Genomic DNA, 54,177 nt, shown 5'->3' with positions numbered 1-54,177 from the left:
GTGATAAAGAGCGATGCCCCTGCGACGATCAGACCGCGCGTGACGCTGATGGGACGGACCGGCTGAAGATCTCCCACAAGCTCATCGATCAATGTATCGGACTTATACTGCGACATTGTCATTCACTTTCAATCGAAGCCGCGAGACGCTTTAGTCCGCGATGGATATTTACTTTCACGAGGGATTCGCTCTGGCCCGATGCGCTCGCCGCCTCGGAAATGGAAAGGCCCTCGATCTTGACTAGCTCGATGGCCTCCGCTTGCCCGGCGGGAAGGCGCGCGAGCAAGCGCTCCAGACTTATCCGGGCCGCGATGGCCGGCTCGTCGTTCCAGGCCGCGTGGTTCTCATCGAGGAGGGTTTCGGGTTTGCGATAGAGACTGCGTAACTGATCGACCCATCGGTACCGGGCAATGGCCGCCAACCAGGGTAGAAAGGCGCGCCTTGAATCATAAGTCGCGAGTTTCCGATGGAGCGAAAGCAATGTGTCCTGAATGAGGTCGTCCCGCAGTTGCTGCGGGACCTTACCCGCAAAATATGCGCCCAGCCAATTCCGGCATTCCACCAGCAGAGCGCGGTAGGCTTCGCGGTCTCCAGCCTGTGCCCTCGCCGTGAGGTTCGCCATCGTTCGTTCATCGGACCTCATTCGCTGCGGTCCTTCGCAAGGAGGTGATCGACCGAAAACATACCCCCGCCGCGGACAATGAGTACGAGCAACATGGCTGCCCATAGCATATGTGTGGTCCACCAGGCTTCCGGATAGACGAAAAGCTGGATCACCATGGTCATTCCCAGCAGCGCCAATGCCGAGACCCGCGTGGCGAGACCCACGATCAGTAGAATGGGAAAAACGTGTTCTGCGGCTGTCGCCGCTATTGCCGCGAACTCGCTTGGTAGGGGTACCCCGGCATACTCATTCTCGAACAGGAAGTAGGTTGTATCGCTGATCTGTAGTGCGCTGCCTTCCTCGATTTTAGTCCGCCCAGAGCGCCAGAATATACCGGCTACAGCTACGCGGAGGAACAAGAGTACTAGAGCCTCTATGGCCTTGCTCGACGCAGTCTTTACGACCGAATCATATATCGCCGTTGCCGCCATAGTGTCCCTATCTCCGCCTTGAAGCACGCCTATTCCCGGCAGTTCACCTGCCAAGGATCAACTCATGTTCGTTGGGAAAGCGGATTCGGTTACAAATTAGAATCTCGGTGCGAGCATTTTTGCCATGCCTTTGGCCTCGACCTTCCAGAAGCTCTCAAGTGTCGCACGCTAACCCTGCAATCCATGTTGCAGCGCCGTCCCTGTCGGTCGCTGCGTGCAAAAGGTAATTTAGTGAAACTTTGTCCCCGCCGACGGTAGCCCCGAAAACTAATTCCCGTATCCGCTTTGTGACAAGATCTCCCAGAAGCAGAATGTCTGGAACCGGCCCCGATAGAGCCATTCCGCGTTTGGGCGTCGCCGATATGTCCAGCATACTTCCCACAGTGGAAAACCGTCGCGGCGCCACCCGCGAGGTACCAAGTTCTAGCTCCACACGGGAGACAAGACCCGTCTCCAAAAGAGCCCGATAGCAATCACGCCCAATCCGGCTAGCCAGATTGGGACTGGAACCCAAAAAGCCAGAAAGAGACAAGCGCCGAGACCCGTGACAGTAATCCACCGTGGATAGAGGCGCTCTCTCGCCGGCAGTCGCAAAGCGGCGAGATTGGTGATGGCGTAGTATACCAAGACCGTAAATGCGCTGAATGCCCAAGCCGTTGTAATGCTGCCGAACGAGGCAATCACTGCAATCACGGCGCCCGTTGCGATAACAGCAACGGCGGGAGCAGCACCTGCTGCCGAAAGGCGGCCAAATGCGGGAGGCATGTCACCTTGCCTTCCCATCGCAAGAAACACTCGAGAGAGACCCAGAATGAGATTCAGCAGAACGCCGAGCATGGCCGTGATCGCTCCAACTGCGATCAGGCGGGCCAGCAGCTGGGCGTCCATCGCGCGAGCTGCATGTTCGAGGGGGGTTGTTTGCGCACCAGGCGCATTGGCGAAAGTATTGGCGCCAATACTGCTGATCGCGACAGCCGCGACGGAGACATAAAGGAAGGCAGTGAGTATTAGCGTTATGATAATGGCCCTCGGGATATTGCGTCTGGGCTCCATCACTTCCTCCCCCAAGGTCGCGATCCGCCCGTAGCCAGTGAAGGCAACGAACATCAAAGCGGTGGCATAGAAAAATGCCTCCAGCAGGCTCCCGTTGCTGCTCGTGAAGAAGGGCGAAAGATTTTCGTCAGCCTCGACCACCGCGGTTGGAATTCCAAGAACTACAAATGAGCCAAGGGCGAGCAGTGTGACGGAAACGATGGCAATATTCGCCCAGCTTGAGCGTTTTATCCCAGTGAGGACCAGCAGTGTGAACAATGCGATCGCAGCCAAGGCGACCCATGTCGTAAGCTCTAAGTTGCCGCCGACGAGCCGTAAAAGATAGCCCGCGAAGCCGAGAGCCGCGGTAGCCGCAGAAGCACTCTTGGCGCACAGGAACATCCAACCTGCGGTGAAGCCCAGCGAAGGATTCAAATATCGGTAGCCATATTCATAGGTGCCGCCACTGACAGCATGGCTGGCAGCAAGTTGGGCACTTGAAAGAGCGTTGCAGGTTGCGACGCCTGCGGCGAGAAAAATAGCGAGTATGACAGAGGGACCTGCAACGGCGGCTGCGATTCCAATGCCGACGAAAACACCTGTGCCCACCATGGAGCCGAGCCCCATCATCGTCGCGCCGCCAAGCCTGAGCTCACGCTGAAGTCGACGAGGTTCTGGGCGGTTCATTGCAGCGACGGTGGAGCGCTAGCGTTAGTTTTGCAACCTCACGAAGAACGTCTCTCAGGCTGAGAGGCAGCACCTTCTAAAAAGGAGATAGAAGCGGGCGATCGCCCGTCTGTGGGGGGCGGCGGAAGCGGTAAAGCGGGGAGCTAATTACGAACGCCAGGCCACCAAACCATAAGTTGAGCACCAAACCGCAATATACCGGGAAGTCACACCGAAAATTTCTATGATTATCGAAATATGGCTTGACCAAGCCTTCGCAGCCCTATATTTCGATTTTCATGGAAATGAAGTCACCCCAAGCCATCGAGGCTCTTGGAGCCCTTGCGCAAGAACATCGCCTCGCCGTGTTCCGATTGCTCGTCCAGGCAGGCGAAGATGGCCTGCCTGCAGGCGCAATCGCCGAAGCACTTAAGATCCCGAACTCTTCGCTTTCGTTTCACCTTACCCATCTCACGCGTGCGGAGCTTATTCAGCAACGCCGGGAAGGACGATCGCTGATCTATACTGCCGACTATAAGGCGATGAATGCCTTGGTCGGCTTTCTGATGGAGAATTGCTGCGGCGGCGAGGACTGCACCTCGTCAGAAGCCGGAGAATCCAAACCTATTCAATCGGAAAGGAAGTCTGCATGAAACGCTTACATGTGCACGTCGGCGTTGCCGATCTCGACCAGTCGATCGGCTTTTACTCAACTTTGCTCGGCGCAAAGCCCACCGTAATCAAGCCCGATTATGCCAAGTGGATGCTCGAGGACCCGCGCGTGAACTTCGCGATCTCGGAAGCCAATACGCACAAGGGCGTGGAGCATCTGGGCATCCAGGTGGATGAGGAGGCTGAGCTGGCCGAAGTCTATAGGAGGCTCAAGGCTGCGGACCGGCCCTTGGTAGAAGAGGGCTGCACGACCTGCTGTTACGCCAAATCGGAGAAAAGCTGGGTGTCTGATCCCGACGGGGTGTTGTGGGAGGCATTTCATACAACTGGAGGCTCAACGGTTTACGGAAATAGCGTCGATCTATCTGCTGTTGCCGAGAACGACTCCTGCTGTGGAGAGGCTGCTGCATGACTGCGGTCTACAAAGTCTTGTTTCTCTGCACCGGGAACTCGGCTCGCTCGATCCTCGGCGAAGCTGTGCTAAACCGGATTGGAGAAGGACGCTTTCGCGCTTATAGCGCCGGAAGTCAGCCGAAGTGTGACGTGCACCCGATGACGATCGAGGTTCTGAAAAGCTTCGGCTATCCGACCGAGGATCTGCGCTCAAAGAACTGGAACGAGTTTACCGGGCCGGACGCGCCTGAGTTCGATTTCATCTTCACCGTGTGCGACAGCGCCGCGGGCGAAAGCTGCCCGGTCTGGCCAGGAAAGCCGCTCACTGCTCATTGGGGTGTCGAAGATCCTGCTGCAGTCGAAGGTGAAGGACAGCGAAAGGCATTCGTCGACGCACTTGGCTATCTGAGGCGCCGGATCGAATTGTTCCTGATGCTCCCCCACGCCAGTATCGACGATATGGCCATGCGCGGAAAACTGGCAGCGATCGGGCGGGAAGAAGGCGCCAGTTCCAAAGCGAAAGAAGCTGAATGACCTCCGACATCGTAATCTATCACAACCCGGAATGCGGGACGTCTCGTAACGCGCTTGCCATGATCCGCAACGCGGGGATCGAGCCGCATGTCATCGAATATTTAAAGACGCCGCCTTCGCGCGCCATGCTGGAAAGCCTGATTGCGCGGGCTGGAATTTCGCCGCGGGAGCTGCTGCGAGAAAAGGGCACACCCCTTGCCAAGTTGGGTCTGAGCAATCCTGAGCTCTCCGATGATCGGCTGATCGACGCAATGATGGAGCATCCCATCCTCATCAACCGCCCGCTGGTGGTTTCGCCGCTTGGCGTGAAATTGTGCCGCCCGTCAGAAGAGGTGCTCGATCTCCTTCCGGCTGATCAACAAGCTGCATTCGCCAAGGAAGATGGTGAGCAGGTAGTGGACGCAGCAGGAAAGCGCGTGCGCTGAGCGAACAACAGGACACGCAAAATGACCCGGACCATTGCACAACCCGCGCCGGCGGCCTCGCCGCTCGGCACTTTCGAACGCTTCCTGTCATTATGGGTGCTGGGGGCCATCCTCGCCGGTCTGGCACTCGGCATGGTCGCACCGGGCGCCGTCGGCGTCATGGCCGATCTCGAGTACGCCTCGGTGAACCTGGTGGTCGCGGTTCTGATCTGGGCGATGATCTTTCCCATGATGGTCGGCGTCGATTTTTCGAGCATCAAGGACGTGGGTCGCAAGCCCAAGGGGCTGATCATCACGCTGGTCGTCAACTGGCTGATCAAGCCTTTCACCATGGCTGCGCTGGCAGTATTGTTCTTTGACTATCTCTATGCCGGGCTGATGTCGGAGGGCGACGCCGACCAATATATTGCCGGACTAATCATCCTTGGCGCAGCCCCTTGCACCGCCATGGTGTTCGTATGGTCGCAGCTGACCAAGGGCGATCCGGCCTACACGCTGGTGCAGGTGTCAGTGAACGATCTGATCATGATCGTCGCCTTCGCCCAGATCGTGGCGCTGCTGCTGGGCGTAACTGATATCGTGGTGCCTTGGGAGACGTTGCTGCTGTCGGTCGTGCTCTATGTCGTCATCCCGCTGGCGGCAGGTGCTATGACCCGGCGCCAGGTCATCGCTTCGCACGAGGGCGATGAAACCGCGGTCGATGCGTTTACGGCTTGGCTCAAGCCGTGGTCTATCATTGGCCTACTCGCCACCGTGGTTCTGCTGTTTGCGTTTCAGGCCGAAACCATCATTTCCAATCCGCTGCTGATTGTAATGATCGCCATACCGATCATCATCCAGTCCTATGGTATTTTCGCTGTCGCCTATGGTGCCGCAAAGGCGTGGAAGGTGCCGCACGATATCGCCGCCCCCTGCGCGATGATCGGTACTTCCAATTTCTTCGAACTTGCAGTTGCAGTCGCCATCGGCCTGTTCGGTCTGACTAGCGGAGCCGCGCTGGCGACCGTTGTCGGTGTGTTGGTCGAAGTGCCAGTGATGCTGTCGCTGGTGGCCTTCGCGAACCGCACACGCGGCCATTTCCCTACTTCGTGAAATCAAGTGAGTTTATGACCCGTCTCCGCACCCTGTCAGATCCCGCCTATCTTCCTGCACTGCGGCCGGAGTATATCCACCGCAGCCCTGCACTCGGGCTTGGCGAAATGGATCCCCCGCCGCGTATCCTCCTGCTATATGGCTCGCTTCGCGAACGCTCCTATTCGAGACTGGCATTAGAGGAAGCCGCGCGCCTGCTGCAGTTGTTCGGCTGCGAGACGCGCATATTCGACCCGTCCGACCTCCCATTGCCCGATCAGGTGAAGGACGATGATCATCCGGCGGTCCATGAACTGCGCGAGCACTCCCTATGGTCGGAAGGACAGGTGTGGTGCAGCCCCGAACGCCACGGTCAGATGACCGGGATCATGAAGGCGCAGATCGATCACCTCCCACTCGCTTACAAGGGGCTTCGGCCGACGCAGGGCGCACGCTTGCGGTGATGCAGGTCAGTGCCGGATCGCAGAGCTTCAACTCGATCAATACAATGCGAGTGCTGGGCCGCTGGATGCGCATGCTCACCATTCCGAACCAATCGTCGGTTGCGAAAGCCTACGAGGAATTCGACGAAGCAGGGCGGATGAAGCCCTCAAGCTATTACGACCGCATTGTCGACGTGATGGAGGAATTGGTTCGGTTCACGGTGCTGCTGCGTCCGCACGCCGCGCAACTGGTTGATCGCTATTCCGAGCGGAAAGACAAGGACCAGCCGGTAGATACTCACGCGGAGAAATCCGGATTGGTCGGCAAGTGATCGTACCCGCACTCCGGGTTAGTTCTGATTGGCCTACGGGCGATTCTAGGTCCGCTTAGGGCTACCTCTATCCGAAAGCAGACCGACCGCTAGCGGCCCCCTAACCGACATAGCCCTTGCTAATGATTTCGGAAGCTAGCTTCTTCGCCCGGAACGCCCGCGCGCAGCAAGCAGTATCTTATCGACGATCGCGCTGTTGGTAAGAAGTAGGAGCGTCGGACCTGCGCACGGAGGTCTAGCCCGTCTTATTCACGGGGTTGGCTACGAAGGGTTGGCGGGAGTGGCATAAGCCTCTGATCTGAATTAGGAACTGGGTGTCTACACCGGCCCTGCTGCAGGGCAGAAAATGCCACAGGCCACACCCGCCATGAACGACGATATCGCAAGCCCCTTCCGATTCCCAGCGGTCGACCGCAAGAAAGTCACAGCCGCGTTCGACGGTGGTCGGCTCACTTCGGACGGCGGCGTTCTGTTGCTGTCGCAGGCCGAGCGCGCGATGGGTATCTGCCAGCGGCTTGCGACTTGCATTGCCGATCCGCGCGATCCTGCGCGGGTGATCCATCGCCTCGACGACATCCTGCGTGCCCGCGTGTTCGCGATCGCCTGCGGCTATGAGGATGCCGACGATCTCGATGCCCTGCGCGACGATCCGGGCTTCCGCCTGGCCCTGGGCAAGCTGCCGGGATCGGGCGCGGGGCTGGCCAGCCAACCGACGATGAGCCGGTGGGAGAATGCACCGATCACGCGCGAGTTGGCGAAGATGCTGGCCGCGATGATCGACATCTACTGCGCCAGCTATCCGGCCCCGCCGGCGGCGGTGACGCTGGATATCGATGATACCTGCGATGTCGTCCATGGCTATCAGCAGTTGTCGTTCTGGAATGGTCATCATGGCGAGCGTTGCTTCCTGCCGATCCATGTCTACGACACCGCCACTGGTAGGCCGGTGGCGATGCTGCTGCGCACCGGCAAGACACCGTCTGGTGTTGAAGCTGCCGGTCACATCCGGCGCCTCGTGCGCCACATCCGCGGCAATGGCCCGAAACGCACATCACCATCCGCGGCGACGGGCACTATGGGCGGCCCGAGGTCATGGCCGTCTGCGAGGGTTGCGGCGTCGACTACGTGTTCGGCCTGCCGACCAACGCCGTGCTACGCGCCGATCCCGAAATCGTCGTTGCCGCCGATGCCTGTGCGGTCAAACGCGCTCAGCGCCAGTACCCGGTCCTGCGCACCTATGCCGAGACCCGCTACGGGGCCAAAAGCTGGAAGTGCCAGCGCCGCGTCGTCGCCCGGATCGAGGCCAGTACGATGGGCATGGACATCCGCTATGTCGTCACTTCGCTGACCGAAGGCTCGAGCACATCTATGATACGCTCTACTGCGCGCGCGGTCAGGCCGAAAACCTGATCAAGCTGCACAAGACCCAGCTGGCCAGCGATCGCACCTCGTGCCGCTCTCCCAACGCCAATCAGATGCGCCTCATCCTGCACACCGCCGCATACTGGCTCCTGTGGCGCATTCAGCAGGAAATCCCCAAGGCAGCCTCGCTCGCGACCGCCGAGTTCGCAACGTTGCGCCTCAGGCTGCTCAAGGTCGCTGCCCGCGTCATTGAGAGCGCCACTCGCATCCGTGTCGCCTTCGCGTCAGCCTGTCCCGATGCCTCCGTTTTGAAAGCCATCGCCACCAATCTCAGGCCTGCACCTACTTAGGCGGTGCGGCTGTGCCGCCGAACTCCGAGCTCCATTCCATCAACCTCGAAAAGCCCATTGATCCTGACGCGGTGAAAAATGCCGTCGAAGACGCTCGCCCGGACTACGCCGCCAACGTCAGATCAAGGCCCATCCACTTCGCTGCTGCGGCCTCATGAATAAACCGGGCTAGAATCATGACGCTCTCCGTACGCGAAGATCTCATCCCCTTTATCGCTTTTCGAAGGCAACGCGGCCGCGCTAGGCTTCGTGGACAAAGCTTGACCTGAGACTGAGCGCTTGATTCAAGGCTACCTTTTGGAGGCAGCGTTGGGCGAGCGGATCGGTGTAGCGGATGAGGAGTGGGCGCTGATCGGGCCGCTGCTGCCTGCTGAGCGCGGCCGTGGCTGCCGCCCTGCACAGGATAATCGCCGCTATTTCGAGGGCATGATGTGGATTGCCCGGACCGGTGCGCAATGGCGGCATTTGCCGGACGAGTATGGCAAGTGGAACAGCGTCTTCAGGCGGTATCGACGATGGGTCACGACCGGCGTGTTCGATGCCATGCTCGAGACGCTGGCCGAACTGGCAGGGCGCGATATCGCTGCCGACATGATCGATAGCACCGTGGTCCGGGCACATCATTGTGCAGTCGGCATAAAAAGGGGACTCAGCAAACCGAGGCTCTACCGATCGCGCGGAGGCTTCACCACCAAGCTGCACGCCAGATGCGACGCGAGGGGCCTCCCGCTCGGCTTCGTGCTGACGCCCGGCCAGACGCATGATGTGCAGGGCTTTGGGCCCCTGTTCCGAATGATCGGCGAGCGGGTCGAGGCATTCCTGGCCGATCGCGGCTACGATGCCGACGCCATCCGCGAGCAAATCGCGGCCGCTGGCGTTGAAGCGGTGATCCCGGCCAAGAGCAATCGCCGCAATCCGGTCCCGCATGACCCGACTAAATACCGCTGGCGCAACCTGGTCGAGCGCCTGTTCAACAAACTGAAGAACTGGCGCAGGGTCGCCACCCGCTACGACAAAACCAAGGAATCCTATCTCGGCTTCGTCGCTCTCGCTTCAATCAAGCTCTGGATACCCTTTGTCCACGAAGCCTAGAGACGCGAACAGGTGAATCCGCGCAATATCTATCGAGGACCTTGATGAGCGCAGCTTCGGAAAAGCTAATTCCGGTTATGAGGACTGACGGCAAACCTCCCTGTAGAGGCGATCCTTCTAGCCGAACTGTTCCACCGTTTAGGGCGGCATGAATTTTTTCTGTTGCTACAATCCTTTCCCAATCTTGGGTCGGAATCTGAGCATCGCGCACTACCTTGGTCGGACCCCCAACGGGTCTTATTTCTCGCACGAGAGCATAGGTTTTGATCAGACCAGCCGCGGCGAAATCGGCTAACAAATCATCAGCTTTTTCGAGATTTCTGGACTTAACGAGCTCAATGGCCTTGGCCGGAAGGACTGGTTGATGGGCTGACATGCTTTCTCTCGAATTTGACGGGGCATCTTTGTCAGCCAAACGTGAAAATGCGGTAACCCTCTGGTTCGCTGCGGCTATGCAGGTCGATCGAGTTGGCGATTGCTTGAAGACTCATCGCGCCGAGATCCCCGCCGATGTTCGCGGACGTCCACCCAAGTTTTTCATGTTTTTTTCATGGAAACGCGGACCGTCTTTTCTAAGTCATTGAAAAGATGGTGGGCGCGGCAAGGATTGAACTTGCGACCCCACCCGTGTGAAGGGTGTGCTCTACCACTGAGCTACGCGCCCGTCGCGGCTTCGGGCCGGATATCATCCGACGGTGCCGTCAACGTGTCGCGCGCCTTTGCCAGACCGAACCGCGATTGACAAGCCGTGTCGGTGAAAAGCGCATTTCGTTGACATGCACCGCCGCGCGATTACATGCGCGCTGCATGACCGATGACAACAGCACGCCCGAAACCGAAGCCCCCGAAACCGAAGCCAATGCGGAAAAGCTGCCGCCCGACCACGTGGCGATCAATCCGCGCAGCGAATTTTTCGACGCGGACCGCCTGCGTCGCGGGATCGCGATCCGATTCAAGGGCACGCAGCGCCGCGATATCGAGGAATATTGCATCTCCGAAGGCTGGGTCCGGGTGCAGGCCGGCAAGACGATGGATCGCAAGGGTAACCCGCTGACCATCAAGCTGAACGGCCCGGTCGAGGCATGGTACGAGGATCTCGGCGACGACGCTCCGGTCGCGAAAAAGGGCTGAGCGCCGCAGCCTGCGCAATCGCCTTTGAATCCGCAATTCGCTTGCGCTCGCGGCGCAGGCGGGCCAACTGACGCGCATGCTTCCCGAAGTCGTCATCATCGGCCGCCCCAACGTGGGCAAATCCACGCTTTTCAATCGTCTCGTGGGCAAGAAACTCGCGCTGGTCGATGACCAGCCCGGCGTGACCCGCGACCGGCGATTTGGCGAGGCGGATCTTCTCGGCCTGAAATTCACCATCGTCGACACCGCCGGGTGGGAGGACGATGACCCCCATTCGCTTCCCGGCCGCATGCGCAAGCAGACGGAGGCGGCGCTTGCGGGCGCGACGCTGGCGCTCTTCGTGTTCGATTCGCGCGCGGGGCTGACCCCGCTGGACGAGGAAATCGCCCGCTGGCTGCGCGGGGCGGATGTGCCGGTGGTCGTCGTCGCCAACAAGGCCGAGGGCAAGGCCGGCGATTCGGGCATTTTCGACGCCTATTCGCTGGGCCTTGGCGATCCGGTCGCATTGTCCGCCGAACATGGCGAGGGCGTCGCCGATCTGTTCGAGGTTCTGCTGCCGCATCTCGACCCGCTGCAACCCGAAGAGGCGCCGCCGCTGGACGAGGGGGAGGACAGGCCGCTCGGCCCGTTGCAGCTCGCCATCGTCGGGCGCCCCAATGCGGGCAAATCCACGCTGATCAACCGGCTGCTACAGGAAGATCGCCTGCTCACCGGACCGGAGGCGGGGATCACGCGCGATTCGATCGCGGTCGACTGGCAATGGCTGGACCCGAAATCGGGCGAGACGATGCCGATCAAGCTGATCGACACGGCAGGCATGCGCAAGCGTGCGCGCGTGACGGAAAAGCTGGAGCGGATGGCCGTTGCCGATGCGAAACACGCGGTGGACTTTGCCGAGGTGGTCGTGCTGCTCCTCGACGCGACACAGGGGCTGGAGCATCAGGATCTCAAGATCGCGAGCCATGTGATCGAGGAAGGCCGCGCCCTGATGGTGGCCATCAACAAATGGGACATTGCCGAGGATCCGTCGGGCCTGTTCAATGGCATCCGCGCCGCGCTCGACGAAGGGTTGGCGCAGGCGCGCGGCATTCCGCTCATCGCGGTGTCGGCGCGCACGGGGAAGGGGACCGATGCCATGCTGTCCGCCGCCCATGAATTGCGCGACATCTGGAACCGGCGCGTGCCGACCGCGGCGCTCAACCGCTGGTTCGACGATGCGCTGGCGCAAAATCCGCCGCCCGCGCCCGGCGGCAAGCGGATCAAGCTGCGCTATATCACGCAGGTTCGCACGCGCCCGCCGGGCTTCGTGCTGTTCGGGACGCGGCTGGATCAGCTGCCCGAAAGTTACCGGCGCTATCTCGTCAACGGATTGCGGCGGGAGCTGGGCTTTGGCTCGGTCCCGGTGCGGCTTACCTTGCGCAGCCCGAAGAATCCCTATCACACCAAGGAATGACGCAGGCGTGATGCCGCGGCTGGCGGGCGCCGCGTTCGGCCCCGCCAGCGCAACATGCGGTCTCAGCCGAGGTCGCGCCCCGAGAAATTGCCGCTGTCCTTCTCGCTTCCGATCGGCGCGGATTGCAGCTGCACGTAGTTTTGCAGGCCCATGCGCGCGATCATCTCGAACTGCGTTTCGAGGTGGTCGACATGCTCTTCCTCGTTCTCGAGGATGCGGACGAGCAATTCGCGGCTGACGAAATCGCTGACCTTCTCGCAATGCTCGATCGCTTCGCGCAGGAGAGGGATGGCCTCCTCCTCCATGGCGAGGTCGGCCTTGAGGATTTCCTCGACCGTTTCGCCGACCTTCAACCGGCCGATATTCTGAAAATTGGGCAGTCCGTCGAGCATGAAGATGCGGTCGGCAAGCCAGTCGGCATGCTTCATTTCGTCGATGGATTCGTGGCGTTCATATTCCGCCAGTTTCGCCATGCCCCAATGGTCGAACATGCGGTAATGCAACCAGTACTGGTTGATGGCGGTCAATTCGTTGAACAAGGCCTTGTTCAGATATTCGATGACCTTGGTGTCACCCTTCATGGCGCGTCCTTTGTTGCATCAGGCAGGCCAGGGTGATGGCGCCCACCGCCCCGTCGCGCAAGCCGTATCGGGCAGTTTTTCCGGATGCGGCGCCGAAACCGCGCGCATCCATCCCGATCAGGCGGCGCAACGCTCCGCATCGAGAATGTCGGTCGCATCGTCGAGGCATTGGCGGCACTGCGGCGCGCAGCCGAGCGACCGGTAAACCGCCTCCGCATCGCCGGGGCAATGGCGGGCGGCGGTGCGAATCTGGCTTTCGCGGATGGCATTACAGATGCAGACAATCATCGGAGCGAGGACCTTTCCGTGCTGTTCGAAAAGGATGGTAATGCGAATCTCTTGCAAGAGCAAGCACTATTGATAATCAGTCGCGTTTACGCCGCGATGCTCCGAGTAGCGCCAGCCTGCGCCATAGCAGTTCGAGCGGGCCAGACCCGAATCGCCGCAACCACGGCGCCGACCATGTCAGCATCGCAACCCCCATCGCGCCGGCGAACACCATCAGCCCCCCATGGCCGAAATCGCGCTCGATCAGGCCCAGTCCCCAGCCGTGGAAGACGAATGTCATGACAAGGCTGGTCGCGATATAGTTGGTAAAGGCCATGCGCCCCGCCGCGGCAAAGCGCCGCCCCAGCGCCGTTTCCATCCACGCCGGCGCATAGCGGACCACGATGGCGAGATAGCCGAGCGCCATCGCCATGCGTCCGGGCAGACCGGTATAATAGAACAGCCACGGGGTCGCCGCGCGCGAGAACCCGACATGGAAGAGCCAGGCCAGCGACAATGCCGCCCATACCAGCCCGAGCAGGCACCCGGCCCACCCGATCCGCGCCAGTTCGGAGCGCGACACCGCCCCTGTAAAAAACCCGCCCTTGGCCAGCCCCATGCCGAGAAGCATGAGCGGAAGCGTCTCGAACACCGAGATTTTCAGCGATAGCAGCGGATAGAACGGATCGCTTGTCAGCCGATGCCCGATCTGCGCCGCCATGCCGCTGGAAAACAGCGCGCGATCGGCGGCGCTCTCGATCGAAAGCCCGTCGGTATAATCGGAGAGCGAGGCGATCTGTTCGGCGCTGGCATGGCCGTGTGCCGCCGCGTCGATGGCGATCATGATCGGGCCGACCCCCCACGTGCAATAGGCACCGAAGATCAGCGTGCTGAGCAGTCCCGCCACGATCAGCCGCAACGCCGACAGCCGCAGAAACGCCAGCGCACAGGTCCCCGCCACCGCGTAGAGGAACAATATGTCCCCCCGCCACAACACCAGGTAATGCAGATAGCCGAACACCGCGAGCCAGCCCAGCCGCCGCAGTTGCGGGGCCATTGCCGCCCCGTCACCGGCATCGCCGCCGGGCGAACGACGCGCCGCGAAAAAAACGATCCCCGCGCCGAACAGCAGGGTAAAGAGGGCGCGCATCTTCCCTTCGAAAAAAAGCGCGGCGACCGAAAAGCTGAGGAAATCGGCGACGCGCGCTTCGCCGTTCCAGTCGGGATTGCCGACCGCCGCGAAAGGCCCGGCAAAGCCCTCCATATTGATGACGACGATGCCCAGCACGGCGATCCCGCGCGCAAGATCGAGCGCATCGATCCGGAGGCAGAGGCGGCCGTTTCGGGCGGGACGGCGCCCGGACGGGTGGTGCACGGCGAAGCGGGAATGTCTGCCATGAGGCCCGCACTGCATGCTGCGCACGGATTTTCAAAGCCCTTAACCGAATATTAGCGATAGGCCGCGAGACTGCGGCAAGCCAGTCACCCGCCTGCACGAGGATGCTTTCATGATCGACCCGTTCGCCCGCACTCGAAACGGCGCGCGAAAACTCGGCCTCGCGGTGCTGGGGTCCGCCGTGCTGGCGGGGTGTTCGTCATTCTATCCCGCATCGCAAAGCACCGAAAGCCAGGTCGCCTCCGCCCTCGCCGCGGGGCAGAGCGACGCGGCGATCGCCCTTGCGGAGGGGGCGGTGCTGGCCCGGCCGGACGATGCGGCGACGCGTGCAATGCTGGGGCGTGCCTATCTCGACGCCGGACGGCTGGTGTCCGCGCGCGAGGCATTGGGCGATGCGGTCACGCTCGGCGACGGGTCGGCGCGCACGGCATTAATGCTGGCCCTGGCGCAGATCGGAACGGGATATCCGCGCATTGCCGTCGCCACGATCGAGGCGCAGGGCACGGCCATTCCGGCGAGCGAACGGGGGCTGGCGCTCGCGCTCGCCGGGGAAACGGCGCGCGGGGTGCAGATCCTGACCGATGCGATCCGCGCTGGGGACAATAGCGTGCGGGCGCGGCAGAACCTCGCCTATGCGTTCGCGCTCGACGGACGCTGGCGCGACGCGCGGATCATGGCGGCGCAGGATGTGCCGGCGGACCGGCTCGATCAGCGCATCACCCATTGGGCGATGACGGCGCGCCCCGATCTTTCGGCGCAGCGGATTGCCGGGCTTCTGGGCACCACCCTTGCAGAGAACGATCGCGGGCAACCGATGCAACTCGCTCTCAAACAACCGCAGGCGCCGGCCTTCGCGAATGCGCCTGCGCCGAATGCCATTGCGCTCAACGCTGACGGCGCGGCGGATATGCCGCGTCTCGAGGCGCCGGCGATCGCGACGGCTCCCATGGCGGCCCTGCCTGCGCCGATCGGGCTTTCCGCCGCGCCGAATGTGGAGGCCAAAGCTGCGCCGCGCTCTGCAGCCGTGGTGTCCGTTCGTGCGCCCGCCGCCCTGCCGCAGGCCGGCGCGGGGGGAAGCCATGTCGCGCAGCTCGGCTCGTTCCTTTCCATGGCTGACGCCCGCGCCGGATGGGCGGTGTTCCAGTCGCGCTATGCCAATTTGCGGGGTGTCATGCCTGCCATCGGGACCGCGCGCGTGGCGGGGCGCACCTATTACCGGGTGGGTGCCGCCGGTTTCGACGCGCAGGACGCGGCCCGCATGTGCCAGGCGGTGAAGGCCGGCGGCCACGGATGTTTGCCCATCGCGCGCGAACGACTCGGCACGCCGCTGCGTCCCACGCGTATGGCGAGCGCGCGATAATGGCCCGCGGCGGCTAGGCGCTCTTGACGGATATCGGGCGGATCAGGCCTTCCTGCGTGGTGGAGGCGATCAGCCGGCCATCGCGGGTATAGAACGCGCCCCGCGTGAAGCCGCGCGCATTCGCAGCCCATGGCGAATCGAAGCTGTAGAGCACCCATTCATCCATCCGCGCATCGCCGTGGAACCATATCGCATGATCGAGGCTCGCCGCTTTGATCTTGCGATTGTTGAACACCATGTCATGCGGCAGCAACGCGGCCGAGAGCAGGCCGTAATCGCTGTAGAGCGCGAGCACGTTGCGATGGACCGCCGGGTCGTCGGGAAGGGGGGCCAGCGTGCGCAACCAGATATAGCCATCCTTCGGATCGGCATCTTGGGAAAAACGCACCGGCGGTACGCGCGCCTCGAACCCGCGGCTTTTGTGAAACAAGGCGATGGCTCCGCGTTCCGGCCCGGCCAGCTTGCGGACGAGCGCGGCTTCATCGGGCAAATCTTCGGGCATTTTCACGTCCGGCATCGGGAATTGATGCTCAAGCCCGCTCTCCGGCTTCTGAAAGCTGGCCGTCAGGTTCAGGATCGGTTGCCCCTTCTGCGCGGCGATCACCCGGCGGTTCGAAAAGCTTCCCCCGTCGAAATCGCGCTCCACCATGAGGTCGATGGGATGGTCCTCGTCTCCGCCACGCAGGAAATAGGCGTGCAGCGAGTGGGCGGTGCGCCCTTCGGGGGCCGTCATCTGCGCGGCGGCGATCGCCTGGCCGATGACTTGCCCGCCGAATATGCGTCCGCGTCCGCCCGGCTTGCGGGGGCCGACGAAACGGTCCTCGCCCACCTGTTCCGGGGAGAGCAGCGCGATCAGGCCAGCGACGCTTTCGTCAGGCGTGATATCGTCGTCGAGCGGGTTGAGCGGTTCGGTCATGACCTATCCTCTGCCGCCGGGCGTGGTCCGGGTCAATCGCACATCGTCGTGCGGCGCCTCAATCCTTGGACGCCGTGTCCCGCCCATGTGCGTAACCGAGCGGGATCGATCCATCGGGCGGCCCGCGATCGATCAGCAAGGGCTCGCGTCCGGCCGGAAGCACCGCGCCGATGCAGCAGGCGCCGACCGGCGGGGCGATCCCATCGGCCATGGTGAAGAGCAACTGGTAATCGTCACCCCATCGCATCGCCTCGTCCCGCCGATCCGCGAGGGCGGGGTGGACGGGCACCGCCGAGCTGTCGATCGCGATCGTGGTCCGGCTCGCCTCCGCCATCCGGCGCGCATCGATGAGCAGGCCATCGGACACGTCCATCATCGCGTGCACCACCGGCGCCAGCGCCGCGCCGGTCGCCAGCTGCGGTTCGGGCCGCCGGAACGCGGCGGTCAGCGCGGGATCGTCGACGCCGCGCTGCAACGCCTCGAACCCGGCAAGGGCCGCGCCGAGCACGCCTGTAACCCAGACGCGGTCGCCCACCTGTGCGTCGGCTCTGGCGGGCGGCGGGTTGCGCACCGGCGCGCCGATGGCCGTGAGGCCGAGCGTGCGCGTGGCAGCAGGAGAGGGGCCAGCCACCGTATCGCCGCCGAGCAGCGGCGCGGGATGGGCGGCAAGCACCGCGCGAAGACCGGCCGCAAATGCCGCGTCCCACGCCGCATCGCCGAGCATGTAGCCGAGGATCAGCGCCACCGGGCGCGCGCCCTTGGCGGCAAGGTCGGACAGGTTGGAGGCGACCAGTTTCCAAGCGACGTCGGCGGCGTCCTGCGAAGGAAGCCAGTGCACGCCCTCCACCATCATGTCATGCGTCACGACGAGCGGCCCATGCGTGTCGAGGACCGCGGCATCGTCGGAAAGCGCCCGCGCGCCCGTCCCGGTGGCGAGAGCGCGCATGGCCGCGATGAAACGCGCCTCGCCGCTATCGTCGCCGGGACCGGTCACGGCGCAGGTTTCAGGATCGGACATCCTTCGCAATCGCGTCGAGCAGGCCGTTCACGAATTTTGCCTCGCGTGCTTCGAAAAAGGCATGGGCGACGTCGACATATTCGCTGATCGCGCTGGCCTTGGGCACGTCGGCGCGGGCCATCAGCTCATACGTGCCGCAGCGCAGGATTTGCAACATCGTGCGGTCGAGCCGGGTCAGTGACCACCCTGTTGCCAGCCGCTCGGTGATGCGGGTGTCGATCTCTTCGCGGCGGGCGTCGACGCCCTTTACCAGATCGTCGAAAAACGCGACCTCGGCATCGGCATATTGCGCCTCCTCGATCTCGCGGCCGAGGCGGTGCTGATGAAATTCGTCGAGCAGGCGCGTGATCGGCGTCTTTTCCATATCGTGCTGATACAGGGCCTGCACCGCGGCCAGCCGCGCGGCGGAGCGCGATTGCGAACGGGCTTTTTGAGTCATGAAACTTTCTTCCGGACCGATCCCAGATAGTCGAACTTGCCGACCGCGACACCGGCCTGCCGCAGGATCGCGTAGGCCGTCGTCACATGGAAATAGAAATTGGGTTGCGAGAAGGAGAGGAGAAATTCCTCCCCGTCGAACGGCATGACGAAATCGCGAAAACGGAATTCCACGGGCTTGCCGATAAAGCCCTCGAACTCCGCCGGGTCGAGCGCGTTGATCGCGTCGCGCGTTTGCGAGAGCATCGTGCGCATCGCGGCAAAATCGCGCGGGCTTTCGGACATGTCCGGGCTGAACACGCCAGCCCGCACGCCTTCGACCGCGCCGATGGAATGGGTGCGCACCGATTTCACCTGATACGCGAAATCCAGCATGTCGGGGGCAAGCTTCATCTGGACGAATTCGTCCTCGCTGCGCTCGGTTTCGCCGCAATGGCTGTCCGCCTTGGCGAGCACGCGCTCCAGCCCGTCGATCATCTGGATCCACTGGGGAACGAGCGCGTGGTGCAGCGAAATGCTCATGAATTTTCTCCTTCGAGGCGGATGGCGACCGATCGGGCATGGGCGTGCAGCCCCTCCGCCTCGGCCAGTGCGACGGCGGCGGGACCGATGGCGGCAAGCGCCGCGCGGTCGAGTTCGATGAAACTCGTCCGCTTCATGAAATCGAGCACGGACAGCCCGCTGGCGAACCGGGCGCGTCGTCCGGTGGGCAGGACGTGGTTCGGCCCCGCCACGTAATCGCCGACCGCTTCGGGCGCATGGCGACCGATAAAGACCGACCCTGCGTGCCGGATCGCGCCCAGCAGCGGTTCGGGCGATGCCACGGCGAGTTCCACATGTTCGGCCGCCAAGGCATTGGCAAGCTCGGCCGCGCGCGCCATCGGAGCGGTGATGATGACGCCATGATCGGTCCAGCTTTGCCGCGCGACGCCCGGATCGGGGAGGCGGGCCAGCTCGTCCTCCACCGCGTCCGCGACACGGGCGGCAAAACCGGGATCGTCGGTGATGAGAATGGACTGCGCGACGGGATCGTGCTCGGCCTGGCTCAACAGATCGGCGGCGATATGCGCCGGGTCGTTGTCCGCGTCCGCAATGACGAGGATTTCCGACGGCCCCGCGACCATGTCGATGCCCACCACGCCGAACAATTGCCGCTTCGCCTCCGCGACCCAGGCATTGCCGGGTCCGGTGATGACGTCGACCGGCGCAATCCGCCCGGTGCCATAGGCAAGCGCGGCGATCGCCTGCGCCCCGCCCACGCGCCAGATTTCGTCCACGCCGGCGACATGCGCCGCGGCCAGCACGAGCGGATTGACCGCGCCACCGGGCGTCGGCGTCGCGACGGCGAGCCGTTCGACGCCCGCCACCTTCGCCGGAATCGCATTCATCAGCAGCGAGGACGGGTAGGCCGCGCGCCCACCCGGCACGTAAAGCCCGGCGGCATCCACCGCCCGCCATTTCGCGCCGAGCCGCACGCCCGCATCGTCGCGGTAATCGCGATCCTCGGGCAATTGCGCCGCGTGATAGGCGCGAATGCGCGCCGCCGCGGTTTCGAGGGCATCGCGCAGCGCCGGGGCCAGCCCGTCATAGGCCGCGCGGCATTCCTCCGCCCCGATGGTCCATCCCGCGTCGCCGTCCCCGGCCAGCGTGTGGGAATCGAATTTCTCGGTATAGGCGATGAGTGCGTCGTCGCCGTCTTCTTTCACCCGCGCCAGGATCGCGGTGACGTCGCGCCCGACGCCCGCGTCCTCCTCGCGCCGGTCGGCGACGATGGCGGCAAAGGCGGTGTCGAAATCCGCGTCCGATGCGTCCAGCCTGCGCATTACACCGCACCCGCCGGAAGGCCCGCCGCCTCATGGCCCGGGTTGTGTTCGGCCAGCGCGCGAAACGCCTCGATCATGGGGCCGAGCCGGGCGCTGTCGGTTTTGAGCGCGGCGCGATTGACGATGAGCCTGGCCGACACGGGCAGTATTTTCGCCGTTTCGACGAGCCCGTTCTGTTTCAGCGTACGGCCCGTCGACACGAGATCGACGATCCGGCTGGCAAGGCCGAGCGAGGGCGCAAGTTCCATCGCGCCGTTCAGCTTCACGCATTCGGCCTGCACGCCCTTCGCCTCGAACCAGCGGCGGGTGATGTTGGGATATTTGGTCGCGACGCGCATGTGGCTGGCGCTGCGCCCGTCTTCTTCGGCCCCGTCCACCGGCTCCGCGATGGACAGGTGGCAGTGCCCGATGTCGAGATCGACGGGGGCGTAGAGGTCGGAATAATCGAATTCCTCGATCACGTCGGACCCGACGATCCCGGCCTGCGCGGCGCCGTGCGCGACGAAGGTGGCGACGTCGAACGCGCGCACCCGGATGAGCCGGATCGAGGGATCCTCGCACGCAAAGCTCAACGCGCGATTGGCCTTGTCGTGGAAGCCCGGTTCGGGAACGATCCCGGCACGGGCCATCAGCGGCAGGGCTTCGTCGAGGATGCGACCCTTGGGAATGGCGAAGGTGAGCGGTTTTGTCATGACAGCCGCGACTTAGGCGTCGCGGCCTTGGCTGGCAATGGGCGTTACCGTTCGCCCGCGCCGAGAAACCCGTCCATCGCCGCGTTCACCGCCTCCGGCCGCTCCCAGATGACGAAATGGCCCGCATCGGCAATGCGCGTGATGGAAATATCGTCGACATGATCGGAAAGCCGGTCGAGATTGGCGGGCCGGATCGCATGGTCCTCCATCCCCCAGATCACGAGCGTCGGGATGGCGATTTGCGGCATCGCGATCGTCTTTGCATCGTCGGGAATGGCAAAGGGCGCGTCCATCGGCGGCACGTCCATGGCCGATGCGCGATACCAGTTGATCATGCCGAACGCGCGCTCCGGATCGGACCAGTCCTCGATCAGCGCGGCCTGCTCCTCGGCTTCGGGGCGGGGCGAGGAATCCCGGTCCGGAAATGCCTTCGCCAGCAGGGGGAGCAGGCCGCCCTGTTCGATCAACGCGTCATTGTCCGTGTCGCGGAACACGCGGATATACTGGGAGGCGGCGCGCTGTTCGCGGTCGGTATATAAAAGCGGCTGCATCACCGCGGGGTGCGGGGCATTGGCGATAATCGCGCGGGTGACGCGGCCGGCATGGGGGCTGCCGCGACCGGATCGGCGCAGGGCTGCCCCGCCATCGCCACGGCCCATGCGATCGCGCCGCCCCAATCGTGCCCGACGACCGTGAATTGCCCGATGTCGAGCGCATCGGCGAGCGCGAACACATCGCCGACCAGCAGGCTGGCCCGGTAATGCTCCGGCCCGCCGGGTTTCGACGAATGGCGGTATCCGCGCTGATCCGGCGCGACGCAGCGGTAACGCCCGGACAGATACGGGATCTGATGCCGCCAGGTGCGATGCGATTCGGGAAAACCGTGCAGGAAGATCAACGCAGGCGCATCGCGCGGCCCTTCGTCGCGAACCTGCAATTCGATTCCGTTACCCAGCTGCACCGTTTTCATAGGTCTGTCCCATACCCCGTTTTCTTTCAGGGATAGCTGACAGTCTTTGGCCGGTCGGGCAAGGGGATGTATTCCGCCTCGTCACCCGGCACGCGCGGGAACTTGCCGTCGCGCCAGTCTTCCTTCGCCTGCTCGATCCGGTCGCGGCTGCTGTGCACGAAATTCCACCACACGTGCCGTTTGCCCACCGGTTCGCCGCCGAGGAGAAAGACCCGGCCCCCGTCGCGCGAGGACAGCACCGCCGCCGCGCCGGGGCGAAGCACGACGAGCTTCAGCGGGTCGAGCGCGATGCCATCGATGCTCGCATCGCCGGCGAGCAGCATCACCGCGCGCTCCGCGACGTCCGCGTCGACCGGCATCTTGCCATCGGGCGCGAGTTCGATGTCGGCATTGATCGTTTCGATATGGCATGTGGTCGGCGCGGTTTCGCCCCACAGTGTGCCCATGATGATCCGCGCCTGCGATCCGCCGTCGGCAACGATGGGAAGATCCTTTGACGCAATGGATTCGAACGCCGGGTCGATATTCTCCTGCCCATCGGGAAGCGCGAGCCATGTCTGCGTCCCGAACAGGCGCGGGCCGGCGGCGCGTTCGTCCGCAGGCGACCGTTCGGAATGGACGATGCCGCGCCCCGCCGTCATCAGATTGACCGCGCCGGGCGTGATCACCTGCCTGCTGCCGAGCAGATCGCGGTGCTCGATCGCCCCTTCGAGGAGATAGGTGACGGTCGACAGGCCGATATGCGGATGCGGCCGGACGTCCATGCCGGTCCCGATGTCGAGCGTGCTCGGCCCGAATTCGTCGACGAAGACGAAGGGACCGACCGACCGGCACGCCTGCTGAGGCACGGCCCGATGCACGGTGAACGCGCCGAGATCGTGGCTTACGGGCGTGACGGTTTTCAGAATGGGGTCGGTCATGCAGCGTCCAGTTCGGGATAGTTGCGAAAGATGCCCTCCTTGCCGAAAGGCTGGCACCGGTCGCTTTTCCGGTATTCGGCGATGCGCGGCAAGGCAAAGAACGCGTCGCGGATCGCGTGCAGCTTCGGATAATCCCCGGCAAGGGCGGCCATGCGTTGCGGAAACATGAAATGCAGCCCGTCGAGGAGATAGGCAAGCGACGCATCCAGCCCGCTCCACGTGTCACCGATGGCCCAGTCGCCGCCGTTCGCTTGCACCGCGGCCTCGAAATGATCGCAATATTTGGGGATGCGGTTTTCGCGGAAATCCTCCGCCGCCTGCATCGCCGCGTCCTTCTGATCCTCGTAATACAGCGAGGTCGCGATGGGATGATGCACGCCGTGCACCTCCTCCGTCATGTCGGCGATGTCGAGCTGCAGCTGATTCATATATCGCCGGGCCGCTGCATCATTCGTGCCGATGTCGTGCTCCTCGGTCAGGAAGGCGATGATGTTCGGCGTCTGCGCAATCGATTCGCCTGCCGTTTCGAGCAGCGGCACGGCGAAGGCGGGCCGGCTTTTCATCGCGGCGAGATGTTCGGCCACTTTGGTCATGCCGTCATCGGTGGAGAGGCCGGACGCGCGGGCCGGCTCGGCATAGGCGATGTCCGCCGCCTCCAGCACGAGCCGCACGAACTCGCCGCGCCCGGGAAGGCCGGGCCAGTACCACAGATCGTAGCTCATGGGACGATCCCCGGCGCTTCGGCCTTGATCGCAATGGCGTGGACGCGCTCTCCCGGAATGTCGCCCAGCGCGTGGTTGACCATGCGCTGCCGTTCGAGCCGGGAGCGATCCTTGAATGCATCGGCCTCGATATAGATCGAAAAATGCGATTCGCCGCTGCCGTCGTCGCCCATGTGGCCGCGATGGGTCGCGCTGTCGTTGTTCACGTCCAGCCGGGCGGGCGCGAATGCGGCGGTAAGCCGTTCACGGATTTCCGCTTCGAGCGGGCCCGATGGGGAATTGGGTTGGGGCATGATGGGGGTGCTTTCAAATCGGGGGGTTCACATTTCGGGGCGGGCGTATCATTTCAATGGCGATGCCACGAGACCGGTTCCATGGACGACACGAAAATCCCGGCACGATCTGCCACGCCCCCGGATGCGAGGAGGCGGGCGAATTTCGTGCGCCGGGCGCGCGCGGCCCCGGTTTCGACGGGCCGGGGGAGTGGCGCTGGTTCTGTCTCGACCATGTGCGGCAGTTCAATGCGGGCTACGATTTTTTCGAAGGCATGAGCGCGGAGGAAATCCTCGACGCGCAATCGCCCGTGTCCGGATGGCGCGATTCGCGGGCCTATTCGCCGACGGCGGGCATTGACGGTGCGCCGCGCTGGGCCGATTTCGACGATCCGCTGGAGGCGATTTCGGCGCGCGCCCGGGCCCGCCGGTCGGACCGCGAACGACAATGGCGGGAGGAGGACCGCGCCCGCCGCGCCGGCGTTTCGGGCGAGGATGCCCGCGCGCTCGACGTGCTGGGCCTTGGCGTCGATGCCGACCGGCAGAAATTGCGAAGCCGCTATTCCGAACTTGTCCGACGCTATCATCCCGACCGCAACGGCGGCGACCGCAGCCATGAAAACCGCCTGCAACAGGTCGTCGCCGCGTATCAGCATCTTCGCCGCGCGGGCCGGTTCGGGTGATGCAAAACCGGCGCCGTGGCCGATTGCCTGTTGCCCCGCCCGCGGCACATGTTTAACCGCAATGGTGCCATGACCGACATTACCCAGAACACGAACAGCCACGAAACCGCACTGGCCGCGCCGGACACGCAAGTGGACGTGCGCAAGACCTTCGGTATCGACATCGACATGAAGGTCCCGGCCTTCAGCCGCGCGGACGAGCGCGTGCCCGATACCGATCCCAATTACGTGTTCGATCCCGACACCACGCTCGCGATCCTGGCCGGGTTCGCGCACAACCGCCGTGTCATGGTGCAGGGGTATCACGGCACCGGCAAATCGACCCATATCGAGCAGGTCGCCGCGCGCCTCAACTGGCCCTGCGTGCGGATCAATCTCGATGCGCATATCAGCCGGATCGACCTCGTCGGGCGCGATGCCATCGTGCTGCGCGACGGGTTGCAGGTCACCGAGTTTCGCGAAGGGCTGCTGCCCTGGGCGCTGCAGACGCCGACCGCGCTGGTGTTCGACGAATATGATGCGGGCCGGCCCGACGTCATGTTCGTCATCCAACGCGTCCTGGAAACCAGCGGCAAGCTGACCCTGCTCGATCAGAACCGTGTCATCCGCCCCGATCCGCATTTCCGCCTGTTCGCGACAGCCAACACCGTCGGCCTCGGCGATACCAGCGGGCTTTACCACGGCACGCAGGCGATCAACCAGGGGCAGATGGACCGCTGGAACATCGTCGTCGGGCTCAATTACCTGCCCGAGGCGACCGAAGTGAACATCGTGCGCGCGCAGGTGCCGGACGCCGAACCCGACCTCGTGCGCAAGATGGTGCAGGTCGCCGACCTGACCCGCGAAGGGTTCATCAATGGCGACATTTCCACCGTCGCATCGCCGCGCACGGTCATCAGCTGGGCCGAAAACACGCGCATCTTCAACGATGTCGGCTTTGCCTTCCGCCTGTCCTTCCTCAACAAGTGCGACGAGACCGAGCGCATGCTGGTCGCCGAATATTATCAGCGCGTCTTCGGCACCGACCTTCCCGAAAGCGTCGTGTCGCGCGCCGGATAATGCGCGTCGGCCGGACGCGGCCGGGCACGCCATCGGGTAGGGCGGTGCATCATGGCGGATGATTTCGAAAAGCCGCGCCGGGACAGGTGGTGGCGCCGTTCGCGCCGCGATGACGCAAGGATCGCGGACGAGCCCGGCTATCTCGAAGAATCGCAAGGCTACGGCTTTGGTCACGACTGGGACGAGCAGGGCGGCGGCGCCGCGGATCCCTATGCGGAGGAATATTACCCCGCCCCGCCGGACGAACCGCGCCGCCGGGGGTGTATCGCCGGGTGCCTGCTGCTGCCGTTCACGCTTACCGCGCGGCTGGTCAAATGGGGAGCGGTGGCGTTCGTCGTGCTGCTCGGCCTCACGATCGTGTGGCTCGCCGCGACGAAGCCGGTTTCGGAAACGCTCGACCCGCATGGCGATCCCTTCGTGCTCGTGTCGCAGGACGGTCAGCCGATCGCGCGCGGCGGCGACGTCGTGCTCGCCCCGGTGGAGGCGGAGATGCTCCCCGCCCATGTGATACAGCCCTTCCTCGCAATCGAGGATCGTCGGTTTTTCTCCCACTGGGGCGTGGATCCGCGCGGGGTGGCGCGGGCGTTCGTCCATAATCTGGGCGGTGGATCGATGCAGGGCGGCTCGACCATCACGATGCAGCTCGCCAAGGTCACCTATTACAGTCACGACCGCACGATGGGGCGCAAATTGCTGGAGGTGCCGACGGCGCTCTGGCTCGAATTGTGGCTGACGAAGGAGGAGATCCTCGAACGCTATCTCTCGAAGATCTATTTCGGCGACCGCTCCTATGGCCTGCGCGCGGCGTCCATGCGCTATTTCGGGAAGGCGCCGGAGGATCTCGCCCCGCAGGAGGCGATCCTGCTCGCCGGTCTGCCCAAGGCGCCGAGCAGCCTTGCACCCAGCGTCCATGCCGCCGCCGCCCGCGCCCGCGCCGACGTGGTAAAGATCGCGATGGTCGATGCAGGCTATCTGACGCAAGCGGAGGCGCGCGCCATGCCCGATGCGCGGCTGCGCCTGCAATCCAATCGCGAACCGCCGCGCTATGCCCATTTTACGAACTGGATCCGAAGGCTCGCCGTGGCGGAGGGCTATGGCGCCGATGCGCCGATCATCGCGACGACGCTCGACGTGGAGGTGCAGCGCGCGGCTGAGGCGGCGGTGCGTTCGGTCGATGTCGGCGATGCGGAGGTCGCGCTCGTCGCGATGCGGCCCGACGGCGCCGTGCTCGCCATGGTGGGGAGCAAGGATTACAACGCGAATCAATTCAACCACGCGCTGGCCGGGCGGCAGCCGGGGTCCACGTTCAAGCTGTTCGTCTGGCTCGCCGCGTTACAGCAGGGGATGAGCCCCGGCATGATGGTGAGCGATACCGAAATGCCCGGCGGGCCGCGCAATGCGGGCAATGCCTATCGCGGGCAGATCACGCTGGAGGATGCCTTCGTCCATTCCAGCAATGTCGTCGCGACGCGGCTTTATAATCAGGTCGGCGGCGACGCGGTCGTCTCGCTCGCGCAGGATTTCGGCATCGACGCGGCGATGGACCCGGCGGATACGTCATTGCCGCTCGGCACGGCGGATGTGTCCCTGTTGCAGCTTACCGCCGCCTATGCGGGCATCGCGCGCGGCGAATATCCGGTGCGGCCCTATGCGGTGCAGCCCGCCCGCGGCGAGCCGGAGGACCATGGCGGACGCTACCGCCTCGACCCCCGTGTCCATGCCGAGATGATCGAGATGCTGCGCGAAACGGTGAACCGCGGCACGGGGCAGGCCGCCCGGCTCCCCATTCCCAATTTCGGCAAGACCGGCACCAGCCAGGAAAACCGCAATGCGGTCTTCGTCGGCTGGGCCGGGGGGATCGTGGCGGGCGTGTGGGTCTATGCCGATGCGGACTCCGCCGACCGCAGCCGCATTTCGGGCGGCGACGCACCGGCGCGCATCTGGCGACAATTCATGATCCGCGCGGTGCCGGGCGCGAACTGACCGCCGCTTAGCCGTTCGGCGTGACGAGGAATTTCTCGCCCGTCTTCTTCGCATTGTAGGACAGCGCATTTTCACGGCGCAGCATGGCGGACAGATCGCCGCGCGCGGAATACTGGCTTGCGAACATGCCGGTGAGATTGTCCCGCACGCGGCCGCGCATCCGCTCCACCGTGTCGCGCCCGGCCTGCGTCAAAAACGGCATCAGCAGCCATCCCGAAACCGTCCAGACAAAGCCGAAGCTGCGCGTCAGTTCGATGACGGACAGGTCCAGCGCGCCATAGACATGCACCCGCTTCATCGTGCTGCTGCCATAACGGCTGTATTCGTCGTTCGCGGAGGCGACCTGTTCCATCGCGGTCAGGATGGTGGAGGCCATGCGCCCCCCGCCGATCGCGTCGAAGGCGGTCATCGCGCCCGTCTCGGCAATCGCGTCCTTCAGCCGGGCAAAGAAATCGTCGTCGCTGCTGTTCACCACATGCGTCGCGCCGATGTCGCGCAGGAGCTTTACCTGTTCGTCCGACCGCACGATATTGACGAGCGGAATGTCATCCTCGGCACAGATCTTCACGAGCATCTGGCCCAGGTTTGACGCAGCCGCGGTATGGACGATACCCTTGCCGCCTTCTGCACGCAGCGTTTCGGTAAAGCCAAGCGCCGTCATCGGATTGACGTAGGACGCAGCGCCCAGCTCCGCCGGGACGTCATCGGGAAGCGTCATGCATTCGCGCGCCTCTACGATGCGGTGCGTCGCATACATGCCGCCGGCGGCGCAGGCGACGCGCCGCCCCATCAGCTCCTGTGCCGCGGCGTCATCGCCGGCGGCCACGACGCGGCCCGCGCCCTCGATCCCGACGGGCATGGCCTCCCCGACGCGGCCCTGCATCGCGCGCAGGGCGGGGGCGGGCATTTGCGCGGTGATCGTGCCGTCGCCGAACTCCGCATTTTCAAGATCGGCGGACCCGAACAGAAGGCCGAGATCGGAGGGATTGACCGGCGCGGCCTCCACCTCGATCAGAACCTGCGAGCCGGTCGGTTCGGGCAGGCTTTCCTCCGCGATGCTGACGGTCAGCGTGCCGTCACTTGCGAGTTTCGAATAGATATGCCGTGCTGTGGTCGCGGTCATGCGGTTGGCTCCTTCGTGTTTTTCCATGTTTGGGTATGGTCATGGCCGCTCCCGCCCCGTTTGGCCAGAGCATGACGCGAACAGCCGCGCCGGACCGCCCCGCGGACAAGATGGCGGGAAGGGCATACAACCGCCGTAATCCGGGTTAAGGGCCACTGCATGCCCGATACAGCCGACGAAACCGCATCCTCAGAACCGCGCCGCACGCAAAAGGCACGGCTGGTCACGGGGTCGATCCCGCGCCACATGGTGACGCAGACCGCGCCGCTGATCGTCGGGGTTGCGGCGATCATGTCGGTCGGCATCATCGATGCGTATTTCATCGGGCAGCTCGGCGCCGATGCGCTGGCGGCGGTGGCGTTCATCTTTCCCGTCACCACCGCGCTGTCCAGCCTCGGTGTCGGGGTGATGGCGGGGATCAGCTCCGTCGTGAGCCGCGCCTTGGGCAAGGGGAACATGGACCATGCGCGCGGGCTGGCCGCGATGGGGATCGGCGTGGCGGCGGGGCTGGGCCTCGTGCTGGCCGCGGCGCTGTTCATCGGGCGCGTGCCGTTGTTCGAGCTGATGCAGGCGCAGGATACGCTGCTCCCGCTCATCGATGCGTATATGCGGCCCTATGCGATGTTCTATCCGCTGCAATTGTTGATGATGGGCGCCAATGGCGCGCTGCGTGGGCAGGGGCTGGCGCGGCATTCGATGGCGATATTGATCACCTTTGCGGTGGTGAACTGGCTGCTCGATCCCGTGCTCATCAATGGGGCGTTCGGCATGGCGGGCTATGGCATCGCCGGCGCCGCCTATGCCAGCATCGGCGGATTTGCGAGCGCGATGGCGATGGGACTCGTCCTGCTCGCGCGCAGTCGGATCGGATTGTCGGTTTCCGCATTGCGCCACGCGGGCCTGGGCGATGCGCTGGCATTGGCGCGGGTGACCGGGCCGGCGGCCTTTTCCAATTCGATCAATCCGATCGGCCTGTCCGTGCTGACCGGTTTTCTCGCCGCGGAGGGGCAGGCCGCCGTTGCCGGGTTCGGCGCGGCGGGGCGGCTGCAAAGCTTTGCCGTGGTGCCGCTGCTCGGCCTTTCCGGGGCGATCGGCGCCATCGTGGGACAGAACTGGGGCGCGGAGTGCCATGGGCGGGTGCGCCATGCTGCGATGCTGGCGGCGGGGTTCTGCGTCGCTTATGGCACGGCGGTGGGGCTGGCCCTGTTCCTCGCGCGCGATGCGCTGGCGCGGCTGTTCACCGACGATCCGGCGGTGATCGCCGCGCTCACCGATTATGTCGAGATCGGGGTGTGGGGTTATGGCGGCTATGGCCTGCTCATCGCGTCGAACGGGGCGTTGAATGCGGTGGACCATGCGGGGCTGGCCTTGCTGCAATCGCTCCTCCGCGTGCTCGCGATCATGGTGCCGGTGGCGTGGATATTGCAGAGCGCGTGGGGCGCGGACGCGGTCTATACCGCCGAGCTTGCGGCCAATGTCGTGGGCGGGGCGATTGCGGCGGGGGCGGCATATTGGGTGCTGGTGCGAAAGAGGGGCAGCGCGGCGGGTCAATCCGGGGCGTAGGTCGCGTCCACGAAATAGAGCCCCTGCGGCGGGGCATTCATCGCCAGCCGCTGCCGGTCGCGCGCGGCCAGCGCATCGGCCAGATCGCCCCTGGTCCATCGCCCCATGCCCACGCGCACGAGGCACCCGACCATCGAGCGCACCTGATGATGCAGGAAGCTGCGCGCGGCGGCGTGGACATGGATTTCGCCGCCCACCCGCTCCACATCGAGGCGGTCGAGCGTGCGCATCGGGCTCTTCGCCTGACACGCGGTCGAGCGAAACGTGGTGAAATCGTGATGCCCGATCAGCACCTGCGCGGCGTCATGCATCGCCTCCGCATCGAGCGGCATGCCCATCTGCCACGCCCGCCCAAGGTCGAACGTCAGCGGCGCGCGCCGATTGGCGATGCGATAGAGATAGCGCCGTCCGGTGCACGAAAAGCGGGCATGCCATTCATCCGGTACGACGACGCAATCGGTCACGGCGACAGGCGCCGGGCGCAATTTCGCGTTCAGCCCGTCGCGAAGATGATCCGCCCCGCGCGGATGGTCCACGTCGATATGCGCGCGCATGGCGATGGCGTGCACGCCCGCATCGGTGCGGCCCGCGGCATGCATCGCGGCATGCTGATGCGTGATGGCATGCACCGCCTCCTCCACCGCCTGCTGTACCGAGGGGCCGTGCTTCTGCCGTTGCAGGCCCATGAACGGGCCGCCGTCGAATTCCAGCGTCAGGGCAAAGCGCGTCACCGGATCTCGGTCCCCGCCGCAATGGGAAAGCCGCGCAGCATGTCGGCGGTGGGCATCGCCGGCTTGCCCGCGCGCTGCACCATGGTGGGCCGCAGCGCGCCATAGCCGCACGCAATGGTCAGCATATCGTCGAGCACGGTCGCCGCCGGCCCCTCGCGCCCGATGACCTCGGCCTCCAGCACGCGGAACCGCTCGCCTTCCCATTCGAAGAACGCGCCGGGACGCGGGGCGAAGGCGCGCACCTGCCGGCCCAGTTGCTCCGCGCTTTGCGTGAAGTCGAGCCGGGCCTCCGCCTTGTCGATCTTGGCTGCATGCGTCACGCCGAGCGTTGGCTGCACCTCCCGCCGGACATGGGGTAGCTTCGCCAGTACGTCGACCATCGCCTCAGCCCCCATGCGCGCAATTTCCTCGGTCAGTGCGCCTGCGGTCTTGCGCTCGATCCGCGTGCGGCGTTTCTCGATCATCGGGCCGGTATCCAGACCCTTTTCCATCTGCATGATGGTGACGCCGGTCGTCTGGTCGCCGGCGAGGATCGCGCGCTGTATCGGCGCCGCCCCGCGCCAGCGCGGCAGGATCGAGCCATGGACGTTGAGGCACCCGTATCGCGGCGCCTCCAGCACCGGCACCGGCAGCAACAGGCCATAGGCCGCCACGACCGCCACATCGGCATCGAGCGCTGCGAAAGCGGCGCGCTCCTCCTCGCCGCGGAGCGAGGCGGGCGTATGCACGGGAATGCCATGCGCCTAGGCCGCCTGCTGCACCGGGGAGGCTTGCAGCTTCTTGCCCCGGCCCGCGCGGCGTGGCGGCTGCGAATAGGCGGCGATCACCTCGTGCCCGGCCGCGATCACCGCCTCCAGCGTGGGAACGGAGAATTGCGGGGTGCCCATGAATATGACGCGCATGTTGTGTCTTCCTATCACCGGGGGCAGTCCCTATCTGCCCCCACATGGCATCGCAAGAGATCGAGGCATTGGCCGGCGCGCTCGCCCGGCTGCCGGGGCTGGGCCCGCGTTCGGCGCGGCGGGCGGTTCTGTGGCTGGTGAAACGGCGCGAAACCGCGCTCGTCGATTTGCTGAACAGCCTTACGACGGTGCGCGAAACGCTCGTCGAATGTACGGTCTGCGGGAATGTCGATACGCGCAACCCTTGCGGTATCTGCGCCGATCCGCGCCGCGATGCGTCCAGCATCTGTGTCGTGGAGGATGTCGCCGATCTGTGGGCGCTGGACCGGGCGCGGCTGTTTCCGGGGCGCTATCACGTGCTGGGCGGGCGATTGTCGGCGCTCGACGGGGTGCGGCCGGAGGATCTGTCCATCGGCGCGCTGCTCGACCGCGTGGATGGCGACGGTGTGGACGGCGTGCGGGTGGACGAGGTCGTGCTCGCCATGAATGCCACGCTCGAGGGGCAGACGACCGCGCATTACATTGCCGAGCGGCTGGAGGGGCGGCCCGTGCGCGTGACGCAGCTTGCCCACGGTCTGCCGGTGGGCGGCGAGCTCGACTATCTCGACGAAGGGACGCTGGCGCAGGCGTTGCGGGCGCGCAAGCCGCTTTGATCCCTTTCGCGGCGGCGCGTCTTGCCGGATGGGCCGGGGCGCCCTAAATGGCACCTATGGCTATCCGAGAAATCATCGAAGTTCCCGATCCGCTGCTCAAGCAGGTGTCCACCCCCGTCGAACAGTTCGACGATGAATTGCGCACATTGGTCGAGGACATGTTCGAAACCATGTATGCCGCCCCCGGCATCGGCCTTGCCGCGGTGCAGGTCGGCGTGCCGAAACGCGTGCTCGTCATCGATCTTCAGGAACCGGACGAGGATGCGCCGGCGGAGGATTGCGGCGATCACGGATGCGGCCACGATCATCGCCCGGTGAAGAAGAACCCGCGCGTGTTCATCAACCCCGAAATCCTCGACCCGTCGGAGGAGTTGCAGACCTATTCCGAAGGCTGCCTCTCGCTCCCCGACATCTATGCCGAGGTGGATCGCCCTTCGCACATCCGCGCCCGGTGGCAGGATCTCGACGGCACGGTGCACGAGGAGGAGATGGACGGTCTGATGGCAATCTGTCTGCAGCACGAGATGGACCATCTCGAAGGGATCGTGTTCATCGACCACCTGTCGCGGCTGAAACGGCAGATGGCTTTGAAAAAGCTGAAAAAGATGCGCATGGCGGCCTGATCGCCGCGCGTCGGTGAAACGGGGAAGGCCGGGGCATGTGACCCCGGCCTTTTTCGTTATGCGGCTTCCTTGCGCAGGTCGTCGAGCGCGGCCTTGCAATCGCGTGCGCATTCGCGGCACATCTCGGCACAGCGGCGGCAATGCGCATCGTCATGGCTCTCGCACTGCTCCGCGCAGGTTTCGCAGGCCTTGATGCACAGGGCGAGCATGTCGCGGATGATGGCGCGGTTTTCGTCGGTCCGGCGGCTGGCGACGCGGTAGGTCGCGGTGCAGATGTCGCTGCAATCGCTGCACAGGCGGATGCAGCGCGCCATGTCGCCCTCCTCCGCCACGCACGCATCGGCGCAGCTGTTGCAGATCGCGGCGCAATACAATGCGTGTTTCACCGCGAGGCCGAGGCTGTCGTTGTAATCGTCGCCGACGGCGGGGTGTTCGGAAATCATCTTCTGAATCGACATGGGTACGTTCTCCTTTGATAAAGGAGCGAAATGCCGGGGAATAAGTTCCGGGAGAGCGGCCGCGGGGGCTTGCCGCGTGACGCGTTCATAGTATGTTCCGGCGCATGGAACCCATTGCAATCCTGATCGTGATCCTTGCCCTGCTGGCGGGGCTGGCCGCCGGCTATTTCCTCGGGTCGCGGCCCGTCGCCGAATGGCGCAGCCGCCATGGCGAGACGGAGACGAAGCTGCGCGAAACCGAGGACGCCTATCGCAGGGCCATTTCGGAACTCGCCACGATGAGCGACCGCGCAGAGCGCGCCGCCGAACTGGAACGCCGGCTGGGCGAGAGCGAGCAGGCGTTGAGCGGCGCGCGTGCCGAGCTTGCCGGGGTCAGGTCGGAGCATGGCGAACGGTCCCGCGCGCTCAACGACCTGCGCGGCGAGTTGCAGGGCTTGCGCGAAAAGCTGGAAGAGCAGGCCCGTGCCCGCAACGCGGCGGAAAACGCGCTGGCCCGCCATGAAAGCGAGGCAAGCGAACGCGAAAAGGCGCTGGAACAGCGGTTCGCCGACCGGGAGGAGAATTTCGCCCGCGAGATGAAGCGCCTCGTCGAGGCCGAGGACAAGTTGCAGGCCAAGTTCAACGAGATCGGCGAAAAGATGCTGACCGGGGTGCAGGGGCGGTTCTTCGAAAAGGCGAAGACCGACCTCGACGCCCTGAACAAGGAAAGCCTCGCTGCGCTGGAAAAGAAGGTGGCGCCGGTGGGCGAGACCCTGGAACGCTATCGCAAGCGGGTCGAGGAGATTGAGAAGAACAATGCGTCGGGCTTCGACCAGCTCAAGGGTGTGATCGGCGAGATGCGTGCCGGGCAGGAGCGCGTGCTCGAAGGGGCGAATCGCATCACCACCACGCTGCGCGGCGCGACCAAGGCCCGCGGCGACTGGGGCGAACTCCAGCTGGAGAACCTGCTCGAAAGCTGCGGCCTGTATGACAAGGCGGATTTCAATTTTCAGGTCAGCGTGGCAGGCGATACGGGGCAATTGCGTCCCGATGCGGTGATCAACATTCCGGGCGGGCGGCGGCTCGTCGTCGATGTGAAAAATGTGTTCAACACCTACGCCCGCGCGAACGAGGCGGAGAGCGAGGAGGAACGGCTCGAACTGCTCAAGGCGCATGCCCGCGAATTGCGCACCCATATCGATGAGCTTTCGGCCAAGCGGTACCAGGATCACGTCGCCGGTTCGGCCGATTTCGTGGTCATGTTCGTGCCGGGCGAACATGTGCTCTATTCCGCACTGACGCAGGACAATCACCTGTTGAACTACGCGTTACAGCGTAAGATCGTGCTGTCCTCGCCGCTCAATTTCATGTCGATCGCGCTGACCGTGGCAACCGTCTGGCGGCAGGCGGGCGAGCAGGCCGACGCGAACGAGATCGCAAAGCTCGGCAAGGAGCTATACGAACGGCTCGCCGTGGTGGCCCGCCACCTGTCGAGCCTGCGCAAGGGGCTGCAATCCACGAATCAGCATTTCGACGCGCTGGTCGGATCGTTCGACACCAATCTGCGCAAGACCGGCGAACGGTTCGAGGAATTGTCGATCGACACCTCGGCCAAGGAGCTGCTCGACGCGCCGCCGATCAATTCGATCCCCCGCCGGCTGAACAATTTCGCCGACAGCGACGAAGCCGTCCCGACCGAAAGCTGAACCCGCAGGGTCAGTCGCGCAGCGTCGCCAGCACCTCGTACGCCAGCACCGCGCCCGCGATTGCGGCATTGAGGCTGTCGGCGCGGCCCAGCATCGGCATCGTCACGCGAAGGTCGCATTCCGCCTCGTACGCCTGCGGCAGACCTTGCGATTCGTTGCCGACCATGACGAAGCACGGCGCGGCATAGGGGGCGCCGCGATAATCGTGCGGATCGCGCAGGGACGCGGCGACAAGTTGCCCCGCCCCGCCGCGCAGCCATGGCACGAATTCGTCCCAGCGCGCCATCGCCAGCGGGACGGTGAAAATGGCGCCCATGCTGGCGCGCACCGCCTCCACCGAAAACGGATCCGCACAATCGTCGACGAGGATGAGCCCGCCCGCGCCCACCGCATCCGCCGTGCGCAACATCGTGCCCAGATTGCCCGGATCGCGCATCGCCTGCGCCACGAGGAAGAGCGGCGCGCGTGTCCGGTCGATCCGGTCGAGCGCGGTGTCGAATTCGGCGAACACGCCGCACACGGCCTGCGGATTGTCCTTGCCCGTGATCTTGGATAGCGCCGCCTCGGACAGTTCGATGACATCACCGCCTGCGGCCTCGACCTCCGCAATCAGCGTGGTCAGCAACGGATGCGGTTCGCGTCCCTCTGCCATGGCCAGCGTTTCGGGCAGGTGGCCCATCTCGCGCGCGTCGGTGAGCAGGCGCAGCCCTTCGGCGAGGAAACGCGCCTCGCGCCGCCGGTGTTTCTTGTCACGCAGGGCGCGCAGATATTTGACGGTGGGATTGGACAGGCCGGTGATCTGACGCATGGCGATGAGGCGCGTCGCGCTCAATCCTCTCCGAACCGGTCGTCGACCAGCGTGCAGAGCGCGTCGAGCGCATCGTCCGCCTGTTCGCCGCGGGTGCGGATCTCGATCTCGTCACCGCGCGCGGCACCCAGCATCATCAGGCCGAGAATCGATCCGCCCGCCGCCTCGTTCCCGTCCTTGGCGACACGGACCTGCGTGTCGGGGGCGTATTGCTGCACCATCTCGACGAATTTCGCGCTGGCCCGCGCGTGGAGGCCGCGCTGATTGGCGATGGTGACGCGGCGGGACAGGGTCTCGGCGTCGCCCGTCATACGTCCTGACCCAGAAATTCGGAGGCGATGGTGATGTAATTGCGTCCGGCCTCGCGCGCGGCGCCGACCGCGTCGCCCACGCCCATCTGCTTGCGCGCACCGGCCAGTCGGATCAGCATCGGCAGGTTGATCCCGGCGATCACCTCCACCTCGCCTGCGCGCAGCAGCGAGATCGCGAGATTCGACGGTGTCCCGCCGAACAGATCGGTCAGGATGATGACGCCGCGACCGCTGTCGACCGCGGCGATGGCGTTGCGGATCTCGTCGCGGCGCATTTCCATGTCGTCGTTCGGGCCGATGCAGATGGGCACGATATCCGCCTGCGGGCCGACGACATGCTCCATCGCGGCGACGAATTCGCGGGCCAGCTCGCCATGAGTCACAAGAATGAGGCCGATCATGTCATTCCTTCGTAGCACCGCATGGGTATGCACGCACCATCCTTAACAATTCTCGACCCGGATATATTGGTGCGCATCAGCTTTTCGCGGCGCCTTCGACCAGATCGTTGGCGCCTGAGTCAAGGTTGCGGTGCAGCAAAACCGGTGCATAGCCTGCGCGGGTGAGCGCGGTATTGAGCATTTCGGCCGTAAATACCGAGCGATGCCGCCCGCCGGTGCAGCCAAAGGCAATATTGACGTAGCTTTTTCCCTGCGCCTCGTATCGGGGGAGCAGCGAGAGGACGAGGTCGCGAATGCGGGCGAAGGCATCGTCCCACGCCGGATCGCGCGCGATATGGTCGGCCACCGCCGGGTCGCGCCCCGTAAGCGGGCGCAGCGCATCGACCCAGTGCGGATTGTCGAGAAAGCGCATGTCGAACACCAGGTCGGCAATGGGCGGCATGCCGCGCGAAAAGCCGAAGCTGCTGATCGTGACGGTCATGGATTGCGGGGCGCTGGGCGCGAACAATTCGCGCAAGGTCTGTTGCAGATCCTGTGTCGAGAATGCGGTGGTCGTCACGACGACATCGGCCCATCGTGCCAGCGGGGCGAGCAGTTCGCGCTCCGCCGCGATCCCGGCGGCGAGCGGGCGGTCGCTGGCGAGCGGGTGGCGGCGCCGCGTCTCGTTATAGCGGCGCTCCAGCTCGTTCGAGCTGCAATCGAGGAACAGGCTCGTCACCTCGACCGATTTTTTCGCGGCCAGCGCGCGCGCGTCGGCGATGATCGCGAGCGGGTCGAAACCGCGCGTGCGGGCGTCAAATCCGATGGCGAGCGGCGGCGGCGGGCCGTCCTCGCTCGCATGGCCGAGCCCGCGCTCCGTCTCCATCAAAATGGGCAGCATGCGGATCGGAAAATTGTCGACCGGTTCCCAGCCCAGATCCTCCAGCGCACGCAGCGCGGTCGTCTTGCCCGCGCCAAGCATGCCGGTGACCATCAGCAATCGGGTCGGGTTTTCGGGCGAATCGCTGGTCATGTCGGACGAGCTATGGCTTCGCACAAGCAGCATGCAAGGATTTGTCGCAAATCCGTCCGATAAAGGGGCGCTTTTCGCCCCTCATCCCAAACCGTGAAGGGTCAGCGCGGCCTCCGCGCGAAGCGGCAGGGCAGGCGTATCCGCGAACAGGGTAAGGGCCGGGACGTCGCACCCGGCACGCACGACCCGTGCCGCGGTTTCGACATAGCGGGGCGCATCGCCGGCGAGCATGAGCACGAGCGCGACCCGCGCGGATACGACCGGCATCGTCACGATCCCGACATTGCGGATCTCGAACAGGCCGCGCGTGGCGGGATGGGGCGCGGCCCATAAACGCCCCTCGCGCACATCGAGCATCACCCCATCGTCCCCGATGAGCGCCGCCCCACGGTCGATCAGCGCATGGGCGAGCGCGCTTTTCCCGATGCCCGGCGCGCCCTCGATCATGATGGCGCGCCCCGCGATGGCAACCACGCTCGCCTGATGCGCGAGGCCGTGTCGCTGCGCACTCATTCGGGGTTCAGCGCGGGCAGGACGATGGCCATCACCGCGCCGCTCTCGCCATCGTCGCGCCCCTGCACCTCCAAGGTCCCGTCATGGCCGCGCACGATGGACCGCGCGATGGCAAGGCCGAGCCCGCTGTGCTTGCCGAAATGTTCGTCGCCCGGACGGTCGGAGTGGAAGCGTTCGAAAATGCGTTCGCGGTTTTCGGGCGCGACGCCGGGGCCGTCGTCGGTGACGGTCATTTCCACCATGTCGGCGCGTTCGGCGAAACGGATCACGACGCGGCCTTCGGGCGGGGAAAAGCTGGCCGCATTGTCGACGAGATTTTCGACCACCCGTTCCAGCCGGGCCGGATCGCCCATGACCATGGTGGCGCTGGTCGGTGCGCTTTCCACCTCGAAGCTGAGATGCCGTTCCTCGCCGATGCGCGAGGCCGCGGTGCGCCCGCCCAGCACCCCCTCGGCGAGGGCGAACAGATCGACCGGCACGAATGTCGCGCGGCTCAATTCCGCGTCGACGCGGCTTGCATCCGCGATTTCGGTGATCAGCCGGTCGATGCGCCGCACGTCCTGATGCGCGAGGTCGAGCAATTGCGCGCGCAATTCGGGATCGTCGATATTGTCCATCGTCTCCAGCGCGGATCGCAGCGAGGCCAGCGGATTTTTAAGCTCGTGGCTGACGTCGGCGGCAAACGCCTCGCCCGCGTCGATCTTTTCGCGCAGCGCGCTCGTCATGTCGGACAGCGCGCGGGCCAGCATGCCGATCTCGTCCCCGCGTTCGGGCAGACGGGGCACGACCACCTCCCGGTCGCGGCCAAGCCTCACCCGTGCCGCCGCCCGCGCCAGCATGCGCAACGGCTGCACGATGGTGCGCGCCAGGAACAGCGACAATTGCACCGATGCGAGGATGGACAGCGCGAGCAACACGAGCAGCGTCTGCCGCGCGGCGCGCACGGATTGCGTGATGTCGGACGCATTGCGCACCGAAAGCAGCGTTTCCCCCTGCGGCCCGTAGGGGGCGGCGGCGGTGATCACCGGCGTGCGGTCGGGCGCATAGCGCAGCATCACCGTGCCCGACCCGGCCTGCTCCGCGACGAAGATCTCGGGAAATTCCGGCTTGGTCGCGGGATTGTTTATGTCGGGCCGGTCGGCGGCGGGGTAATAGGGCGGGACAGGCGGCGCCCCGACGAGGAAATCCACGGTCCGGTCCATCCATTGCGCGACACGGGCCGAAAACGCGTCGTCGCTATCCTCGGCAAAGGTGAAGCTGGGCTCGCCCACGACGAAGCTGTCGGTCTGTAGCCGGCCCAGCGCGCCGAAGGTACGCAGGCGCAGTTCCTGCTCCGCGCCGATCCGGGCGAGCAGGGCGGCATGCTCGCTCGACGGCGCCTCGGCGAGCGCGTTGCCGATGATCTCGACCTCCGAGCGGGCAAGCTTGAACCGCTCGGCAATGAGCTGCTTGCGATAGGTGTCGAGAAAGAACAGCCCGCCCGCCAGCAGCGCCACGATCAGCACGTTCACCGCGAGGATACGCGTGGTGAGGGAAAAGCGCCGGGTCCAGAACAGCCGGTCGGGAATATCCTCCGCCGGGCGGGCGGCAAGATCTTCGGTGGTTTCAGTCGCCGGCAAAGCTGTAGCCTGCGCCGTAAAGCGTGGTGATGCCGTTGAAATCGCCATCGACCTGCCGGAACTTGCGGCGCAGACGCTTGATATGGCTGTCGATGGTGCGATCGTCGACGAAGACGTCGTCCTTGTACGCCGCATCCATCAGCTGATCGCGGGTCTTCACCACGCCGGGCCGCTGCGCCAGCGCCTCCAGGATGAGGAATTCCGTGACGGTGAGCGACACCGGCGCCCCGTCCCATGTGACCCGGTGCCGTTCGGGTTCGAGCACGAGCCGCCCGCGCTCCATCGTTTCGGCCGCGGTTTCGCCCGCCTCCCCGGCGACGCGCGCGCGGACGAGTTCCTCCCGGCGGAGCAGGGCACGGATGCGCGCGATGAGCAGCGCCTGCGAAAACGGTTTCGCGATATAATCGTCCGCGCCGATGGACAGGCCGAGCGCCTCGTCCTCCTCGCCCGTCTTCGACGTGAGGAAGATCACCGGCAGGGACGAACGCTCGCGCAGCCGGCGCAGCAGTTCCAGCCCGTCCATGCGGGGCATCTTGATGTCGCACACGGCAAGGTCGGGCGGATTGTCGAGCAGCGCCTCCAGCGCGGCGGACCCGTCGGGATAGACGCGCGTGTCGAACCCCTCGGCCTTCAATGCGATCGAAAGGCCGGTCAGGATGTTACGGTCGTCGTCGACCAGGGCAATCGTCTGCGTCATTGCGGTGCGGCTTTCGGTCTGCGGTTCGCGTGGGCTGAACGCCTTTCGCGGTCCATGCAATATGGACCCGGCATGGCCAAGTGCCAATGGAGGGAATTTTCGTGCCCAGACGATCCCGCGCAGGGGGCCGTCGGGGCCGGTTTTCGCGCATATCCTAACATTGTTAAGCAGGCATTCAACGCCGTTTGACGCAAAGCGTCCTCGCGGCTATGCGCTAGGCGAATCCAGTCGGGGGTCGCATTTCGCAAGGGGCAGTTCCATCGCTGTTCAGGCCGGGTGGGTTTGCGGTCGATTACATTTGCCGCCGTGCAATTTGCCCTCCTGCCCGCGTGGTGCGGTTTGCCGAACGAGGGCCCCGTCAGGAGAATGCCCGTGTCGCTGAGCACCCCTTTGAAATTCGAGACGTCCGCCCGCATTCACGGCAATCTCGGCACCGACGATCTCGTCGAACACGCGCTGAAGAACGATGAGGGCAAGCTGGCCGCCAGCGGCCCGCTCGTCGTGGAAACCGGCAAGCACACCGGACGTTCCGCCAAGGACAAGTTCATCGTCCGCGACGCCACGACCGAGGACACGATCTGGTGGGGCAAGACCAACGTGCCCATGACGCCCGACCATTTCGCCGCGCTCAAGGCCGATTTCCTCGAAACGCTCGCGGGCAAGGACACCCTCTATGTCGCCGACCTGTTCGGCGGGTCGCAGCCCGAACACCGCGTCAACGTGCGCGTCGTGAACGAGCTGGCCTGGCACAATCTGTTCATCCGCACCCTGCTGGTCCGCCCGACGGAGGGCGAGCTTGACGGGTTCGATCCCGAATACACCATCATCGACCTGCCCAGTTTCCGCGCCGATCCCGAACGCCACGGCACGCGCAGCGAAACCGTCGTCGCCGTGAACCTGACCGAAAAGCTCATCCTGATCGGCGGGACCAAATATGCGGGCGAGATGAAGAAGAGCGTGTTCGGCATCCTCAACTATCTCCTCCCGCCCAAGGGCGTGATGCCGATGCATTGTTCGGCCAATATCGGTCCCGAGGGGAAAACGGCGGTGTTCTTCGGCCTGTCCGGCACGGGCAAGACGACGCTGTCCGCCGATGCCAGCCGCACGCTGATCGGCGATGACGAACATGGCTGGTCCGACACGGCGGTCTTCAACTTCGAGGGCGGCTGCTATGCCAAGATGATCCGCCTGTCCGAAGAGGCCGAGCCCGAAATTTTCGCCACGACCAAAATGCACGGCACCGTGCTCGAAAACGTGGTCATGGACGAAAACGGCAATCTCGATTTCGACGACAACTCGCTCGCGGAAAACACCCGCGGTGCCTATCCGCTGGAATCGATCCCCAACACCTCGGACGAGAACATGGGGCCGGTGCCGTCGAACGTCATCATGCTGACCGCCGATGCGTTTGGCGTGCTGCCCCCGATTTCGCGGCTCACCCCGGATCAGGCGATGTACCACTTCCTGTCGGGCTATACCGCGAAGGTCGCCGGCACCGAGATTGGCGTGACCGAGCCGGAAGCGACGTTCTCCACCTGTTTCGGCGCACCGTTCATGCCGCGCCATCCCTCGGTCTACGGCAATCTGCTCAAGGAACGCATCGCGAAGGGCGGCGTGTCGTGCTGGCTCGTCAACACCGGCTGGACCGGCGGCAAGTATGGCACCGGAAGCCGCATGCCGATCAAGGCGACGCGCGCCCTGCTCAATGCCGCGCTCGACGGTTCGCTCAACGATGCGGAATTCCGCAAGGATCCCAATTTCGGATTCGAGGTGCCCGTCGCGGTGAACGGCGTCGATAGCGGCATTCTCGACCCGCGCTCGACCTGGGACGACAAGGAAGAATACGACCGCACCGCACAAAAGCTGGTGCAGCTGTTCGTCGATAATTTTGCCGAGTTCGAGGCGCATGTCGACGAAGGCGTCCGCAAGGCCGCGCCCAGCGTCGCGTAATTTCCGCATCCCGCAATGCGAAACGCCCCCGGTCGCCGATGCGCGTCCGGGGGCGTTTTCGTTTCGGGTGTCTGCGCTCAGTCCGTCATCGAGGCGGGGACGCGCCCGCCGTTCTGCGCGATCTGCCGCATGGTCGCCTTGTGCAGCCAGATATTGTCTTCTGCCGATCCGGAATAATCGCTCCGGCCGAGTTCCTGCGCCAGTTCCTTGCGATTGTCGTAGCTGCTGTCGACGCCGACGAGCTTCATCAGGTCGACGATCGAGGTGCGCCAGTTGAGTTTGTCCGCGCCCGGCCGCGCATCGAGGCGGCGTTCGACATCGACCGAATCGATGGAGGCGGCCCGGGCGGGTGCGGGAGTTGGTGCCGGGGTCGGCGCCAGCCGGCCTGCCGATGCCGTACCCGTGCCGCCGAGCGGCTTGCCGAAGCTTCCCTTGTCCTGTGCCGGCGGTACGGGCCGGGTTTCCTCTTTCCTGTCGCCCAGGATCGCGTCTTTCAGCTTGCCGAATATGCTCATCGCTGTCTCCTCTCGCGCCGCCGGAGGGGCCGGCGGGCATTACCCGGCCAAAGCGTCCGGACAGGGCAAAGCGTTCCCGCAGGCGACCGCGCGATATTGCATCGCCGCGCTCAGCCGTTAGGAAAGGGCGATGACCGACCTCGTGCTGTCCATTCTGGTGCTTGCCGCCGCCGTCTTCGTGTTCGGCGCGTTCGTCGCGTGGCGCCGCGGGGATCGCAAGCGGGCCGGCTTGATGACGATCCTCGCCTTTGCGCTGATGGTCAATGTTGCGATCTGGACCGTTCCGACCGATAATGGTGCAACCCTCGTCGATACGCCCGCCGACTGACCCCCTCGCACTTGCAGCACCGGGCCTGCATCGCTACGCGTGATCCATCTACCGGGGCGACGTTGGTGACCCACCCGGCCATTTGCCCTGTTTTTTCCAAACCGTATCAAGGTTTCCAGCATGCCTTCGTTCAACGCCATTCGACGCGAATGGCTGTCCTCTCCGCGCAATGATCTGCTCGCCGGGCTGGTGGTGGCGCTTGCGTTGATACCGGAGGCGATCGGCTTTTCGATCATCGCGGGGGTCGACCCGCGCGTGGGCCTGTATGCGAGTTTCACCATCGCGGTGATCATCGCGTTTACCGGCGGGCGGCCCGGCATGATTTCGGCGGCGACGGCGGCGGTGGCGGTTGTGGTGCTGCCGCTGGTGCGCGATTACGGGGTCGGCTACCTCTTCGCGGCGACGATATTGATGGGCATCATACAGGTGGTCGCGGGGCTGCTCCGGCTCGACCTGCTGATGCAATATGTGTCGAAATCGGTGGTGACGGGGTTCGTCAACGCGCTCGCGATCCTGATCTTCATGGCGCAATTGCCGCAATTGATCGGCATGGGGTGGGAAACCTATGCGATGGTGGCGGCGGGGCTGGCCATCATCTATTTGTTTCCCCTGCTGACGCGCGCGGTGCCCTCGCCGCTGGTGGCGATCGTGGTGCTCACCGCCTTCGCGATCTATGGCGGGGTCGCGGTGAATTCGGTCGGAGACATGGGGCGCCTGCCCGAAACGCTGCCGTTCCTTGCCTTGCCGGACGTGCCGTTCACGCTGGAAACGCTGCTCATCATCGCGCCCTATGCGGCGACGATGGCCGCCGTCGGCCTCCTGGAATCGATGCTCACGGCGCAGATCGTGGACGAGCTTACCGATACCGGCTCCGATAAAAGGCGCGAGATGCGCGGGCAGGGCATCGCCAATTTCATCACCGGCTTTTTCGGCGGGATGGGCGGCTGCGCGATGATCGGGCAATCGGTGATCAACGTGAAATCGGGCGGGTCGACGCGCCTGTCGACGCTGACCGCCGGCGTGGCGCTATTGTTCCTCATCCTCGTGCTTGGCCCGCTGGTCGCGCAGATCCCGATGCCCAGCCTCGTCGCGGTGATGATCATGGTGTCGATCGGCACGTTCAGCTGGCGCTGCATCCGCGACGTGCGATACAACCCCTGGCAATCGAGCGTGGTCATGCTGGTCACCGTGATCGTCGTGGTATGGACGCACGATCTGGCGCAGGGCGTGCTGGCGGGCGTGATCCTGTCGGGCCTGTTCTTTGCCGGCAAGGTGACCCGCCTGTTCGAGGTGACGAGCGAATTCGACGAGGACACGCGCCACCGCCGCTATCGCATTGCGGGGCAGGTGTTCTTCGCCAGTTCGGACCGGTTCCTTTCGTCCTTCGATTTCCGTGAGGTGACGGACCGCGTCACGCTCGACGTGTCGGCGGCGCATTTCTGGGACATCACCGGGGTCGGCGTGCTCGACAAGGTGGTGCACCGTTTCCGGCGGGAAGGCACCCACGTGGATATTGTCGGGCTGAACGCCGAAAGCGCCCGCATGATCGAAAAATACGGCACGCATGACAAGCCGGACGCCGTCCCCGCCGCAGGAGCGCATTGATGACCGATATGGATACCGCCCACGAGGACGAATGCGTGCTCGCCTGCATCGACAGCTCCCCCTATGCGGCGCCGGTCGTGCGGCTGGCGTCGTGGGCGGCGCGGCGACTCGACCTGCCGGTGGAGATCCTCCACGTGGTGCAGCGCAAGGACGCGGTGACGCAGCGGCAGGATCTGTCGGGGGCGATCGGCCTCGGCGTGAAGGGCGACCTGCTCGAGGAGCTGACCGAGCTGGAGGAGAAATCCGCCCGGCTCGAGGTGGAGCGCGGGCGCGCACTGCTCAAGGCTGCGCACGACGTCGCGATCGAGGAGGGGGCACCGGCGGTGCGCCTGCTTCACCGGCATGGCGGCATCGTCGAAAACGTGATCGAGCGGGAGGAACATGCCCGCACCGTCATCATCGGCAAGCGCGGCGCGAGCCACGGTTTCGCGCGCGAGCATCTGGGATCGAAGGTGGAGCGCGTCGTCAGGGCGAGCAGCCGGCCCGTGCTCGTCGCCAATCGGGAGGCCGCCCCGCCGACCTCGCTGATCGTGGCATTCGATGGCAGCAAGGCCTCCCGCCATGCCGTGAACCGCCTGTGTCAGTCGCCCGTCTATGCCGGGTTGCCGGTGACCATCGTGATCGTCGGCGCGGATGACCGGACGCACCGCGACGTGCTGACGCTGGGCGTGGAACGCCTGCGCGAGCAGTTCGAGGTGACCGCCGTGCACCGGCAGGGCAAGGCGGATCAGGTCATCGCCGAGGTGGTGAAGGACACGCCCGGCGCGATGCTCGTCATGGGCGCCTACGGCCATTCGCCGCTGCGGCAGCTCATCGTCGGATCGACCACGACGTCGGTCCTGCGCATGGTGCACGCGCCGGTCATGCTCGCCCGCGAGGGGTAAGCCGCGCTGCCTTAGTGCGAGACGTCCATCCCGCCCTTGAACAAGGCGATGGCGCGGCCCTGCACCGGCTGCTTGTCGAAGGGCGTGTTGCCGGCCTGCGCCGCCATGCGATCGGAATCGACGATCCACGGGCGATCGGCATCGACGATGGCGATGTCGGCCTCGTATCCCGCCGCGAGCATCCCGGCATCCACGTTCAGGATCCGCGCAGGATTGCGGCACAGCAATTCGCACGCCCGGCCCATGTCGATCACCCCATCGCGCACCAGCGCCAGCGTCAGCGGCAGCAGCGTTTCCGCCCCCGCCATTCCGGGCGCCGCATCGGCAAAGGGGAGTCGCTTGTCCTCCGGCCCGCGCGGATCATGGCCCGACGCGACGACATCGATGGTCCCGTCGGCCAGCGCGGCGCGCACCGCCTGCCGGTCATCCTCGGTGCGGAGCGGCGGCGACAGCCGGGCGAAGGTGCGGAAATCGGCGACCGCAATATCGGACAGCATGAAATGCGCCGGGGTCACGCCGCAGGTCACGCGCATTCCGCGCCGCTTCGCCTCCCGCACGAGGGTCAGTCCGCCCGCCGTCGTGACCTGCCTGAAATGCAGATGCGCGCCGCTCATCTCCGCCAGTGCCAGATCGCGCGCGATGGCGAGCGTCTCGGCCTCACTCGGCGCGCTGGACAGGCCGAGCCGGGTCGCCATTTCGCCCGCCGTCGCCACCGCGTCGCCGGCAAGGGCGGCATCCTCGGCATGGGCGATCACGGGAAGGTCGAGCATCGCGGCATATTGCAGCACGCGCAGCATCACGCCGCTATCTTGGATCCAGCGGCGCCCGGTTGCGACGGCACGCGCGCCTGCCTCCTTCATCAATGCCATTTCGGCCAGCTCCGCGCCCGCCAGCGCACGGGTCGCGGCGCAGATGGGGTGGACCCACAGGTCCGGCTTCCCATAGCTGGCCGCGAAACGGACGCGGGCCGGATAATCGAGCGGCGGCGACTGGTCGGGCATGACCGCGGCACGGGTGATGCCGCCGAAATGAAAGGCGGGCTTGTCGATCTCGAACACGCCGAGGTCGACGAGGCCCGGCATGACGATGCGGCCCTTCGCATCGACGATCCGGTCGCCCTCGCACGGTGAAATATCGCCCACCGCGACGATGCGGTCCCCTTCGCACCGGAGGGCGCCATCGCGCGGCGGGCCATCGCCCGTCAACAGGCGTGCATTGGCGATGAACAGCGGGTGTGCAGGTTTCATGCCGCGCTCTCCCACCCGGCGACGCCGCGCGCCCGGCGGGTCAGCACGTCGAGACAGGCCATGCGGATCGCCACGCCCATCTCCACCTGCGTCGTGATGGCGGAGCGTTCGACCATGTCGGCGACGTCGCTGTCGATCTCCACCCCGCGGTTCATCGGGCCGGGATGCATGATCAGCGCATGGGGCGCCGCGCGGCGCAACCGTTCGCGGGTCAGGCCGAAAAGATGGCGATATTCGCGTTCCGACGGGATGAACGGCCCGGCCATGCGTTCCTGTTGCAGGCGAAGCATCATCACCACATCGACGCCATCGATCGCCGCGTCGAAATCGGTAAAGGGCGTGACCCGCATCCGCTCCACCGCATGCGGCATCAACGCGGGCGGCGCGCAGACCCGGATCTCCGCGCCCAGCGCCGAGAGGAGAAGCATGTTCGAACGCGCGACCCGGCTATGCAATATATCGCCGCAGATCGCGACCTTGAGCCCTGCAAACTCCGCCTGCCCCCGCCCGCGCATCCACCCGCGCATGGTGAGTGCATCGAGCAGCGCCTGCGTCGGGTGTTCGTGCCGCCCGTCGCCAGCGTTCAGCACGGGGCACGCCACCTTGTCGGCGATGAGCTGTACCGCGCCGGAGCTGGCGTGGCGGATGACGATCGCATCGGCGCGCATGGCGTTGAGCGTGGTCGCCGTGTCGATCAGCGTCTCGCCCTTTTTCACGCTGCTCGTGGCGGCATGCATGTTGACGACATCGGCGCCCAGCCGCTTGCCCGCGATCTCGAACGACAGAAGCGTGCGCGTGCTGTTTTCGAAAAAGGCGTTGATGATGGTCAACCCGGCCAGCGTATCGACATGCTTCTGCCGCTGCCGGTTGAGGGCGACATATTGCTCCGCCTCGTCCAGCAGATAGAGGATCTGCCACGGGGCGAGCGAGGATATGCCGACCAGATCCTTGTGCGGAAATGCCGCACCGCCGCGGGGATAGCGATGGCCCGATACCGGATGGGGTGCATCCTCGCCGTCGCGGGCGGTGCTGTCTGGATCGGGGGAGGAGGTGTCGCTCATCGCGGGCGGTGCTTAACCGGGCGCGATGGGCCGCGCAAGCGGTGGCGGGCGCTGGGGCGCTTTTCCCGTTTGCGGCATCGGATCGCCGCGCCTAGAGACGGTTCCGAACAACTGACACGACAATCAAGGCAATCCGCATGGCATTCGCGCGCAAGGTCTGGAAACTGCTGGTGGCGATAAAGGACGGGCTGGTGCTGTTGCTCCTGCTCCTGTTCTTCGGCCTGCTCTATGCCGCGCTCAGCTACACGCCCACGGTCGCGGCGGTGAAGGAAGGCGCGCTGCTCGTGACGCTCGACGGGGTGGTGGTCGAGGAACCGCAGATCATCGACCCTGTCTCGCTGCTCCTTTCGAACAGCGCGCCGACCCGCGAGCATCGCGCACTGGACGTGGTGCGCGCGATCGAGGGGGCCGCGGACGACGACCGGATCAAGGCGGTCGTGCTCGACCTCGATTATTTCCTCGGCGGCGGGGCGGTCCACATGGAACGCATCGGCGAGGCGATGGACAAGGTGCGCGCCGCCGGCAAACCGGTGCTCACCCATGCGATCCTCTATGCCGACGATTCGTATCAGCTCGCCGCCCATGCGAGCGAGATCTGGCTCGATCCGCTCGGCGGGGCGGTGGTCGCGGGGCCGGGGGGCACCAATCTCTATTACGCGGACCTGCTCGACCGGTTGAACGTCAATGTCCACGTCTATCGCGTGGGCACGTATAAAAGCGCGGTCGAACCCTATATCCTCAATGAGCAGTCGGAGCCCGCGGCGGAGGCGGCACGCGCGCTCTACGACACGATCTGGACCAATTATCGCGACGGCGTGACCCGCGCCCGGCCCAAGGCGCAGATCGACGCGGTGGTGAGCGAGCCGGCGGCGCTGATCCGGGCGGCGGGCGGCGATCCGGCGCGCGCGGCGCTGGCGTCGGGCATGGTCGACAGGCTGGGTACACGGGCAGCATTCGGTGCGCATGTCGCCGAAATGGTCGGAGCCGACGACACCGAAGAGGCACCCGGCAGTTTCGCACATAGCGGGTATCAGACCTGGCTCGACAATAATCCGCTTTCCACAGAGGGCGGCGCCATCGGCGTCATCACCGTGGCCGGCGAGATCGTCGATGGCGACGCCGGGCCGGGCTCCGCCGGGGGCACGCGCATTGCCGAGCAGCTCGACGATGCGTTGAACAATGATCTGGCCGCGCTCGTCGTGCGGGTCGATTCGCCGGGCGGGTCGGTGCTGGCGTCCGAGGAAATCCGGCAGGCGATCCTGCGCCACAAGGCACGCGGCATCCCCGTGGTCGTGTCGATGGCCAATGTCGCGGCGAGCGGCGGCTACTGGATCTCCACCCCGGCTGACGCGATCTTTGCCGAACCGTCCACGATCACCGGCTCCATCGGCGTCTTTGCCGTGCTGCCCAGTTTCGAGCGCACGCTCAGCGAGATCGGCGTCAACGCGGACGGGGTGCAGACCACGCCGCTGTCGGGACAGCCCGACGTTCTGGGCGGGTTCACGCCCGAGCTGGAGCAGGTGTTGCAGGCGCAGGTCGAGGGGACGTACTCGCGTTTCCTGTCGCTCGTCGCGAAATCGCGGAACATGCCGCTTTCCCGGCTGGCCCCGATTGCGGAGGGGCGCGTGTGGGCCGGCGGCACCGCGCGGCAGCTCGGCCTCGTGGACAGGTTTGGCGGGCTTGACGATGCGGCCGCTTTCGCTGCGGCGAAGGCCGGCCTCGACGAAGAAGCCTGGCATTACGATTTCCTCGACCCGGAGCCCGATCCCTTTACCGCGATCTTTGCATCGATGGCCGGGCCGGACGAGGACAGCGCCGCGTCCGCGCGCCGGGCGGACCTGTTCGCGCATGTTGCAGCCGGGCGCAACGCGATGCTCGCCAACATGCTGCGCGATGGGGAGAGGTTGATGGGCGAAGCGGGGATCGAGGCTCGCTGCCTCGACTGTCCCGCCACCATGCGCGGCGCCGATACCGCGCCTCCGCCGGGCGGATGGTTCGCGGCCCTTCGCGCGTTCTTCGCAGCTTAATCCGCGACGCGCGGCCCTATCAGTCCGGCGGCGGCGGCGTTTCGAGCGGCTGCGTCCCCGGATTGTCGCGGTCGGGCGTGGGCGGGGTCACCTCGTCCGGTTCGCGGAACGGGGTTTCCGACGGATCGGGTGTCGCCGGCGTTTCGGGCGGTGCAGCCGGTTCGATGCGGTCGGGGGCGGGAATATCGGGTTGTGTAGCCATGGAAACTGAAACGCATGGCCCCACCCGCCCGTTCCGCCGCCCCGTCGCGCGATTGCCCCGGCGCGGCGCATCCAATTGCGCCGTCGCGCTTGCTCTTTGTTCATGGCTTCGATAGAGGCGCACAGCCGAATTTCCTGCCGTAGGGCAGCGAGGTGTGCTGCGGGCGTGGCGGAATTGGTAGACGCGCCAGGTTTAGGTCCTGGTATCGCAAGATGTGGGGGTTCGAGTCCCTTCGCCCGCACCAGGCCCAAGCGCCGCTTCGCACCCGCTGTTTCTCGCGGCTTTACAAGACCTGTTCGAAAGAGAGCACGATGCAGATTAGCGAAACCAAGAACGAGGGCCTGGCCCGCGCATACACCGTCACCATCCCCGCCGACGAGATTTCGGGCCGCGTCGATACCGAGGTGAAACGGATCGCGCCGCAGGTGAAGATGCCCGGTTTCCGCCCCGGCAAGGTGCCCGCCAATCTGGTCCGCAAGATGCATGGCGAGGCGCTTCACGCCGACGCGCTCAACAATGTCGTGCGCGAAAGCGTGGACAAGGTCGTGGCCGAAAACAAGCTGCGCCCCGCGATGCAGCCGAGCGTGTCGCTGGGCGAGGATTACGAGCAGGGCAAGGATGCCGAGGTTACGATCGAGCTCGAGGTTCTGCCCGAGGTCGAGGTGCCCTCGCTCGACGGGCTGAAGCTGGAAAAGCTGGTCGTGCCGGTCGAGGATGCGCAGATGGACGAGGCGCTCGAGCGGATCGCCGGGCAGCAGAAGAGCTTCAAGTCCGCCGCCAAGACCAAGAAGGCCGCCGAGGGCGACCAGGTCATCATCGATTTCGTCGGCAAGCTGGACGGTGAACCCTTCGAAGGCGGCAAGGGCGAAGATCACGGCCTGGAAATCGGGTCGGGTCAGTTCATCCCCGGTTTTGAAGAGCAGCTGATCGGTGCGAAGGCCGGTGAGGAGAAGACGATCACCGTCACCTTCCCCGAGGATTATCCGGCCGAAAACCTGAAGGGCAAGGAAACCACCTTCGACGTGACGGTCAAGGAAGTGAAGACCCCGACCGAGACGAAGATCGACGAGGATTTCGCAAAGTCGCTCGGCCTCGAAGGGCTGGACAAGCTCAAGGAACTGCTCCGCGGTCAGCTGCAGCAGGAAACCGACGGCATGACCCGCACGCAGATGAAGCGCGCGCTGCTCGACCAGCTCGCCGAGGGGCATGATTTCGCCGTCCCGCCGAGCATGGTCGACGCCGAGTTTCAGCAGATCTGGGCCCAGCTTCAGCAGGAAGCCGCGCGCGAGGACGACCCCGAAGCCGCGATGAAGGAAATCGAAGGCGAGAAGGACGATTACCGCAAGATTGCCGAGCGACGCGTCCGCCTCGGCCTGCTGCTGTCTGAAATCGGCCAGGCCAACAATGTCGAGGTCAGCGGCCAGGAAATGAACATGCTGATCCAGCAGGCGGCGCAGCAGTACCGCCCCGAGGATCGCCAGCGTTTCATGCAGTATATTCAGCAGGAGCCGATGGCCGCTGCGCAGCTTCGCGCGCCGCTTTATGAAGACAAGGTCGTCGATTTCCTCTTCGACAAGGCCGAGGTGACCGAGCGCGAAGTCACGCGCGAGGAATTGCAGGCCGCGATCGAAGCCGAAGACGGCGAAGAGGCAAAGCCCGCCGCCAAGAAAAAGGCTCCGGCCAAGAAGAAGCCCGCCACCAAGAAAGCCGACGATGACGCGGCCGAAGATGGCGATGCCGAAGCGGTGAAGAAGGTGCCGGCCAAGAAGGCCGCGACGAAGAAGGCCCCGGCGAAGAAGGACGCGGATGCCGACGACGACGCGGAAAAGGCCGCGCCGAAGAAGAAGGCTCCGGCCAAGAAGGCCGCCGCCAAAAAGCCTGCCGCCAAGAAGGACGACGCCTGAATCCGGGCGACAGTCCGGCTTGCGGATCGAAAGGGGTTGCCGGATGTCCGGCGACCCCTTTTTCGTTGTCCGGCTGTTTCGGGCGCGCGCTGCCCCAATGGGATAGCGGCGTTTTTATCACAGCGGTTCGCGCAAAAACTCCGAGCGGGCTTTACGAGCGGCGTTGCGGCGCTATTGGCCGTAGGTGAGACTCGCATCGGCGCATGACCGCCGGGTCGGGCCACAGGATCGCTTCACAATCCTTTTTCCGGACGGAAACAGGGTCGTATCGAAACGGTGACGGTTGAATTCGCGACCTGAAGAAAAAGGGGCCACATCGCGCATTCGACCGTTGCCGGGCCATGTTCACACGAACCTGGCCGACAAAGGCGCGGCGTTCCGGCGGGAGATTTATTCCGCCGGGCGCCGCGCCTTTCTATTGCCGCCAGGGGGCGAAATCCGGAATTGCCAAGGGCGCGCTGCGCGCCCGTTCATACGCCGCGCCGATGGCAAGCACGTCGCGGTCGGCCCATTTTCCGCCCATGAAGGACAGGCCCACGGGAAGTCCCTCGACCGCGCCCATCGGCACGGTCAGATGGGGCGTGCCGGCGATCGCCGCCAGGCTTCCGGCGCCCACGCCGCCGGGGTAATTGTCACCATAGAGCAGGTCGCTCGGCCACGCCGGACCGGTGGTCGGCGCGAGGAGGACACGCACGTCGTGCTGCTCCATCAAGGCATCGATCCCCGCGTCCTTGGCGAGGCGCAGAGAATTCGCGCGGGCCTTTTCGTAGGCGGCTGGATCGTCGGCATCCTGTGCCATCACAAAGATGTCCTGATCGAACCATCGCATTTCCGTATCCGCATGGGCGATGTTGAACGCGACCGCATCGTCGAGCGTGCGAATCGCAATATCGGCGGGCGATCCGGCGAGATAGGCGCCCAGATCTTCCCGCAATTCATACAGCAGGACGGCGAATTCATCCTCGTACATCTTCGGGTCGGGTTCGTAGGCAATGGGCACGAGGACGGCGCCCGCCGCTTCGAGATCGGCCTTCGCGCGATCGAAAAGGGCGGTGACGCCGGGAATGTCGCCCACCTGATTCGTCAGCACCCCGATCCGCACGCCGCGGAGCGAGGATGCATCCAGTCCGGCGGCGAAATCGGTGCGATGGGTCGCGGCGTCGGCGGTGGCGGGGTCCGCCGGGTCCGGCCCGGCAATCGCGGTGAGCAGCATTGCGGCATCGGCGACGGAACGGGCCATCGGGCCCGCGGTGTCCTGCGAATGGCTGATCGGGACGACATGGGTGCGGCTGACCATGCCGACGGTGGGCTTGAACCCGACGACGCCGTTCACGCTTGCCGGGCAGGTGATCGACCCGTCCGTTTCGGTGCCGATCGCCGCCCATGCGAGGCCGGCCGCCACCGCCGCCCCGCTGCCCGAGGACGAACCGCAGCTGTTGCGGTCGGTCGCATGCGGATTTCTGGTCAGGCCGCCGATGGCGCTCCACCCGCTGGTGGAATGGGTGCTGCGGATATTGGCCCATTCGGACAGGTTGGTCTTGCCCAGCACGAGCCCGCCCGCCGCGCGCAGATTGGCGATGAGCGGCGCGTCGCGGCCGGTCGCGTTGCGGCGAAGTGCCTCGCTCCCCGCGGTGGTGGGCCATTCGCGCGTCTCGATATTGTCCTTCACCAGCACGGTGCGCCCGGCGAGCGGCGTGCCGCGCAGGGCATCCGCCTTCGCCGCCGCGTCGCGATCGTAGGCGATGACCGCATTGAGCATCGGCCCCGCATCGTCGAGCCGCGCGATCCGGTCGACATAATGGCGCGCCGCCGCCGCTCCGCCGCCATCGGGCGCGGCGCCGTGGTGCATGGTGGGTGGCGCGTCCGCCGTCATCGGGGCGGCGCATGCGGACAGGAGGGCGAGTGGGGCGGCGAGCCCGGCAAGGCGAAGGGTTTTCATCGCCTGCATTGATCCACGTCGGTGGCGCATCCGTCAATCGCCGGCTATGCGGGATGGTGCCGCCCGCGGTCCCCGCATCAGGGGGGTTGAACATGGCGTCCCAAGCGCCGACATAGGCGCTTCACCGGAAAATCAGAGGAATACATGACGGACATGATCGGAAACATGCGGATCGACCCGGAAACCGGCGCACTGGTGCCTGTCGTCGTCGAATCGACCAGCCGCGGCGAACGCAGTTTCGACATCTTTTCCCGCCTTTTGCGCG

At 65.0% G+C, this 54,177-nt stretch carries 57 protein-coding genes, 2 tRNA genes and 4 pseudogenes (2 of these 63 running past the window's edge); 28 read left to right on the top strand and 35 right to left on the bottom strand.

The window, feature by feature from the left end:
- From JD971_RS04065 to JD971_RS04050, 4 genes are all read right to left on the bottom strand, one after another.
- Window positions 1-122, bottom strand: partial view of an NrsF family protein gene (locus JD971_RS04065; RefSeq protein ID WP_236672258.1) — the 5' end (the start) only. Its footprint begins 532 nt before the window's first position; only the first 122 of its 654 coding nucleotides appear in the window; it begins with the start codon at window positions 120-122; its stop codon lies beyond the left edge, outside the window.
- Window positions 119-622: a sigma-70 family RNA polymerase sigma factor gene (locus JD971_RS04060; RefSeq protein WP_371809711.1), complete on the bottom strand. Its 504-nt coding sequence runs from the start codon at window positions 620-622 to the stop codon at window positions 119-121. Before JD971_RS04060 ends, JD971_RS04065 begins: the two co-directional genes overlap by 4 nt.
- Window positions 623-639: 17 nt before the next feature.
- The gene (locus tag JD971_RS04055) at window positions 640-1,149 is read right to left on the bottom strand and encodes a DoxX family protein (protein ID WP_371809710.1); all 510 of its coding nucleotides are present in this window, start codon (window positions 1,147-1,149) and stop codon (window positions 640-642) included.
- Window positions 1,150-1,518: 369 nt separating this feature from the next.
- Window positions 1,519-2,814, bottom strand: a complete 1,296-nt coding sequence (locus tag JD971_RS04050) for an APC family permease (protein WP_202086107.1) — start codon at window positions 2,812-2,814, stop codon at window positions 1,519-1,521.
- A gap of 284 nt (window positions 2,815-3,098) precedes the next feature.
- Between JD971_RS04050 and JD971_RS04045 the strand changes: the two genes are divergently transcribed.
- The 10 genes and pseudogenes from JD971_RS04045 to JD971_RS04010 all read left to right on the top strand — a co-directional run bounded on the left by JD971_RS04045 (window position 3,099) and on the right by JD971_RS04010 (window position 9,467).
- Window positions 3,099-3,446, top strand: a complete 348-nt coding sequence (locus JD971_RS04045; RefSeq protein WP_202087325.1) for a helix-turn-helix transcriptional regulator — start codon at window positions 3,099-3,101, stop codon at window positions 3,444-3,446.
- The gene (locus tag JD971_RS04040) at window positions 3,443-3,877 is read left to right on the top strand and encodes an ArsI/CadI family heavy metal resistance metalloenzyme (RefSeq protein WP_202086106.1); all 435 of its coding nucleotides are present in this window, start codon (window positions 3,443-3,445) and stop codon (window positions 3,875-3,877) included. The genes JD971_RS04045 and JD971_RS04040 overlap by 4 nt, the downstream gene beginning before the upstream one ends.
- A complete protein-coding gene (locus JD971_RS04035; RefSeq protein ID WP_202086105.1) occupies window positions 3,874-4,392 on the top strand; it encodes an arsenate reductase ArsC in 519 nt (172 codons plus the stop codon). Before JD971_RS04040 ends, JD971_RS04035 begins: the two co-directional genes overlap by 4 nt.
- Complete coding sequence (gene arsC / locus JD971_RS04030) at window positions 4,389-4,817, top strand: arsenate reductase (glutaredoxin) (protein ID WP_202086104.1); 429 nt, start codon at window positions 4,389-4,391, stop codon at window positions 4,815-4,817. Before JD971_RS04035 ends, arsC begins: the two co-directional genes overlap by 4 nt.
- Window positions 4,818-4,838: 21 nt before the next feature.
- Window positions 4,839-5,909 (top strand): ACR3 family arsenite efflux transporter, encoded by a 1,071-nt coding sequence (gene arsB, locus JD971_RS04025; RefSeq protein ID WP_202086103.1) that lies wholly within the window; start codon window positions 4,839-4,841, stop codon window positions 5,907-5,909.
- Window positions 5,910-5,923: 14 nt separating this feature from the next.
- A pseudogene (gene arsH, locus JD971_RS04020) lies at window positions 5,924-6,663 on the top strand (arsenical resistance protein ArsH).
- 346 nt (window positions 6,664-7,009) lie between these two features.
- Window positions 7,010-7,648 (top strand): annotated as a pseudogene (locus tag JD971_RS17060) (IS1380 family transposase); the annotation flags it as partial.
- Window positions 7,545-8,114: pseudogene (locus tag JD971_RS17055) on the top strand (hypothetical protein); the annotation flags it as partial. The pseudogenes JD971_RS17060 and JD971_RS17055, both read left to right, overlap by 104 nt.
- Before the next feature lie 24 nt (window positions 8,115-8,138).
- Window positions 8,139-8,375 (top strand): transposase, encoded by a 237-nt coding sequence (locus JD971_RS17050; protein ID WP_371809762.1) that lies wholly within the window; start codon window positions 8,139-8,141, stop codon window positions 8,373-8,375.
- A 279-nt stretch (window positions 8,376-8,654) separates the two neighbouring features.
- Entirely contained in the window at window positions 8,655-9,467 is an 813-nt protein-coding gene (locus tag JD971_RS04010; protein ID WP_236672257.1) for an IS5 family transposase, read from the top strand.
- Window positions 9,468-10,056: 589 nt separating this feature from the next.
- On the opposite strand, the gene JD971_RS04005 is transcribed toward JD971_RS04010, so the two are convergent.
- Window positions 10,057-10,131: transfer RNA gene (locus JD971_RS04005), tRNA-Val, on the bottom strand.
- Window positions 10,132-10,274: 143 nt separating this feature from the next.
- On the opposite strand from JD971_RS04005, the gene JD971_RS04000 reads away from it, so the two are divergent.
- On the top strand, window positions 10,275-10,598 hold the full coding sequence (locus JD971_RS04000; protein WP_202086101.1) for a DUF3297 family protein: 324 nt from the start codon (window positions 10,275-10,277) through the stop codon (window positions 10,596-10,598).
- A 76-nt stretch (window positions 10,599-10,674) separates the two neighbouring features.
- Window positions 10,675-12,051 carry a ribosome biogenesis GTPase Der gene (gene der, locus JD971_RS03995; protein ID WP_202086099.1) on the top strand — a complete coding sequence of 459 codons (1,377 nt, stop codon included), beginning with the start codon at window positions 10,675-10,677 and terminating at the stop codon, window positions 12,049-12,051.
- A 62-nt stretch (window positions 12,052-12,113) separates the two neighbouring features.
- Here the strand turns inward: der and bfr are convergent, their stop codons facing one another.
- The 3 genes from bfr to JD971_RS03980 form a co-directional block, all read right to left on the bottom strand.
- Window positions 12,114-12,632 (bottom strand): bacterioferritin, encoded by a 519-nt coding sequence (gene bfr / locus JD971_RS03990; protein ID WP_202086097.1) that lies wholly within the window; start codon window positions 12,630-12,632, stop codon window positions 12,114-12,116.
- A gap of 117 nt (window positions 12,633-12,749) precedes the next feature.
- Window positions 12,750-12,920 carry a bacterioferritin-associated ferredoxin gene (locus JD971_RS03985; RefSeq protein WP_202086095.1) on the bottom strand — a complete coding sequence of 57 codons (171 nt, stop codon included), beginning with the start codon at window positions 12,918-12,920 and terminating at the stop codon, window positions 12,750-12,752.
- Between the two features lie 76 nt (window positions 12,921-12,996).
- On the bottom strand, window positions 12,997-14,274 hold the full coding sequence (locus JD971_RS03980; protein ID WP_202086093.1) for a DUF418 domain-containing protein: 1,278 nt from the start codon (window positions 14,272-14,274) through the stop codon (window positions 12,997-12,999).
- A 133-nt stretch (window positions 14,275-14,407) separates the two neighbouring features.
- On the opposite strand from JD971_RS03980, the gene JD971_RS03975 reads away from it, so the two are divergent.
- Window positions 14,408-15,655, top strand: coding sequence for a tetratricopeptide repeat protein (locus JD971_RS03975; RefSeq protein ID WP_202086091.1), 1,248 nt, complete (start codon window positions 14,408-14,410; stop codon window positions 15,653-15,655).
- A gap of 13 nt (window positions 15,656-15,668) precedes the next feature.
- Here the strand turns inward: JD971_RS03975 and JD971_RS03970 are convergent, their stop codons facing one another.
- The 11 genes from JD971_RS03970 to JD971_RS03925 are packed head-to-tail and all read right to left on the bottom strand — an operon-like array spanning window position 15,669 to window position 23,447.
- Window positions 15,669-16,571, bottom strand: coding sequence for an acyl-CoA thioesterase II (locus JD971_RS03970; RefSeq protein WP_202086089.1), 903 nt, complete (start codon window positions 16,569-16,571; stop codon window positions 15,669-15,671).
- Between the two features lie 58 nt (window positions 16,572-16,629).
- Window positions 16,630-17,589, bottom strand: coding sequence for a thiamine-phosphate kinase (thiL, locus tag JD971_RS03965; RefSeq protein WP_236672256.1), 960 nt, complete (start codon window positions 17,587-17,589; stop codon window positions 16,630-16,632).
- Entirely contained in the window at window positions 17,576-18,028 is a 453-nt protein-coding gene (nusB, locus tag JD971_RS03960) for a transcription antitermination factor NusB (RefSeq protein WP_202086088.1), read from the bottom strand. Before nusB ends, thiL begins: the two co-directional genes overlap by 14 nt.
- Window positions 18,025-18,549, bottom strand: a complete 525-nt coding sequence (locus JD971_RS03955) for a DUF1993 family protein (RefSeq protein WP_202086087.1) — start codon at window positions 18,547-18,549, stop codon at window positions 18,025-18,027. The genes nusB and JD971_RS03955 overlap by 4 nt, the downstream gene beginning before the upstream one ends.
- The gene (gene hisD, locus JD971_RS03950; protein WP_202086086.1) at window positions 18,546-19,850 is read right to left on the bottom strand and encodes a histidinol dehydrogenase; all 1,305 of its coding nucleotides are present in this window, start codon (window positions 19,848-19,850) and stop codon (window positions 18,546-18,548) included. Before hisD ends, JD971_RS03955 begins: the two co-directional genes overlap by 4 nt.
- Complete coding sequence (gene hisG, locus JD971_RS03945; RefSeq protein ID WP_202086085.1) at window positions 19,850-20,542, bottom strand: ATP phosphoribosyltransferase; 693 nt, start codon at window positions 20,540-20,542, stop codon at window positions 19,850-19,852. The genes hisD and hisG overlap by 1 nt, the downstream gene beginning before the upstream one ends.
- Window positions 20,543-20,586: 44 nt before the next feature.
- Window positions 20,587-21,093 carry an alpha/beta fold hydrolase gene (locus JD971_RS17045; RefSeq protein ID WP_371809709.1) on the bottom strand — a complete coding sequence of 169 codons (507 nt, stop codon included), beginning with the start codon at window positions 21,091-21,093 and terminating at the stop codon, window positions 20,587-20,589.
- Window positions 21,093-21,512, bottom strand: coding sequence for an alpha/beta fold hydrolase (locus JD971_RS17040; RefSeq protein WP_371809708.1), 420 nt, complete (start codon window positions 21,510-21,512; stop codon window positions 21,093-21,095). The genes JD971_RS17045 and JD971_RS17040 overlap by 1 nt, the downstream gene beginning before the upstream one ends.
- Window positions 21,513-21,538: 26 nt before the next feature.
- Window positions 21,539-22,432, bottom strand: coding sequence for a pirin family protein (locus tag JD971_RS03935; RefSeq protein ID WP_202086083.1), 894 nt, complete (start codon window positions 22,430-22,432; stop codon window positions 21,539-21,541).
- The gene (locus JD971_RS03930; RefSeq protein ID WP_202086081.1) at window positions 22,429-23,154 is read right to left on the bottom strand and encodes a glutathione S-transferase; all 726 of its coding nucleotides are present in this window, start codon (window positions 23,152-23,154) and stop codon (window positions 22,429-22,431) included. The genes JD971_RS03935 and JD971_RS03930 overlap by 4 nt, the downstream gene beginning before the upstream one ends.
- Window positions 23,151-23,447: a BolA family transcriptional regulator gene (locus tag JD971_RS03925; protein ID WP_202086079.1), complete on the bottom strand. Its 297-nt coding sequence runs from the start codon at window positions 23,445-23,447 to the stop codon at window positions 23,151-23,153. The genes JD971_RS03930 and JD971_RS03925 overlap by 4 nt, the downstream gene beginning before the upstream one ends.
- 62 nt (window positions 23,448-23,509) lie before the next feature.
- On the opposite strand from JD971_RS03925, the gene JD971_RS03920 reads away from it, so the two are divergent.
- From JD971_RS03920 to JD971_RS03910, 3 genes are all read left to right on the top strand, one after another.
- Window positions 23,510-24,109, top strand: coding sequence for a J domain-containing protein (locus JD971_RS03920; RefSeq protein WP_202086077.1), 600 nt, complete (start codon window positions 23,510-23,512; stop codon window positions 24,107-24,109).
- Window positions 24,110-24,178: 69 nt separating this feature from the next.
- Entirely contained in the window at window positions 24,179-25,168 is a 990-nt protein-coding gene (gene cobS / locus JD971_RS03915; protein WP_202086075.1) for a cobaltochelatase subunit CobS, read from the top strand.
- A gap of 51 nt (window positions 25,169-25,219) precedes the next feature.
- On the top strand, window positions 25,220-27,151 hold the full coding sequence (locus tag JD971_RS03910; RefSeq protein ID WP_202086073.1) for a transglycosylase domain-containing protein: 1,932 nt from the start codon (window positions 25,220-25,222) through the stop codon (window positions 27,149-27,151).
- Window positions 27,152-27,158: 7 nt separating this feature from the next.
- Here the strand turns inward: JD971_RS03910 and JD971_RS03905 are convergent, their stop codons facing one another.
- Window positions 27,159-28,274 carry a zinc-binding dehydrogenase gene (locus JD971_RS03905; protein ID WP_202086071.1) on the bottom strand — a complete coding sequence of 372 codons (1,116 nt, stop codon included), beginning with the start codon at window positions 28,272-28,274 and terminating at the stop codon, window positions 27,159-27,161.
- A gap of 159 nt (window positions 28,275-28,433) precedes the next feature.
- On the opposite strand from JD971_RS03905, the gene JD971_RS03900 reads away from it, so the two are divergent.
- Window positions 28,434-29,837: an MATE family efflux transporter gene (locus JD971_RS03900; protein ID WP_202086069.1), complete on the top strand. Its 1,404-nt coding sequence runs from the start codon at window positions 28,434-28,436 to the stop codon at window positions 29,835-29,837.
- Here JD971_RS03900 and truA read toward each other — a convergent pair.
- Together truA and fmt are read right to left on the bottom strand one after the other, a co-directional pair.
- Window positions 29,822-30,568 carry a tRNA pseudouridine(38-40) synthase TruA gene (gene truA / locus JD971_RS03895; RefSeq protein ID WP_202086067.1) on the bottom strand — a complete coding sequence of 249 codons (747 nt, stop codon included), beginning with the start codon at window positions 30,566-30,568 and terminating at the stop codon, window positions 29,822-29,824. The genes JD971_RS03900 and truA overlap by 16 nt on opposite strands.
- A pseudogene (fmt, locus tag JD971_RS03890) lies at window positions 30,565-31,470 on the bottom strand (methionyl-tRNA formyltransferase). The gene truA and the pseudogene fmt overlap by 4 nt, the downstream one beginning before the upstream one ends.
- Before the next feature lie 44 nt (window positions 31,471-31,514).
- Between fmt and recR the strand changes: the two are divergent.
- Together recR and JD971_RS03880 are read left to right on the top strand one after the other, a co-directional pair.
- The gene (recR, locus tag JD971_RS03885) at window positions 31,515-32,123 is read left to right on the top strand and encodes a recombination mediator RecR (protein WP_202086065.1); all 609 of its coding nucleotides are present in this window, start codon (window positions 31,515-31,517) and stop codon (window positions 32,121-32,123) included.
- 56 nt (window positions 32,124-32,179) lie between these two features.
- Window positions 32,180-32,746, top strand: coding sequence for a peptide deformylase (locus tag JD971_RS03880; protein WP_202086063.1), 567 nt, complete (start codon window positions 32,180-32,182; stop codon window positions 32,744-32,746).
- A 56-nt stretch (window positions 32,747-32,802) separates the two neighbouring features.
- On the opposite strand, the gene JD971_RS03875 is transcribed toward JD971_RS03880, so the two are convergent.
- Window positions 32,803-33,204 (bottom strand): four-helix bundle copper-binding protein, encoded by a 402-nt coding sequence (locus JD971_RS03875; RefSeq protein WP_202086061.1) that lies wholly within the window; start codon window positions 33,202-33,204, stop codon window positions 32,803-32,805.
- Between the two features lie 104 nt (window positions 33,205-33,308).
- Here JD971_RS03875 and rmuC point away from each other — a divergent pair, with 104 nt between their 5' ends.
- Window positions 33,309-34,889: a DNA recombination protein RmuC gene (rmuC, locus tag JD971_RS03870; protein ID WP_202086059.1), complete on the top strand. Its 1,581-nt coding sequence runs from the start codon at window positions 33,309-33,311 to the stop codon at window positions 34,887-34,889.
- Window positions 34,890-34,899: 10 nt separating this feature from the next.
- Here rmuC and JD971_RS03865 read toward each other — a convergent pair whose 3' ends face one another.
- From JD971_RS03865 to JD971_RS03835, 7 genes are all read right to left on the bottom strand, one after another.
- Window positions 34,900-35,697, bottom strand: a complete 798-nt coding sequence (locus JD971_RS03865) for an RNA methyltransferase (RefSeq protein ID WP_202087320.1) — start codon at window positions 35,695-35,697, stop codon at window positions 34,900-34,902.
- Between the two features lie 20 nt (window positions 35,698-35,717).
- Window positions 35,718-36,008, bottom strand: coding sequence for an HPr family phosphocarrier protein (locus JD971_RS03860; protein ID WP_202086058.1), 291 nt, complete (start codon window positions 36,006-36,008; stop codon window positions 35,718-35,720).
- On the bottom strand, window positions 36,005-36,409 hold the full coding sequence (locus tag JD971_RS03855; protein ID WP_202086057.1) for a PTS sugar transporter subunit IIA: 405 nt from the start codon (window positions 36,407-36,409) through the stop codon (window positions 36,005-36,007). The genes JD971_RS03860 and JD971_RS03855 overlap by 4 nt, the downstream gene beginning before the upstream one ends.
- Window positions 36,410-36,485: 76 nt before the next feature.
- Window positions 36,486-37,421, bottom strand: a complete 936-nt coding sequence (gene rapZ / locus JD971_RS03850; RefSeq protein WP_202087319.1) for an RNase adapter RapZ — start codon at window positions 37,419-37,421, stop codon at window positions 36,486-36,488.
- An 81-nt stretch (window positions 37,422-37,502) separates the two neighbouring features.
- Window positions 37,503-37,934 carry an HPr kinase/phosphorylase gene (locus tag JD971_RS03845; protein ID WP_202086056.1) on the bottom strand — a complete coding sequence of 144 codons (432 nt, stop codon included), beginning with the start codon at window positions 37,932-37,934 and terminating at the stop codon, window positions 37,503-37,505.
- Window positions 37,931-39,553 carry an ATP-binding protein gene (locus tag JD971_RS03840; RefSeq protein ID WP_236672255.1) on the bottom strand — a complete coding sequence of 541 codons (1,623 nt, stop codon included), beginning with the start codon at window positions 39,551-39,553 and terminating at the stop codon, window positions 37,931-37,933. The genes JD971_RS03845 and JD971_RS03840 overlap by 4 nt, the downstream gene beginning before the upstream one ends.
- Entirely contained in the window at window positions 39,540-40,250 is a 711-nt protein-coding gene (locus JD971_RS03835; RefSeq protein ID WP_202086054.1) for a response regulator transcription factor, read from the bottom strand. Before JD971_RS03835 ends, JD971_RS03840 begins: the two co-directional genes overlap by 14 nt.
- Before the next feature lie 366 nt (window positions 40,251-40,616).
- On the opposite strand from JD971_RS03835, the gene JD971_RS03830 reads away from it, so the two are divergent.
- Window positions 40,617-42,200 carry a phosphoenolpyruvate carboxykinase gene (locus tag JD971_RS03830; RefSeq protein ID WP_202086053.1) on the top strand — a complete coding sequence of 528 codons (1,584 nt, stop codon included), beginning with the start codon at window positions 40,617-40,619 and terminating at the stop codon, window positions 42,198-42,200.
- Window positions 42,201-42,277: 77 nt separating this feature from the next.
- Here the strand turns inward: JD971_RS03830 and JD971_RS03825 are convergent, their stop codons facing one another.
- On the bottom strand, window positions 42,278-42,715 hold the full coding sequence (locus JD971_RS03825) for a DUF3597 domain-containing protein (protein ID WP_202086052.1): 438 nt from the start codon (window positions 42,713-42,715) through the stop codon (window positions 42,278-42,280).
- A 130-nt stretch (window positions 42,716-42,845) separates the two neighbouring features.
- Between JD971_RS03825 and JD971_RS03820 the strand changes: the two genes are divergently transcribed.
- The 3 genes from JD971_RS03820 to JD971_RS03810 all read left to right on the top strand — a co-directional run bounded on the left by JD971_RS03820 (window position 42,846) and on the right by JD971_RS03810 (window position 45,532).
- Entirely contained in the window at window positions 42,846-43,043 is a 198-nt protein-coding gene (locus tag JD971_RS03820) for a hypothetical protein (RefSeq protein ID WP_202086051.1), read from the top strand.
- A 120-nt stretch (window positions 43,044-43,163) separates the two neighbouring features.
- Window positions 43,164-44,648: a SulP family inorganic anion transporter gene (locus JD971_RS03815; protein WP_202086050.1), complete on the top strand. Its 1,485-nt coding sequence runs from the start codon at window positions 43,164-43,166 to the stop codon at window positions 44,646-44,648.
- Complete coding sequence (locus JD971_RS03810; protein WP_236672254.1) at window positions 44,648-45,532, top strand: universal stress protein; 885 nt, start codon at window positions 44,648-44,650, stop codon at window positions 45,530-45,532. Before JD971_RS03815 ends, JD971_RS03810 begins: the two co-directional genes overlap by 1 nt.
- An 11-nt stretch (window positions 45,533-45,543) precedes the next feature.
- On the opposite strand, the gene JD971_RS03805 is transcribed toward JD971_RS03810, so the two are convergent.
- A complete protein-coding gene (locus tag JD971_RS03805) occupies window positions 45,544-46,779 on the bottom strand; it encodes a dihydroorotase family protein (protein ID WP_202086048.1) in 1,236 nt (411 codons plus the stop codon).
- Window positions 46,776-47,840 carry an aspartate carbamoyltransferase catalytic subunit gene (locus JD971_RS03800; protein WP_202086039.1) on the bottom strand — a complete coding sequence of 355 codons (1,065 nt, stop codon included), beginning with the start codon at window positions 47,838-47,840 and terminating at the stop codon, window positions 46,776-46,778. Before JD971_RS03800 ends, JD971_RS03805 begins: the two co-directional genes overlap by 4 nt.
- Window positions 47,841-47,977: 137 nt before the next feature.
- Here JD971_RS03800 and sppA point away from each other — a divergent pair, with 137 nt between their 5' ends.
- On the top strand, window positions 47,978-49,867 hold the full coding sequence (gene sppA, locus JD971_RS03795; RefSeq protein WP_202086037.1) for a signal peptide peptidase SppA: 1,890 nt from the start codon (window positions 47,978-47,980) through the stop codon (window positions 49,865-49,867).
- Between the two features lie 19 nt (window positions 49,868-49,886).
- Here the strand turns inward: sppA and JD971_RS03790 are convergent, their stop codons facing one another.
- On the bottom strand, window positions 49,887-50,069 hold the full coding sequence (locus JD971_RS03790; protein ID WP_202086035.1) for a hypothetical protein: 183 nt from the start codon (window positions 50,067-50,069) through the stop codon (window positions 49,887-49,889).
- A gap of 159 nt (window positions 50,070-50,228) precedes the next feature.
- Between JD971_RS03790 and JD971_RS03785 the strand changes: the two genes are divergently transcribed.
- Window positions 50,229-50,313 (top strand) — tRNA-Leu (locus JD971_RS03785).
- Between the two features lie 67 nt (window positions 50,314-50,380).
- Window positions 50,381-51,973 (top strand): trigger factor, encoded by a 1,593-nt coding sequence (gene tig / locus JD971_RS03780; RefSeq protein WP_202086033.1) that lies wholly within the window; start codon window positions 50,381-50,383, stop codon window positions 51,971-51,973.
- Between the two features lie 415 nt (window positions 51,974-52,388).
- Here the strand turns inward: tig and JD971_RS03775 are convergent, their stop codons facing one another.
- Window positions 52,389-53,912: an amidase gene (locus tag JD971_RS03775; RefSeq protein ID WP_256435286.1), complete on the bottom strand. Its 1,524-nt coding sequence runs from the start codon at window positions 53,910-53,912 to the stop codon at window positions 52,389-52,391.
- Between the two features lie 144 nt (window positions 53,913-54,056).
- Between JD971_RS03775 and clpP the strand changes: the two genes are divergently transcribed.
- On the top strand, window positions 54,057-54,177 hold the 5' end (the start) of the coding sequence (gene clpP, locus JD971_RS03770; RefSeq protein WP_299309262.1) for an ATP-dependent Clp endopeptidase proteolytic subunit ClpP. It continues 542 nt past the right edge of the window; 121 of the gene's 663 nt are visible here — the first part of the coding sequence; its start codon is at window positions 54,057-54,059; its stop codon lies off the right edge, out of view.

The organism is Croceicoccus sp. YJ47 (assembly GCF_016745095.1).
GTDB lineage: Bacteria > Pseudomonadota > Alphaproteobacteria > Sphingomonadales > Sphingomonadaceae > Croceicoccus.
Note: the sequence above shows the minus strand (reverse complement) of the source record. Positions and strands in the feature narration are given on the sequence as shown.

What these genes read in the sequence shown, in the direction of transcription:
- JD971_RS04060 (WP_371809711.1), bottom strand. Translation starts at nt 622, where the DNA reads ATGGCGAACCTCACGGCGAGGGCACAGGCTGGAGACCGCGAAGCCTAC.
- JD971_RS04050 (WP_202086107.1), bottom strand. Translation starts at nt 2,814, where the DNA reads ATGAACCGCCCAGAACCTCGTCGACTTCAGCGTGAGCTCAGGCTTGGC.
- JD971_RS04045 (WP_202087325.1), top strand. Translation starts at nt 3,099, where the DNA reads ATGAAGTCACCCCAAGCCATCGAGGCTCTTGGAGCCCTTGCGCAAGAA.
- JD971_RS04040 (WP_202086106.1), top strand. Translation starts at nt 3,443, where the DNA reads ATGAAACGCTTACATGTGCACGTCGGCGTTGCCGATCTCGACCAGTCG.
- JD971_RS04035 (WP_202086105.1), top strand. Translation starts at nt 3,874, where the DNA reads ATGACTGCGGTCTACAAAGTCTTGTTTCTCTGCACCGGGAACTCGGCT.
- arsC (WP_202086104.1), top strand. Translation starts at nt 4,389, where the DNA reads ATGACCTCCGACATCGTAATCTATCACAACCCGGAATGCGGGACGTCT.
- arsB (WP_202086103.1), top strand. Translation starts at nt 4,839, where the DNA reads ATGACCCGGACCATTGCACAACCCGCGCCGGCGGCCTCGCCGCTCGGC.
- JD971_RS17050 (WP_371809762.1), top strand. Translation starts at nt 8,139, where the DNA reads ATGCGCCTCATCCTGCACACCGCCGCATACTGGCTCCTGTGGCGCATT.
- JD971_RS04000 (WP_202086101.1), top strand. Translation starts at nt 10,275, where the DNA reads ATGACCGATGACAACAGCACGCCCGAAACCGAAGCCCCCGAAACCGAA.
- der (WP_202086099.1), top strand. Translation starts at nt 10,675, where the DNA reads ATGCTTCCCGAAGTCGTCATCATCGGCCGCCCCAACGTGGGCAAATCC.
- bfr (WP_202086097.1), bottom strand. Translation starts at nt 12,632, where the DNA reads ATGAAGGGTGACACCAAGGTCATCGAATATCTGAACAAGGCCTTGTTC.
- JD971_RS03985 (WP_202086095.1), bottom strand. Translation starts at nt 12,920, where the DNA reads ATGATTGTCTGCATCTGTAATGCCATCCGCGAAAGCCAGATTCGCACC.
- JD971_RS03975 (WP_202086091.1), top strand. Translation starts at nt 14,408, where the DNA reads ATGATCGACCCGTTCGCCCGCACTCGAAACGGCGCGCGAAAACTCGGC.
- JD971_RS03970 (WP_202086089.1), bottom strand. Translation starts at nt 16,571, where the DNA reads ATGACCGAACCGCTCAACCCGCTCGACGACGATATCACGCCTGACGAA.
- thiL (WP_236672256.1), bottom strand. Translation starts at nt 17,589, where the DNA reads ATGTCCGATCCTGAAACCTGCGCCGTGACCGGTCCCGGCGACGATAGC.
- nusB (WP_202086088.1), bottom strand. Translation starts at nt 18,028, where the DNA reads ATGACTCAAAAAGCCCGTTCGCAATCGCGCTCCGCCGCGCGGCTGGCC.
- JD971_RS03955 (WP_202086087.1), bottom strand. Translation starts at nt 18,549, where the DNA reads ATGAGCATTTCGCTGCACCACGCGCTCGTTCCCCAGTGGATCCAGATG.
- hisD (WP_202086086.1), bottom strand. Translation starts at nt 19,850, where the DNA reads ATGCGCAGGCTGGACGCATCGGACGCGGATTTCGACACCGCCTTTGCC.
- hisG (WP_202086085.1), bottom strand. Translation starts at nt 20,542, where the DNA reads ATGACAAAACCGCTCACCTTCGCCATTCCCAAGGGTCGCATCCTCGAC.
- JD971_RS17045 (WP_371809709.1), bottom strand. Translation starts at nt 21,093, where the DNA reads ATGCAGCCGCTTTTATATACCGACCGCGAACAGCGCGCCGCCTCCCAG.
- JD971_RS17040 (WP_371809708.1), bottom strand. Translation starts at nt 21,512, where the DNA reads ATGAAAACGGTGCAGCTGGGTAACGGAATCGAATTGCAGGTTCGCGAC.
- JD971_RS03935 (WP_202086083.1), bottom strand. Translation starts at nt 22,432, where the DNA reads ATGACCGACCCCATTCTGAAAACCGTCACGCCCGTAAGCCACGATCTC.
- JD971_RS03930 (WP_202086081.1), bottom strand. Translation starts at nt 23,154, where the DNA reads ATGAGCTACGATCTGTGGTACTGGCCCGGCCTTCCCGGGCGCGGCGAG.
- JD971_RS03925 (WP_202086079.1), bottom strand. Translation starts at nt 23,447, where the DNA reads ATGCCCCAACCCAATTCCCCATCGGGCCCGCTCGAAGCGGAAATCCGT.
- JD971_RS03920 (WP_202086077.1), top strand. Translation starts at nt 23,510, where the DNA reads ATGCCACGAGACCGGTTCCATGGACGACACGAAAATCCCGGCACGATC.
- cobS (WP_202086075.1), top strand. Translation starts at nt 24,179, where the DNA reads ATGACCGACATTACCCAGAACACGAACAGCCACGAAACCGCACTGGCC.
- JD971_RS03910 (WP_202086073.1), top strand. Translation starts at nt 25,220, where the DNA reads ATGGCGGATGATTTCGAAAAGCCGCGCCGGGACAGGTGGTGGCGCCGT.
- JD971_RS03905 (WP_202086071.1), bottom strand. Translation starts at nt 28,274, where the DNA reads ATGACCGCGACCACAGCACGGCATATCTATTCGAAACTCGCAAGTGAC.
- JD971_RS03900 (WP_202086069.1), top strand. Translation starts at nt 28,434, where the DNA reads ATGCCCGATACAGCCGACGAAACCGCATCCTCAGAACCGCGCCGCACG.
- recR (WP_202086065.1), top strand. Translation starts at nt 31,515, where the DNA reads ATGGCATCGCAAGAGATCGAGGCATTGGCCGGCGCGCTCGCCCGGCTG.
- JD971_RS03880 (WP_202086063.1), top strand. Translation starts at nt 32,180, where the DNA reads ATGGCTATCCGAGAAATCATCGAAGTTCCCGATCCGCTGCTCAAGCAG.
- JD971_RS03875 (WP_202086061.1), bottom strand. Translation starts at nt 33,204, where the DNA reads ATGTCGATTCAGAAGATGATTTCCGAACACCCCGCCGTCGGCGACGAT.
- rmuC (WP_202086059.1), top strand. Translation starts at nt 33,309, where the DNA reads ATGGAACCCATTGCAATCCTGATCGTGATCCTTGCCCTGCTGGCGGGG.
- JD971_RS03865 (WP_202087320.1), bottom strand. Translation starts at nt 35,697, where the DNA reads ATGCGTCAGATCACCGGCCTGTCCAATCCCACCGTCAAATATCTGCGC.
- JD971_RS03860 (WP_202086058.1), bottom strand. Translation starts at nt 36,008, where the DNA reads ATGACGGGCGACGCCGAGACCCTGTCCCGCCGCGTCACCATCGCCAAT.
- JD971_RS03855 (WP_202086057.1), bottom strand. Translation starts at nt 36,409, where the DNA reads ATGATCGGCCTCATTCTTGTGACTCATGGCGAGCTGGCCCGCGAATTC.
- rapZ (WP_202087319.1), bottom strand. Translation starts at nt 37,421, where the DNA reads ATGACCAGCGATTCGCCCGAAAACCCGACCCGATTGCTGATGGTCACC.
- JD971_RS03845 (WP_202086056.1), bottom strand. Translation starts at nt 37,934, where the DNA reads ATGAGTGCGCAGCGACACGGCCTCGCGCATCAGGCGAGCGTGGTTGCC.
- JD971_RS03835 (WP_202086054.1), bottom strand. Translation starts at nt 40,250, where the DNA reads ATGACGCAGACGATTGCCCTGGTCGACGACGACCGTAACATCCTGACC.
- JD971_RS03830 (WP_202086053.1), top strand. Translation starts at nt 40,617, where the DNA reads ATGCCCGTGTCGCTGAGCACCCCTTTGAAATTCGAGACGTCCGCCCGC.
- JD971_RS03825 (WP_202086052.1), bottom strand. Translation starts at nt 42,715, where the DNA reads ATGAGCATATTCGGCAAGCTGAAAGACGCGATCCTGGGCGACAGGAAA.
- JD971_RS03820 (WP_202086051.1), top strand. Translation starts at nt 42,846, where the DNA reads ATGACCGACCTCGTGCTGTCCATTCTGGTGCTTGCCGCCGCCGTCTTC.
- JD971_RS03815 (WP_202086050.1), top strand. Translation starts at nt 43,164, where the DNA reads ATGCCTTCGTTCAACGCCATTCGACGCGAATGGCTGTCCTCTCCGCGC.
- JD971_RS03810 (WP_236672254.1), top strand. Translation starts at nt 44,648, where the DNA reads ATGACCGATATGGATACCGCCCACGAGGACGAATGCGTGCTCGCCTGC.
- JD971_RS03805 (WP_202086048.1), bottom strand. Translation starts at nt 46,779, where the DNA reads ATGAAACCTGCACACCCGCTGTTCATCGCCAATGCACGCCTGTTGACG.
- JD971_RS03800 (WP_202086039.1), bottom strand. Translation starts at nt 47,840, where the DNA reads ATGAGCGACACCTCCTCCCCCGATCCAGACAGCACCGCCCGCGACGGC.
- sppA (WP_202086037.1), top strand. Translation starts at nt 47,978, where the DNA reads ATGGCATTCGCGCGCAAGGTCTGGAAACTGCTGGTGGCGATAAAGGAC.
- JD971_RS03790 (WP_202086035.1), bottom strand. Translation starts at nt 50,069, where the DNA reads ATGGCTACACAACCCGATATTCCCGCCCCCGACCGCATCGAACCGGCT.
- tig (WP_202086033.1), top strand. Translation starts at nt 50,381, where the DNA reads ATGCAGATTAGCGAAACCAAGAACGAGGGCCTGGCCCGCGCATACACC.
- JD971_RS03775 (WP_256435286.1), bottom strand. Translation starts at nt 53,912, where the DNA reads ATGAAAACCCTTCGCCTTGCCGGGCTCGCCGCCCCACTCGCCCTCCTG.